This window comes from Kiritimatiellia bacterium, assembly GCA_026417735.1.
GTDB lineage: Bacteria > Verrucomicrobiota > Kiritimatiellia > PWTM01 > PWTM01 > CAACVY01.
On sequence record JAOACR010000010.1, the window covers coordinates 1 to 57,495 of the forward strand.

Consider the following 57,495-nt stretch of genomic DNA (forward strand, 5'->3'; position numbering starts at 1 on the left):
CGCAGCAGCGCGCTCGCCCACCCGTCCCCGCCGATGTCCAGACAGCGCAGGTTCGTGACGTCGCCCAGCAGAATCTCGATCTGCCGCAGCAACAGCGCGGTCATCAGCGAACCGCGCGCGGCCCGCCGCAGCGCCTCCGGCGCAAAGGGGATGTCTCGCGGAATCGCCGCCCGGCTGCTCATCGCCGCCTTCTCATACACCGCCGTCGCCGCCCCGCGCAACCGGCCCACCTCACCCACCGCGCCGCGTTGAAATTCGCGCCGCGCCCGCGCATCCTCACGGTATGTTCGGGCGCCGGCCCTATCGCGAACTGGAACGGGCCCTCGGATACCGCTTCCGTCGCGTCGAGCTGGTCGAGGCCGCGCTCACCCATCCCTCGTACCGGCACGAAACGCGGGGCGTCACCACCGACAATCAACGCCTCGAGTTTCTCGGCGATGCGGTGCTCTCGCTGCTGGCCTCCGCGTGGCTCTACGCGAAATACCCGAACCTCTCGGAAGGCGAACTGACCCAGCGGCGCGCCCGGCTGACCCGCTCGACGACATTGGCGGCAGTTGCGCGCCAGCTCGATCTCGGCCGCCAGCTGCGCCTCGGCCGCGGCGAGGCAATGGCCGGCGGCCGCGAACGCGCAAAGATCCTCGAGGACGCCGCCGAAGCGTTGATCGGCGCGGTGTTTCTCGACGGCGGCATCAAGGCCGCGCAGCACGTGTTCGAGCGGTGCGTGCTGCCCTGCCTCCCCATCGCGCTCGATTCGACCCACTGGGACAATCCGAAGGGAGCGCTACTGGAGTGGTCACATCAGCAGGGCCTGCCCTCCCCGCAGTACCACGTGGTGGACGCACGCGGACCGATGCACGCGCGCGAGTTCGTCGTCGAGGTCTGCATCAACGGCGAGCCCCGCGGCCGCGGCACGGGCCCCAGCAAGAAGTCCGCGGAACACGAGGCCGCACTCGCCGCGCTCCGAGCATTACCCCGCCAGCTTCCCCGCCGCCCTAGCGACCGCTGAGCCTCCCCTCCGCTCAGCGCTCCGCCGCCTGCAATAACTCCGGCAGCGACACGGTCTTCTCGTAGAGCGCGCGCCCAGCGATCACACCCCAGAGGTTCCCGCGGTTCAGACCGCGCAGCGCTCGCACATCCTCCGCCGACGCGACGCCGCCCGAGGCGATCACCGGGATTCGCACCGCGTCGCAGACCTCCGCAACGGCTGCCGTGTTGACGCCGCCCAGCATGCCGTCCCGCCCGATGTCGGTGACAATCAGCCAGCGGACGCCCTCCCCCTCGAGCCGTCGCGCCGCCTCGATCAGCGACCAGCACGTTTCGGCGGTCCACCCGCGCGCCCGCACCCGTCCCTCGTTCGCGTCCAGCCCCACCGCCAAACGATCCCCCAGCCACCGCGCCAGACGCGACGCCTCGCCGCCCGACTCGAGCAGGCGGGTGCCCAGGATCACCCGTGCCGCACCTGCCGCGAGCGTCGCCTCAATGTCCGCGTCGGTGCGTAGCCCTCCGCCGACCTCCACCGGCACCCCCGCGGCGCGGACGATCTCCCCGATCAGCGCGGTGTGAACGGGCCGGCCCTCGAACGCGCCGTCGAGATCCACCACATGCAGCCAGCGCGCACCCTGCGCGACCCATTCGCGCGCGACCGCCACCGGGTCGGCCGAATAGTCGGTCTGATCCTCCGCGCGTCCCTGCCGCAGCCGCACACAGCGGCCGCCGCGCAGATCGATCGCCGGCAGCACCACCAGCGGACTCACGGCGCGCCCACCTGCCCGACGCCCGCTGCCGCCGCAAAATTGCGCAACAGCCGCAGCCCGTGCGCCTGGCTTTTCTCCGGGTGAAACTGCACCGCAAACAGCGCCCCCCGCCGCACCGCGCTGCAAAACGTCACGCCGTAGTCCGTGCGCGCCGCAACGACCGTCGCGTCCAGCGGGCACGCATAATACGAGTGCACAAAGTACATGTGCGCACCGTCCGGAATGCCCTCGAACAGCTCCGCGCCCGGCGCCTCCACCCGAACTCGGTTCCATCCCATGTGCGGCACCTTCAGCTCGGGCGGCAGCCGGAACCGGCGCACCTCGCCCGCCAGCACACCCAGACCCGGCACGCCAGGCGACTCCTCGCTGGACTCAAACAGCACCTGCAGCCCCAGACAAATCCCGAGGAACGGCCGGTCCGCCGCAATCCACTCGCGCAGCACCGGCTCCCACCCCCGCTCACGCAACTGCCGCAAGCCGTCGCCGAACGCGCCAACGCCCGGCAACACCAGCGCGCGACACGCCGCCGCGCCCTCCGGGCCGTCCAGCACCTGCGCGCTCAGACCGAGCGCACGGCACGCGTTCAGTACGCTGCCGAGATTGCCCATGTCGTAGTCGATGACGCCAATCATCGGCCGCCTAGATGCGCCCCTTGCTCGAGGGCACCCCCCGCTCGCGCGGATCCAGCGCACAGGCCATCCGCAGCGCCCGCGCCAGTCCCTTGAACACCGACTCGTACGCGTGATGCGGATCGCGCCCGTACAGGTGCACCACATGGAGATTCATCCGCGCTCGCGTCGAGAACGCGCGCAGCATCTCCTCGATCAGCCCGAGGTCGAAGTCCAGAATCTTCCGGCGCCGATTCGCGATCTCGTACACCAGATACGGCCGGCCCCCGAGATCCACCGCCACCAGGCTCAGCGACTCGTCCATCGGAAGAACACTGTGCCCATACCGCACAATGCCCGCCCGGTCGCCCAGCGCCCGGTCGAGCGCTTCCCCCAGCACCAACCCGATGTCCTCCACCGTGTGGTGGTGGTCCACCTCCAGGTCACCCCGCGCCCGCAGCCGCAGATCAAACAGCGAGTGCCGCGCGAACAGCTCGAACATGTGCTGCAAAAACGGCAGCGGAATGTCTACCTCTGCCTGTCCCTCCCCATCGAGATCCAGCACCACCTCGATGCGGGTCTCGCGGGTCTGCCGTCTCACCTCAGCCCGGCGCGCTCTCATGGGGCCCCACTATAGCGCGGCGACCCGCGCCGGCAACAGCGCGCTCCTTGGCCGCCCCTGTGCCCACCGGTAGGATGTGCGCCATGCGGGTCTGTCTCGACATCCAGGCCGCGATCGCGCAGCGCGCCGGCGTCGGCCGGTACGTCGCCTGCCTCGCGACCCATCTGGCGCGGGAACAACCGCCCGACGCGCACCTGCGGTTCTTCTGCTTCGACTTCCGCGGCCGCGCCCGATGCCCCACCCCGGCCGGCACCTCGCTGCGCCGGCTCCGCTGGCTGCCCGGCCGTGTCGTGCAAAAAGCCTGGAGCTGGCTCCGCTGGCCGCCGTTCGACTGGCTCGCCGGCGCGGCAGACGTGTTCCACTTCCCGAACTTCCTCCGCCCTCCGCTCCACCGCGGCCGCAGCGTCGTCACCATCCACGACCTCTCCTTCCTCCGCCACCCGGAGACGACCGAAGAACGGAACCTCCGCCATCTGCGGGCACACATCCAGCAGACAGTTGCCCGCGCCGACGCGATCCTCACCGACTCCCATACGATCGCCGACGAGATCCGACAACAGTGGCCCGCCGCCGCGCCGCGCGTCGTCGCGGTGCCGCTGGCCGCGCCGGAGGGTTTCGCCCGCCCACCCGACGAAGCGATCGCCCGCGCACGGGCCGCGCGCGGGCTCGACCGCCCGTACCTGCTCTCCGTCGGCACGCTCGAGCCGCGAAAAAACTACGCGTTCCTCGTCGAGGTCTTCGAGCACCTCGCCGACTTCGATGGGGACCTCGTGCTCGCGGGCCGGCCCGGTTGGAAGTGGGCGGCGACCGCGGCCCGCATCGCGGCTTCGCCGCGCGCCGCGCGCATCCGCCATCTGGAGCCGGCAGATGACGCGGAGATCTGCGCGCTCTACGCCGGAGCGGAGGCGTTCGTCTGCGCCTCGCTGTATGAGGGCTTTGGATTCCCGCCGCTCGAGGCGATGGCCTGCGGCACGCCGGTGGTGGTCTCCGCCGGCGGCTCGCTGCCCGAGGTCTGCGGCGACGGCGCGCTGATCGTCCCCGGATTCGAGGCCGACGTGTGGGCGGCGTCAATCCGACGGGTGCTGAGCGACCGCCAGCTGCGCGCGGCACTCGTCGAGCGCGGCCACCGCAACCTCGCCCGCTACTCTTGGGCGCAAACTGCCCGGCAGACCTGGGCGGTGTATCGGGCGGTCGCGGAGGGGCACCGATGAGCCTGCCGCTGCGCCGCGCCGTGCTCGACGCGCGCTGGATCTTCCGCGAGATCAGTGGCATCGGCCTCTACACCCGACAGTTGCTGCGCCACCTGCCGCTCGTCGCGCCGGAAATCGAGTTCATCGCGCTGTTTTGCGATGCGGCCGTGATGGAGCGCGAGTGCGCCGCCCGGGACGACTGGCGTCCGCCGCCGAACCTCTCGCCGCGGACGGTGCGATGGACACCGTTCGACCCGGCCGGTCAGCTCGGCCTGTGCGGCTGGCTGCGCCACCAGCATGTGCAGGTCTTCCACTCCCCCAACTGGCTCATTCCGCTGGCGGCCGTTGCCCGGCGCGGCCCACGGCCCCGCGCCGTGATCACCATCCACGACCTCATCCCGCTGTTGTTTCCGCACTTCACCCCCCGCGCGCGGAAAAACCGCTGGCGACTCCTGTTCCGGTGGCTGCTGCGCGCCGGCGCCCGGCGCGCCGCCGCGGTGATCGTCCCCAGCCGCACCACCGCCACCGACGTCGCCCGCACACTCGGTCCTGACATCGCCGCACGCGTCCGCGTGGTGCCGGAGGCCGCCGACCCGCTCTTCTCCGCTGTCGCAGCGGCCACCGCCTCCCCCACCGCCCGCCCCCCCACCATCCTCTATGTGGGCCGCCGCGACCCGTACAAAAACCTCGTCGGCATGATCCGGGCCTTCGCCCGCGTGCGTGCGCGCCTCCCGGAAGCTCGGCTGATCGTCATCGGGCCGCCCGACGCTCGCTACCCCGAACCCGAGCGTGAGGCGGCACGGTTGGGCGTCGGCGACGCCGTCGAGTGGCGCGGCTATGTGTCCGGGCCGGAGCTGGCGACGGCCTATCGCGCGGCGGGAGTGTTCGCCCTGCCGTCGTTGTATGAAGGATTCGGCCTCACCGTGCTCGAAGCGATGGCCTGTGGCACACCCGTCGTCGTCTCCGACCGCGCCTCGCTGCCCGAGGTCGCCGGCGATGCCGCGGTGTACGCGCCACCGGACGATCCCGATGCGCTCGGGGCGGCGCTTCTCCGCGTGTTGACCGACCGCACCCTCGCCGACGACTTGCGCCGCCGCGGACTGCAGCGCGCCGCGCAGTTTTCCTGGGAACGTACCGCGCGGGAAACCCTCGAGGTGTATCGGGACGCGATGCGGATTGACGACCCCGCGCCCGCCCCGCAGACTCCGCCGGGTTCGCGCCGATGACGCTCGAAGACGCCATCGTGGTGGCGCATACGCCCGACGCCGGTGACTATCGGCGGCTGACGCTGCGTTCGCCCGCGATCGCCCCGCAGGTGCGCCCCGGCCAGTTCGTGCACGTGCGCCTGCCCGCCCCCGCCGACGCGCTGCTCCGCCGCCCGTTCAGCGTCTTCCGCACCGACGGCGATCACCTTCAGCTGCTCTACAAACCGGTCGGGCGCGGCACCCGAGCGATGACCGAACTGCGGCCCGGCGCGGTCGTCGGCCTGCTGGGGCCGCTCGGCCACGGCTTCCCAACACCCGCGGCGCAGCATCTGCCGGTGCTGGTCGCCGGCGGCTACGGAATGGCGGCGCTCTACCTGCTGGCCCGCGAGTGCGGGCGCGGCGGTCTGGTCTTCGTCGGCGGCGCCCGCGCAGTGGACGTACTCTGCGTGCCGGAGTTCGAGGCGCTCGGCTGGACCGTCCGAGTCACCACCGAGGACGGCTCGCTCGGCCTCCGCGGCCTCGTCACCGACGCGCTCGACCTGTGGCTGCAGACCGAGCGGGACGCGCAGGTGCCGGAGTTTTTCGCGTGCGGCCCCAACGGCATGCTGCGCGCGGTCGGCGACCGCGCGATCGCCGGCGGCTGGACCGCGTGGTTGTCCCTCGATCGCTCGATGGGCTGCGGTGTCGGCGCCTGCCTCACCTGCGTACAAAAAGTGCGCGACCCTTCCCAGCCCGGGGGCTGGACGTGGGCCCGCGTCTGCCGCGAAGGGCCCGTCTTCGAATGCCGCCAGATCGTCTGGGAGGAGACACCATGAGCGCGCCGCTGCGCGACGCGTGGCGGCGCTGGCAGCTGTGGCGGCACGGCGTGCGCGTTGAACTCGACGAACCCGTCGTGCATGCCGGTCCCGATCGGGGCGCCTGGGCGTTGGTGCCCAGGGGCCTGGGCGCAGCCAGCGCAATCTACTCCTTCGGCGTCGGCCGGCACATCGGATTCGACCTCTGGATCATTGATCACTTCGGCGCGACAGTGCACGCGTTCGACCCCACCCCGGCCGCCCGAGACTGGATCGCCACGCAGTCGTTGCCGCCTCGCTTCCACTTCCACGCCGTCGGCCTGGCCGATTTCGACGGCGAACAGTCCTTCTACGCGCCGCGGCGGCCGGACTCGCCAGACTATTCCCCCGTCCCCCGCAGTGCCCGGCCCGCCGCCCCTGCCGCGCGCGGCCCGGTGCGCCGGCTCGCCACGCTCATGCGCGAGCTCGGCCACCCGCGTGTGGACCTGGTGAAAATGGACATCGAAGGCGGCGAATACCGCGTGATCGCGGATCTTGTGGAGATGCCCGCCGCCGCCCGCCCCATCCAGCTCCTCGTCGAGTTTCATCACAACTTCCCCTCTGTGCCGATGGACTGGACGCTCACGGCAATCGCGCGGTTGCGCGGCGCGGGTTACCGGGTTGCACACATCAGCCCCCGCGGCCTCGAGTTCTGCTTCCGACGCGATCCGGCGGAGGCCGCCCGATGAACGCCGAGACCTCCCCCTCGCTCGCCGTGCGGCTCGGCCCCCTCACGCTGCGCAATCCGGTGATGGTCGCCTCGGGCACGTTCGGCTACGGCCCCGAGTACGCGGAGCTGGTGGACCTCGCCGCGCTCGGCGCGATCGTGGTGAAGGGCATCTGCCTCCAGCCGACCCGCGGCAACCCGCCGCCCCGCACCGTCGAGACCCCGTCAGGCCTGATCAACGCGATCGGTCTGCCCGGCCCCGGCGTCGAGGGCTTCCTGCGCGACTATTTGCCGTTTCTCCGCCGCGTGCCGACGCCGGTGATCGTGAACGTGTGGGGCCACACCGTCGACGAGTACGGCGAAGTGGTCAGCGCGCTGGACCGCGCAGAGGGCATCCACGCCTACGAAATCAACGTCTCCTGTCCCAATGTCAAGGAGGGCAGCCGTGCGTTCGGCGTCCACCTCGACATGTTCCGCCGCGTGCTGGACCGCGTCCGCGCCGCCACGCGCCGCCCGGTGATCCCGAAGCTGGCGCCCAACGTCAGCGACATCGCCGCGTTCGCGCGCGCCGCCGAGGAGTGCGGCGCGGACGCGATTTCGCTGATCAATTCGATTCCTGCGATGGCGGTGGACATCGAAACCCGTCGGCCGATCCTCGGCAACGTGACCGGCGGGCTCACCGGCCCAGCGATTCACCCGATCGCGGTAAAGCTCGTCTGGGAGGCGGCGCAGGCGGTGCGGATTCCGACGATCGCAATGGGCGGCATCCGCGATGCAGCCGACGCGATCGAGTTCCTGATCGTCGGCGCCAGCGCGGTGGCGGTGGGTACCGCGAACTTCACCGAGCCCCGCACCGCGCTGAACGTGGTGCAGGGCATCCGCGAGTATCTGGTCCGTCACCGGCTGCGCTCCGTCGCCGAGCTGACCGGTTCTCTGCGGCTGGAGGGCCCGCCGTGCGGCGTCTGAGCCGGCCGGCCGCGCTGATCGCCGCGGCCGCCGCCTCCGCGGCCTGGATCGCACACGTACCGTACCGGCCGGCCTCCCCCGCCCGCGCCGTCCCCTATGGCGCGCGCTGGATCAGCCGCCACCGCGCCCCCGCCGCGCGCTGGCACCAGATCCGCCGCTCCCCGCTGGCCGATCTGGCCGGCCGGCTCGCCGGCGCCCCCCCACCGGAATGGTCCGAACTGCTCGCCAGCGAGGAGACCGCCGCCTGGGTGCGGCGGTTCGGCTCGCGCGAGGTGTGGCTGTTCGACCTGCACGATCGCGACCCCTCCACGGTGGGGGCGGCCGCCTGGCTCGGCGGCGCCGCCTGGCGATGGCGGATCGCACTGCACGCCGGCTGGATCCGTGGCTGGCGACGCTACGCCGATCACCGCGGCCGAACCATCTGGCTCTGGCCCCGCCGGCTCGGCACCAATGGACCGTTCCTCTCCATCGCGCTCGAAGAAGGCCTGCTGCTCGCCTGTCTGAGCCCCCGCCCCGCCGACATGACCCGTTTGCTCGATGCCTACGACGGCACCACACCGCGCTCCCCCGATTCTGTGCGCCTTCAGGGGCGGCCGGACTCCGACCTGCTGCTCGTTCAGCTCGGCCGCGGCCCCGGCCCCGACCTCATCGAAATCAAGCTCGACAGCCTCGACGGAGCGCGGATCCGCGGCACCGCGCACATCGAGGGCTGGGAACTGGCACCGCCGCCTCGAGGCTCACCCGCCGCGTCCGCCCCTCCCCCGTCGCGACTGGTCGCGGCGCTGCTCGATCACGCCGCCGCCACGCTCATCCTGCCACCCGAAGCTGCGGATCGGTGGTGGCCCGACCGCCCTGCCGGCTGGCTTTCCGAGCTCCGCGCCCTGCTGCGTTCGGCCACCGGCTCCCCCTGGATTCTCACCCTCCACGATGAACCGCTCGCGGGCCGGCTGCTCGGGATCCGCGTGCCGGGTGTGATCCTGTCCATGCCGTTGGCCGACCTTCCTGCGTTTGAGCGGCAGCTCGACGAACTCTTCGACCGCTGGAACGCCGCCTCGCAGTGGGGCCTCATCCGCGGGCCGGCGCCCCGCACGCCACAGCTGCGCGTGATTGAAAGCGCGGGGGGCGGTCCGCTGCGGCGATGGCTAGGCAGCAGCGGGCTCGCCTACCGCTGGGCGGATGGCTGGCTGACGCTCGCCGGTTCCGCCGAGACGCTGCAGACGTTGCTCGCCGCCGAGTCCGCCGTTGTCGCGGCGCCCGCGACCGCCCTGCCGGCCGACGGACGCCCCCGCGCCTCCGCACGTGGCGCGGCGCTCGCCTCCACCTTGCGACTGGCGGTCGCCGCCTACGTATTGTACCGCGCCGTCTCCGACCCCGAGGGATCCGAGCGCGAACGCGCAGCGCTGCTGGCAGCGATCCCGTCGCTCGACGTGCTCCGCGAACTCGACCGACTGGAGATGACGCTGGACACGGAGGATGCGCGATGGCGGATTGAGTTCGCCGCGCTGCTGGCGCCCGGCGAAGCCCCTCGCGCGGCGTCGCCCCCCACCGAGCGCACGCCGTGACCGCCCGCCTCCCCTCCCCCAGCCCGCGGCTGTTGGCGCTGGACTCCGACGGCACGGTGTTTCCGAACATGCCGCTCAAGTTTCGGGTGATGCTCGACACGATCATCGAGCACTACGGCCTGCAGCGCGCCCCAGAGGCGGCGGAGCGCGTCGTCCGTTTCTTCAATCTGGAGAGCCGCTGGCGCGGTGGCCACCGGTTCGTGTTGCTCGCGGAAATCTTGGATGCGCTTCGGAACCAGCCCGAGGTCCGCGCCACCGGTATCCAGGTGCCGTCCGCCGCCCCACTGCGCCAGTACCTCACCGAAGGCGGCGCGCGGTCAAACGAGGCGCTGGCCCGCGCCGCCCGTCGGGATCCCACTGGCGAACTCTCGCGTGCGCTTCGCTGGTCCACCGAGGTCAGTGCCCGGCTCGCGGCGCTGCCCGCGGTGCCGCCCTTCACGGAGGCGGCGATCGCGCTGCGCGAGCTGCGCGACGACGCGGTCCGGCGCGTCGTCGTATCGCAGGCGCCGCTGGACCAGATCCGCCGCGAATGGAGCGGCGCGGATCTCGCGCGGTACGTAGATCGCCTGTGGGGCAGCGAGATCGGGCCCAAGCCCGGGCAGTTGGAGCGGGCGATGCGCGAGTTCGGGGTTCCACCAGAGCGCACGTTGCTTCTCGGCGACTCCGCCGGCGATCTCGAGGCGGCGCGGGTGTGCGGTGCGCGCTTCTATCCGATTGTGCCGGGGCGGGAGGAAGACTCCTGGCGGCGGTTTCGGGTCGAGATCTGGCCGCTGTGGTTGGCCGGCGGTTACGGAGAAGCCGAGCAGACCGCCCACGCGCTCGAGCTGGAGCGCGCGCTGCCGTCGCAGCCGAGCTGGCTGTAAGAGGTCCCGCAGGTCTTCGCCTGGTACGCTCTCCAAAATCCCTCCGTTCGGCGGCCCGCTGGAGGGGCACGCGCCCGCGTGCCCACCGGAGGATCACGGCCCCTTGGAGGGACGCCTTCCACGGCGTCCCCAAATCCAATCCGCGACGGCGCGGGTGGAACCGCGCCCTCCAAAATTCCTCCGCTGCGCGGCCGCTGGACGATCACGGCCCCTTGGAGGGACGCCTTCCACGGCGTCCCCAAATCCAATCCGTGACGGCGCGCGTGGAACCGCGCCCTCCAAAATTCCTCCGCTGCGCGGCCGCTGGACGATCACGGCCCCTTGGAGGGACGCCTTCCACGGCGTCCCCAAATCCAACCCGCGATGGCGCGGGTGGAACCGCGCCCTCCAAACCCCCTCGGTTTCTCGGTCCCGCTGGAGGGGCACGCTCCCGCGTGCCCGTTTACGGGCAACCGAGAGGTTGCCCTTCCGGCGCATGGGCGGTTTACGGTCTTTACGCCTCTGCGGCCAGAAGCGGGCAGCCCCTCTTGGTCTCGCGCGGCGTGCGACACTTTGCCAAGGCACGACCGCACGGGTGAGCGCGGGACGGGGGGCTGGGGCAAGGTTCGCGCATGCCCGGGGCGAAACGCCGACCACGGGTCGCCCGAACAACCTCCTCACGTCTCAACCGGCTCGATCTCGATCCGGCACGGATGGCCGTTGAGCTCATCCTTTCCCGCCCCCTCGACCGCCGCGCCGGTGTACGCGAGATCCACCGCGAGGGTTTCGGCGCGGATGTAGTCAGCATGGCGCTCCACCGCCTCCCGGATCGCCTCGTCCGCCACAAACCGCACACGGATGCGCTGCGCAACGTCCAGATCGGCGTCCTTCCGGAGGTTCTGCACGCGGTTCACGAACTCGCGCGCAAGGCCCTCCGCAATCAGCGCGGGCGTGAGGCGCGTGTCGAGCGCGACCACCCACTCGCCCTCCGCCGCCACCGCCATCCCCTCTCGCGGGATTCGCTCGATCAAAATCTCCTGCGCGCCGAGCTCCACCGGCCCCTTCGAGGTCTCCACCTGCAGCGTGCCGCCCTGCACGATCTGCTCGATCGTTGCGTCATCGAGGTTTCGCAGCACCTCGGTGATGCGCGGCAGATCAGGCCCGAGGCGGGGCCCCAGCAGCCGAAAGTTCGGCTTCGCCCGCAGTCGGGCGAGCAGGCGCGTGTCCGTCTCAAACCGCACCGCGTCCACATTCAGCTCGTCCGCGATCAGCTCCTGAACCTCCCGGAGCGCCGCCAGGCGCTCCGGATCACCGCCGGCCACGTACATCGCGGCGAGCGGCTGCCGGACCTTCAGATCGTGCTGCCGCCGGATCTGCCGGCCGAGCGAGACGACCGCCATCGCGTCGTCCATCTGCCGTTCGAGCTTCGGATCGCGCCGCGACCCGTCGCTGACGGGGTAGTCGCACAGGTGCACGGACTCGGGGAGGTCGTCGGACCGGAGATTGCGCCAGATTGCCTCGCTGATGAACGGGATGAACGGCGCGGCGATGCGGCTGAAGGTCAGCAGCACCTCGTAGAGCGTCGCGTAGGCAGCGCGCTTGTCGAGATCGTCGCCGGACTTCCAGAAGCGGCGGCGGCTGCGGCGGATGTACCAGTTGGTCAGCTCGTCGGTGAACCGCAGGAACGGGCGCACCGCCCCCTGCAGATCATACGCGTCCATCGCGGTGACCACCTCCTGGGTCAGGCGGTCGAGCGCGCTGAGGATCCAGCGGTCGAGCCGGCTGCGCGGCACCGCGGCGTCGGCGGCGGAGGGGCGCCAACCGTCCACGCGCGCATAGGTGGTGAGGAACACCAGCGCGTTCCAGATCGGAATCAACAGTTCGCGCAGCGCGTGCCGGACGCCCTGCTCCGAAAAGCACAGGTCCTCCGCGTGCACCACCGGCGACGAGATCAAATACAGCCGCAGCGCATCCGCGCCGTAGGTGTCCATGATGTAGGACGGGTCCGGATAGTTCTTCAGCCGCTTGCTCATCTTGCGGCCGTCCTCGGCGAGGATCAGCCCGTTCACGATGACGTTGCGATAGGCGCTGCGGCCGTAGAGCGCGGTGGAGAGCACCAGCAGCGTGTAGAACCAGCCGCGGGTCTGGTCGAGCCCTTCGGCGATAAACTCGGCGGGGAAGAACCGGTCGAGCTCCTCCGCTCGTTCAAACGGGTAGTGCTGCTGTGCCCAGGGCATCGCGCCGGACTCGAACCAGCAGTCGAGCACTTCGGGCGTGCGGCGATAGAGCTTGCCGTTGCGCACGAACGTGACCTTGTCCACGTGGTGTTTATGCAGATCGGTCAGGCGCACGCCCGAGAGCGCCTCGAGCTCTGCGATCGAGCCGACGCAGATCGCATCGGAGCCGTCCTCCGCGATCCACACCGGGATGCAGGACCCCCAGAAGCGGTTGCGGCTGATGTTCCAGTCCTTCGCCTCGCGCAGCCAGTTGCCGAAGCGCTTCTCGCCGACCGCGGCGGGCACCCAGTGGACGCCGGCGTTGTTGGCGACCAGCTGATCGCGCAGGTCCTCCACGCGCACGTACCAGGCCTCGATCGCGCGATAGATCAGCGGCGTGTCGGTGCGCTCGCAGAACGGGTAGCTGTGCACGATCGTGCTCTGGTGCACCAGCTTACCCTCGCGCTTGAGCCGGCGAATGATGTCCGCATCGGCGTCCTTGCAGAAGCGCCCTGCGTAGTCCGGCACCGCGGCGGTGAAGCGGCACTCCGCGTCGAGCACGTCCACCAGCTCGATGCCGGCCGCGCGGCAGACGCGGAAGTCGTCCTCCCCGTAGGCGGGCGCCATGTGGACGATGCCGGTGCCCTCATCGGTGGACACAAACGGGTCGGTCAACACCCGGAACGCACCCGGCCGCCCTTCGAACCAGGGGAAGGGCGGCTCGTAGGTCCAGCCGGCCAGCTCGCGCCCGGGGAAACGGGCGAGCACGCGATACTCGTGCGGCGAGCGGTACACGACATTGAGCCGGCACTCGGCCAGCACGTACACCGCGCCCTCCTGCCGGTCCAGCACCGCGACGTACTCGATGTCGGGGCCGGCGCAGACGGCGAGGTTGGCGGGCAGCGTCCAGGGCGTGGTGGTCCAAATCAGCAGATAGACGGGTGCGCCGTCGGCCTCCGCGGGCGGCGACCAGCCGCTGCGCACACGCAGCCGCACCGTGATCGAGGGGTCCTGCACGTCGCGGTAGTTGCGCCCCGCCTCGAAGTTCGACAGCGGCGTGGAGAGCTTCCACGAGTAGGGCATGATCCGGTACGAGCGGTAGATGCGGCCGCGGTCCCAGAGCTGCTTGAAGACCCACCAGACCGTTTCCATGAACGGCAGATCCATCGTCTTGTAGTCGTTGTCGAAATCCACCCAGCGACCCATTCGGGTGACGATCTGCCGCCACTGCGCGGTGTAGGTGAGCACCATCGAGCGGCAGGTCTCGTTGAACACGTCCACACCGCGCTCGAGGATCTGGCGTGCACCGGAGAGGCCCAGCCGCTCCTGCGCGAGCGCCTCGATCGGCAGCCCGTGGCAGTCCCAACCGAACCGCCGCTCGACGTAGCGGCCGCGCATCGTGTGGTAGCGCGGCACGATGTCCTTGATCGTGCCGGCCAGTAGGTGGCCGTAGTGCGGCAGGCCGGTCGCGAACGGCGGGCCGTCATAGAACACGTACTCCGGCGCGCCGCGCCGCTGTTCGAGCGAGCGCCGAAACACATCGGCTTCCGCCCACCACCGCAGGATGTCCTCCTCGAGGCGCGGAAACGAAACCTTGTTGGACACCGGCTCCAGCATCGTTGGGTCCTCGATTGAACGAAGCGATCAGCGGAGCCTAGTTTTCGAGGGCGAAGGTTTCAAGTATCATGCGCGGCCTCGGAGTTCACCGCGATGATGAACCGACCCGAAGGTGCCGCGCCGGGCGCGGACGACCTGACCGCCGCACTCGGTGACCCGGATCCCGGCCGTCGGCGCGCGGCGTTGGAACGGGCCGGCGCGGAGCTCGCCTCCGGCCGGCGCCCCCGCCCGCCCGACACCGGCTGGGTGAATCTGCACTACCACACCTGCTACTCCTACAACCCGAACGGCTGGACCCCCTCGCAGATCGCGTGGCTCGCGCTGCAGCGCGGACTGCACGCGGCCGGCATCGTGGACTTCGACGTGCTCGACGGTGTGGACGAGATGCTCGCCGCCGGCGCGATCCTCGACCTGCGCACCACCGCCGGGCTCGAGTGCCGCGTGTACGTGCCCGCCCTCGCCGCGCACGAGATCAACTCACCGGGCGAGCCCGGCATCGCCTACCACATGGGAATCGGCTTCGCCGCCTCGGAGGTGCCCGCCGCGCTGCGACCGTTTCTGCGGCGGTTACGCGAGATCTCCGAACGGCGCAACCGCGAGCTGGTGCGCCGCGTGAACGCGTACCTGTCGCCGGTCGAGCTGGACTACGATCGCGACGTGCGACCGCTCACGCCGGCCGGCAACGCGACCGAGCGGCACATTTGCCTCGCCTACGCGCGTAAGGCCCGCCACCTCTTCGGCGGGGAAGCTTCGCTGATCGCCTTCTGGAGCGAAAAACTCCGCTGCGACGCTTCGGAACTCGAGCCGCCGGAGGGCGTGCCGCTGCAGAACCGGATCCGCGCGGTGACGATGAAGGCCGGCGGTGTCGGCTACGTGAAGCCCGACAGCGGCTCGTTCCCGACGATCGAGCAGACCAACCGCTTCTTCCTGGACGCCGGCGCGATCCCGCTGGCCACCTGGCTCGACGGCACCTCGCCGGGCGAGCGCTCGCCGGATGAGCTGCTCGACTTGCACCTGGCCGGCGGCGCCGCCGGCGTCAACATCATCCCGGACCGCAACTACCGCGCCGGCGTGCTGGACGAGAAGCTGCGCAACCTGCGCCGGATCGTCGAGGCGGCGCTCGCGCGGGAGATGTTCCTGGTCGCCGGCACCGAAATGAACAGCCCGGGCAACAAGTTCGTGGACGACTTCCACACCGAAGAGCTGCGCCCGCTGCTGCCGCACTTCGTGCGCGGCGCACACATCGTCTACGGCCACACCGTGTTGCTCCGGCACGCGGGCCTGGGCTACACCGGCGAGTGGTCCGCACGAGCGTTTGCGTCACGGGCCGACCGCAACAACTTCTACGAAACGGTCGGCCGGCTCGTGCCCCCCGCACGCGCCGCCGAACTGCTGCGCAACCTCCCCGCCGCGCGCGGTCCCGGCGCGGTGCTGGACACGATCCTACACGCGCTCGGCTGCTGCGCCGCCGGCTGACCCCGCCCACCGTTCACGGCGCCCAGAGCATCAGCAACTGGGGACCCAGACGGCGGGCCGCGGGGCCGACCGTCGCACCGAACAGCTCGCGCAGAAAGAGCGGACGGTCTTCGTAGCGGATCACCCGCACCGTCTCGACCCCCAATTCCCGCGCGGTGGCCGCGACCGCCTCCTCCCAGAACCCGATCTCGTCAACCATCCGCCGCGCGCGCGCATCCGCGGCGGTGAACACCGTCCCGTCCGCCAAGCTGCGCACCTCCTCCACCGGCAGGTTGCGCCCCTTCGCCACCAGCTCGCAGAACCGGCGGTGGCAGTCGTCCACAATCCGCTTCAGAATCTCCAGGTGGTTGGTGTCCACCGGCCGGAATGGGTTCATCAGGTCCTTGTTTTCGCCCGACTTCACGACCGCCGCGTCGACCCCGAGCTTGCGCGCCAGCTCATGCCAGTTCAGGCTCTCGAACAGCACGCCGATCGACCCGACGATCGCGGTCGGTTGTGCGACGATCCGGTCGGCCGCGACCGCGACGTAGTAGCCGCCCGATGCGGCCAGGTCCCGCACCAGCGCGACCACGCGGCGGTCCTCGCGCGATTCGCGGAAGCGCCGAAGCGCGGCGTGGATCTCGTCGCAGGGCGTCACCGCACCGCCGGGCGAGCTGACGTCCAGCAGGATCGCGCGCACGTGCTCGTCGTTCGACGCCGCGCGGATCTGCCGCAGCACGCTCTCCACGAGGTCGCCGCCGGCAAAGAACCCAACCGAACCGCGGAAGATCGGCCCATCCAGCCGAATGCACGCCACCTTCGTCGTGCCGGAGCCGTACGACCAGCGCTCGCGCAGCCGCGGAAACTCGTCCTCCCCGCCGCGCTGCCCGATCCAGCGAGCGGCCGGCGCACCGGCCAGCTCGGCGACGCGTCGCTGGCCTGCAACCACGATCAGCGCGACCACCGCGACCACCGCCACCGTCCACGGCAACCAGCAGCGGCGCGGTCGCGGCAGCGGCGGCGGCTGACCCGGCGGCACCGCCGGCGAAGGGGGAGAGATTTCTGTGTTCATCGCACCCGCATGATGCGCCGCGCGCACCCGCGGCGCAATCCCGGCCGCGAGCGCCGCAGGCCGCGGCTTTTCCGCCCCTGCCCTCCCGCGGTAGCATGCAAAGCCGGAACGCCTGCACCCGATGCCCAACGCAACCCACCGCCGGATGTGCGCCGCGCTGGCGCTGGCCGCCGCGCCGCTGCCGACCGACGACGGTTACCGCGGTATCTGGTACTTCAACCAGCCGACGCGCGACGAGTACCGCTACAAGTACAGCGGCGGCATGGCCACCTATCCGCAGCAGCACGTCCCGATCGCGATCTACTGCGCCGAGGTCCGCAAAACCTTCTTCGTGTACGGCGGCACCACCGCCCGCGCCCCCGGCGACCGCCAGGAACTGCTGCACATGATCTCATACTTCGACCACGAAACCGGCCGCGTGCCCCGCCCCCGCATCCTCCTCAACAAACACACCGACGACGCGCACGACAACCCCGTCCTCTCCGTGGACGCCGCCGGCCACCTCTGGATCTTCTCCGCCGCGCACGGCACCGCCCGGCCCGCGTTCATCCACCGCAGCCGCCGCCCGTACTCCATTGACGAGTTCGAACGGGTGGCGGTCACGAACTTCTCCTATCCACAGCCGTGGTACGTGCCGGGTGACGGCTTCCTCTTTCTCCACACCCGCTACCGCGGCGCGCGCGAGATCAGCCCCGCCGCAATCCGCTGCCTCTTCTGGAGCACCAGCCCGGATGGCCGCAGCTGGGCGGAGCCGCGGCTGCTGGCCGCGATCGAACAGGGCAACTACCAGATCAGCTGGGGCGATGGCCGCCGCATCGCCACCGCCTTCGATTACCACCCGCAACCCGTCGGCCTCAACGCGCGCGCAAACCTGTACTACCTGGAAACCCGCGACTTCGGCCGTTCCTGGCAGACCGCCGACGGGCGCACCGCCGACCTTCCGCTCACCCGGCCGGACAATCCCGCGCTCGTCTACGACTCGCGGCGCGACCGCCGGCTGGTCTACCTGAAGGACCTCGCGTTCGACACCGACGGCCGCCCCGTGGTGCTCTACCTCACCAGCGCCGGCTACGAGCCTGGCCCCGCCAACGATCCGCGGCAGTGGTGGGTCGCGGTCTGGACCGGCCGCGAGTGGCGCCATCATCCCGTCACCCGCTCGCTGAACAACTACGACCACGGCTCGCTCTACCTCGAGCCCGACGGCACCTGGCGGATCATCGGCCCGACCGAACCCGGCCCCCAGCGCTACAATCCGGGCGGCGAAATGGCGATGTGGGTGAGCACCGACCGCGGCGCAACGTGGCGCCGCATCCGCGAACTGACACGTGGCAGCCCACGCAACCACAACTACGCGCGCCGCCCGCTACACGCCCACCCGGACTTCTACGCGATCTGGGCCGACGGCCACGGGCGCGAACCGTCCGAATCGCATCTGTACTTCACCGACCGAGAGGGCACGCGCGTCTGGCGCTTGCCGCCCGTGATGTCCGGCGAGTTTGCGGAGCCGGAGCCGATGCCGGTCACACCCTGATCGCGCCGCGGCGTCCAATCCTTGGAACGCGAACAGCCGGGCACGTCCAACCCTTGGAGACTCCCGCCGCGGCAAACAGCTGGGCGGCACGCCCGGCGCGCTCACCTCACCGCTTCTCCGAGGCCGCCGGCAGGCTCTGCCCCGGCGATCGTTGACGCGCAGGTCTCTCGCGACGCCCCGTCCGCCCCAGCGCGCGCCATCCCGTGGGCACCGGCGAGCGATCCGGTGCTCTCCCGGCCGGTTCTCCCCTCGCAACTCGGTGCGCTCGCCGCGCCGCCGGGTGTGCGGGGCGCACAGTCTGGCAACGACGACTGGCCGCCGGCGCTCACCGGCTACGAACCGTTCCGGCGCGGCGTCGCCGCCCGTCGGCCACCGGCCAGAGGGCGTTCGCGGAGGTGCTAGAGCCGCTGGCGAGACGCCCGCGCGGCGCGGTCATCCGCACCGGCCGGCGAAACGTGGAGCCCTCGCTCGACGATACGTTCGGGTCCGCTCGGTTGATCCTCGGAACGGGCTGGCCGGTGGGGGAGACCACCGCATCGGATGCCATCGCCGTTGCACCGGCGCGCTGCGCACAGCGCTTGGCGCGGCCAAGCGCGGCGATGGTATCCCCCCGCGGGAGCCACCGCTCGCGAGGGCGGGTCGCGTTCGGTATGGTGGGGGGCATGGGCGCAGCACGAACGCGTCGCCGCCGCCTCCGCCGCGAGACCCTGGCGGTGCTCGCGGTGCTGCTGGCCAGCGGCGTGGTGCTGTGTGTGAGCGCGGCGCGCATGCCGCTGTGTCGCGAGCAGGAGCTGCGCGTGGCGCTGACCGCGCGCACGATGGCGCAATCCGGCGGGTGGCTGCGGCCGGAGTACCGCGGCACCCCGCGCTACCAAAAGCCGCCGTTGATGTACTGGCTGACCGCGCTGACCTATCGGGCGGCGAGGACGACGCGCGTGGCAGCGATCGCGCGGCTTCCCGGCCTCGCGTTCGCGCTGGGGCTGCTCGCGCTGATCTACGCGGGCGGCCGGAGGCTGGTGGGACGCCGCGGTGCGGCACTGGCGACGGCGTTTGCGGCCGGGTCATATGCGATGCTGCGGTTTGGCTTCCGCGCGGAGGGCGACATCGCCCAATCATTCTGGACCGCCGCGGCGGTGTTCGGCGCCGGGCATGCGCTGCGCGCTCCCCCGCGAGCGTGGTGGTGGTGGCTGGCCGCGGGCGCGGCGGCAGGCGCGGGCATGCTGGCCAAAAGCCCCGCGCCGCCCGCGATTCTGCTGCTGACGGCGGCCTCCGCGGCGGCGCTGCACGCGCCGCTACGCCGCGGCCTCGCCCAGGGCCTGCTCCTGGCGATCGCCGGCGCCGCCGCGCTCGCGCTGCCGTGGTACGCGGTGGCGCTGTTCGGCCCTGCGAGCGAGGCGGCGGGCCGTGCCCTCGCCAGTGAAATGTCCGCGCTCATGCGCCGGCCGACTCATCCGGGCCCGTGGTTCTACTACCTCTACGCGCTGCCGGCCGCGCTGGCGCCCTGGAGCCTGGCACTGCCGGCCGCGCTCGCGCGGCTGGCGCGCCGGGTACGCGGACGCGCGCGCGAGGCGTTGCTGGCCGGCTGGCTACTGGCGGCGCTGTTGTTGCTTTCCGCGATGCGCAACAAACAGATCCACTACACGACCCTGCTGTTGCCGCCCGCCGCGCTGGCGCTGGGCGGCTGGGCGGCCCGCGTGCGCACCCGGCGTGCGGCGGGGGCGCTCACGTTCTACGGCCGCGCGATCGCGCTCACGCTGTTGCTGGCCGGCACCGTGTCCGCGGTCGCGGCGCCCGCGCTGCGCGCCGCCGGCTGGCCCACCGCGATTGCACTGGGCCTTGCGCTTACGGTGGCCGGCACCGCCGCTTGGCGCGCCGCCGAGCACGCGCCCCACATCCCCGCCCCGGCCGCGCTCGCCGGCATCTTGCTCGCCGCGCTGACGTTGAGCGGCCCCTGGGCACCATGGATCGAAAACGAACACATCCTGGTACCGTTTGCGAACCGGCTCGCGGAGCGGCTGAGCGCGGAGACGACCGTCTGGGTCGCCGGCGACGATGACGGTGCACTCGAGTTCCACCTCGGCCGGCCCGTTCGCACCGCGCCCGCATTCGAGACCGCGTGGGCGGCGGCCGCACCCGGCGACGTGGTCGTCGTGGCCGCGACCGACCATGCCCAGCGGTTCCCGGACAGGCCCGCTCCGCTCTGCGAGGTCCGCCATCGCGCGCATCGCGTGGCGGCCTACCTGCGCGCCCCCGCCACCCTCCGCGCGCCGCGCTGAGCAGCGCCGCCCGGCTCGTCAGCAGGCCGCCGGCCGGGTAGCATCGGGCGCTCGTACACGGCACCGGAGACCCGAACATGTTTGATCTGCAATCGCGTTTCGCACGGCGCATCGGCGGCGCGTCGTTCGGCGAATCGAACGCGATCTACAAGTTCGAAAAGATCAAGCGCGCAAAGGCCGCCGCGCTCGCGGCGCGGCCGAACGTGGAGCTGCTGGACTTTGGCGTCGGCGAGCCAGACCAGATCGCGCCGGCCCCGATCCGCGAGGCGCTGAAGCTGGCGGTGGACGACCCCGCCAACCGCGGCTACGCGGACAACGGCATCCGCGAGTTCCGCGTCGCGGCCGCGCGCTACATGGCCGAGTTCTTCGGCGTGCGCGACCTGGACCCCGACCGCCACATCAACCACAGCATCGGCTCGAAGTCCGCGCTCGCGATGTTGCCGCTGTGCTTCGTGGACCCGGGCGACGTGGTGCTCGCCACCGTGCCCGGCTATCCGGTGATGGCGACCCACGCGCGATACCTCGGCGCGCGCATCGTGCCGGTGCCGCTCCGGGAACAGAACGGCTTCCACCCGGACCTCGATGAGATCGCGCCGGCGGATGCGGACGCGGCGAAGCTCTTCTACGTGAACTATCCCAACAATCCGACCGGCGCGGCGGCGACGGACGAACTGTTCGACCGGCTCATCGAATTCGCCCACCGCCACAATGTGTTGATCGTGCACGACGCCGCCTACGCGACGCTCGTCTATGACCAACCGCGACGATCGATCCTTTCGCGTCCCGGCGGCCTCGAGTGCGCGATCGAGCTGCACTCGATGAGCAAGTCCTACAACATGACCGGCTGGCGGCTGGGGTTTGTCGCCGGGCCGGCCCGCGCGGTGCAGGCGTTTGCGGAGGTGAAAGACAACACCGACTCCGGCCAGTTCAAAGCGATCCAGCGCGCCGCCTGCGCGGGCATCGCCGACCTCTCGCTGGCGGAGGCGATCCGCGAACACTACCGCCGCCGGCTGGTGCGGCTGGTGGAGGTGCTGCGCGGCGCCGGCTTCGAGGCGCAGATGCCGGGCGGCACGTTCTACCTGTACGTGCGCGCACCGCGCGGCGCGGGGCCCACCCGCTTCGCGACCGCGGAGGAGGCCTCGCAGTATCTGATTCGCGAGCACTCCGTCTCCACCGTGCCGTGGGACGACGTCGGCGCGTATTTGCGATTCTCTGCGACGTTCGAGGCGCGAGACGAGGCCGACGAGTCGCGCGTGCTCGACGAGCTCGGCCGCCGGCTGCGCGCCGCGCGGCTGTGGTTCTAGGGAGTGGCGCCGGTGGCGGTCTTTTCGCTGGGCTATCCGGAAGCGCTGGAGCGGGCCTGGCTGCGGCTGGCCATGCGCGCGACCGGCGCCACATCGCCGGAGGACGCCTGCGACCGGCTCGCGCGCGCGGCCGCCGAACTCTCCGATCGCTTCACCACCGACCGCGAAGCCGGATTCGGCGGATACGGCCGCGATGCGCGGCTGACCGCCGCCTATGGGCTGTTCTTTTTCCCTCGCACCCACGTTCGCGCGCGGCTCGTGTTGGCGGAGTGTGCGACGGTCGCCTCCGAGACCACGTGGTTTCGACTGCGCCGGCCGGACGTTCTCATTGCGGACATCGGCGCCGGCACCGGTGCGGCGGGGCTGGCCGCGGTGGACATCGTCCGCGCGCTTCGCCCCCGCGCCCGATGCCGCCTCCTCGCCTGTGACCAGCACGCCGGTGCACTGGACCGACTCGTCGGCCTCGCGCGCGAACTCGGCAGCCGCCGTAATCCGGTGGTGGTGCGCGCGCCCGCCGACGCGACCGTGTGGCTACCGCCGGAACCGGTGGACATCGCGATCGCCGGCTTCTCACTGAACGAGATGTTTGAAACCGCGTCGGACGCAACGGTGCTGGAGTGGATGCGACGGCACATCGAACAGCTGCGGCCCGGCGGATGGCTGGTGCTGCTGGAACCGGCGACCCGCGCCTGCGCCGTGCGGATCGAGCGTCTGCGCGACGCGCTCGCCGTGCGCGACGATCTGCGAATCCTCGCCCCTTGCCCCCACCACCGACCCTGCCCGATCCTCGCGCTGGGCCGCTCCAACGTGTGGTGTCACGAGGTCCGGCGCTGGAACGTGCCGGCCAGCCTGCGATGGATGAACCGCCGGCTACATCGCGACATCGGAGTGCTCTCGTACTCCTTTCTGGCGGTCGAGCGCGCCCCCGCACCGGCCGCCTCCTCCGACCCCTCCAGCGGCCGGCTGGTCGGCCCCGTGCGCCACACCGGCGGCCGCATCCAGTCGTGGCTGTGCGCCGCGGACGGCTCGATGCGCTCCTGCGAAGTGCTCACGCGCCATCTCGAGCGCGCGCGGACCAAACGCCTGCTCGAGCAGCTCGAACGCGGCGCGCGCGTGCGTCTGATCGGCGCCGAACTGATCGGTGACGGCCGCATTCTGCGCGGACGCGACTTCGAACTGGCCAGCGGCCCGGACTGATCGGCCGCGCGGCTGGCCGCACGCGCGGGTCTTCGGTAGAGTGCAATCCGCCCCCCACGGGGGGTTGAGGAGAGCCGCGATGATCCGAATCCGCTTCGCCGGGTCGGCGGCCGTTCTGTTGCCGGTGGCTCTCGTCGGCGCCGCCGGGACCTCCCCGCCGCTGCCGCCACCGCGCGCATGGCTGCAGTACGAAGTGATCCTCTGGGTCGGCGAGAGCGCGCACAGCGACCCCTCACGCTGGCCGCTGTTCCTGCAGCGGTTGCGCGAGCTGGGCGCGACCGCCGGCATGGTGCACGGCCGTGCCGCGCCGGACCCGTGGGTGGCCGCGGGCGTGCGGTACTACGTTGAGAACGTCGTCAACCGCGGCCTCTGCCTCAAATGGAACTCGTCCGTGCGGGACTGGAATGCGTTCATCAACCGCTGGATGGCGACCCGCGACCCCGCCGCGTTCGTGCGCGAGTACGGACTTTATGATCCCGAGTGGCGCGCCTGGGCCCGCCGCGAGGCGCGCGAGAGCGCCCGCCGCCATGCGCCGCACTCGCCGCTGGCCTACAACCTGCGCGACGAGCTCTCGATCACCATCTCCGCAAATCCGTTCGACTACGACTGGTCCGGCCCCACCCTCGAAGCGTTTCGCGCGTGGCTGCGCAACCGGTACACCGATCTGGACGCGCTGAACCGAGCGTGGGCAACCCGCTTCCCGGACTGGTCGGCGGTCCGTCCCTTCTCCACCGACGAGATCAAACACCGGATGGTCTCCGGCGCCGACCACCCGCAGGGGGCACCCGACTGGTCCGCGCTGGCGCGCGTCGTGTTCCGGGCGGAGGAAGCGCGCCGGACGCCCCGGCGGTGGAATTTCGCGCCGTGGTGCGAGTTCCGCACTTTTCTCGACCAGACCTGGGCCGAGCTGCTCGACGAGCTGCGCCGCGAGATGCGCGCGGTCGATCCCCTCACACCGGTGGGCATCGAGGGCACGCAGATGCCGCACGCGTTCGGCGGCTTCGACCTCGAGCGGCTGGCGCGTGCGGTGGACTGGGCGGAGCCCTACGACATCGGCGCCGCGCGCGCGATCTTCGGCTCGTTCATGGAGGATCGGCCGCTGCTGAGCACGATCGGTGAGGCGGACGAAGCGACCGCGCGCCGTCGTTTGTGGCGTCTGCTGCTGGAGGGCGACCGCGGCTGCATCCTCTGGTGGAGCGAGGACTGTCTGCAGTGGGACGCGCCCGATCTGCCGCTCACGCCGAAAGGTCGCGCGCTGGCCGCGGCGGTGCGGCCGCTGCGGGGCCCGCTCACGGAGCTGTGGCTGCGCGCGACGCCGGAATGGGACCCGATCGCGATCCACTATTCGCAGCCCAGCATCCAGGTGAACTGGCTGCTGGAGTCCACGGTGGACGGCCGCACCTGGCCGCGCCGCTTTTCCAGCTACGAGGCGCAGCACAACCGGCAGGCCGCGCTCCGGGTGCGATGGCTCTCCGCTCTGCGCGCCGCCGGCTGGAGCCCGCGCTTCCTCGCGTCTTCCCAGATCGAGGCCGGTGAGCTGCTCCGCGGCCGCTGGCGCGCGCTGGTGATGCCGGGGTCTTGGGCGATGTCGGACCGGGAGCTCGCAGCGCTGCGCGAATTTACCGCCGCCGGCGGACGGCTGATCTACGACGGCGAGCCCGCCGCCTGGGACGAGCGCGGACGGTTGCGCGAGACCGCGGCGATGCCGCCACAAAGCTCGGATCCGCCGCCCGATCCGGTTGCGCACTTGGCGGATCTTGCCCCACCGCTGCGCGTCGAGGGCGGCGGGCCGGTCGCAGTGTTCCGCCGCCGGCTCGACGCGGTGCGGCTCGTTGGCCTCAGCCCGGAAACCGGCGCAACGATGGGCGAGGACCTCACCATCACCGAGCGGGCCGCGGCAGACGCCACCGAGGTTGAGGTGGTCTTCGCGCAGCCGCTGCACGCCGCGGATCTTCGCACCGGCCGTCGGTTCGGCCGGGTCGACCGCCTGCGGCTGCGGCTGGACCCCGCGGAGCCGCCGTTGCTGGCGGTCAGCGATGCGCCACTGCCGGAGGCCAGCGACTTGGTTGGCGCGCTGCTCGGTCCCGCCTCGGGCCCGAGATGATCCGGTCGCCGCCGTGGGCGACGCAATCTAATCCATGCGACGCTGCGGGTCGGGCAGCACGAACACAAAGTGGGATTCGGCCGTCGTGCCGTCCGGCTTCGGCTCCAGCAGCGTGACCAGCACGTGGAGGTTGTCCGGATAGTCTTCGATCGGTCGGGTGCCGTAGTAACGCTGGCGGTTCCCGTGCTCGTCCGGCGTCTGGCGATACAGCGTGTCGAAGAGCTCGCCCTCCGCGGTGTACACGCGCACCTGCTCGATGCGGTCGCTGTACGCTGCCGGAAAGACCAGCTTCAGCGTGCCGCGGCTGTTCTCCGGGTTGTTCACAAAGCCGCCGGGTCCGTCGGCGAGGTTGCGCCGCTCGACGTGGCTCAGAAAGGTTGCGGCGTTTTCATCGGCGACCGGCGGAACATTGCCCTGGCCGGGCTCAAACTCACAGCCCAGCAATAGCACGATAAGGATGGGCGCTGTGATTCGGATCGTTGTCTGCATTGCATGATCTCCTGAGCCGCGGCGGCTGTTAGTACAGTCCGCCGATCGTGAGCTGCACGAACGGTGCCTCGTCCACATCCAGCGGCGTGCCGCCGTTGGTGAAGTCAATTTCGCGGGCGAACACCACCCCGCCGACCAGCGAGAGCCGCACGACGCGGGCGATGTCCCATTCGAGGCCCAGCCACGCGCGAGCCTCGCGGAACTGTACCCGCTCACGAGGGTCATCCGGCATGTCGTACTCCGGCCAGCGCCGGTACCATCCGCCCATCACAAACCGCAGTCCGTCCGGATCGCCCACTGCAAATTTCGTCTCGGGATAGCCGAGCTCGAGCCGCAGATGGGGGCCCGGCCGCCAGACAAGACCCGCCTGCGGGTCCACCACCACGTCGAAGCCCGGATACGCCGTGGCGCCGAGCAGAATCGCCCATTCGGGCGAGGGCGCCTGCACCAGCGTCAGGCCCGCAGGGCATCCGAGCGCGCGCGCGCTCAGCCCGTCAAACGTCGTGTAGAGCCCCGGCGAGGCGTGCACGATCGAGCCAAATCCGCCCAGATACCGCTGCTGCCACGCCACTCGCAGATATCCTCGGTGCAACAGATAGAACGAAGTGCCCTCGCCATAGCCCTCCAGCGTCTGCACCGCCCAGTGGCCGCTCAGCAGCACGTCCGCGCCAAGGTCGTTTTCCCAGTACCACAGATCGCCGCCGACCTCGAACTCGGCCACTCCCATTTCGCGGGCACCCCGCTCCGAGAGCGCCGCCCGCCCGACGTAGCCGGCGGAGCCCTGCACAAACTGCGCCGGCGGCACGTCGAGCACCGGGCAAACCATCTCCGCCGCCCGACTGCTCGCGACCGCCGCGACGGCGCCGATAACCCACCACCATCCACCTCTCACGCTGCGACCTCCACACCCTGGCGACCGGAGAACTGCGCGCCGGGCGCGCGCATATTGTGCAGCCTCATTGCCGCCGTCAAGCCCGGCACCAGAAAACGCATTGCCCCGCCACCGCTCGAGCCTATGCTAGGCGCGATGAACCCGTCCGATGCCGGCGAGCCGATCCGGCCGTTGCCCGCTGCCGCCGCCGCACTCGTGAGCGCGGCGGGAATGTGGGCGGTCGTCGCCCAGACGGTGCTGTTTCGCGCCTTTTTCGAAACGGTCGAGGGCAGCGAGTTCGGCGTTGCTGCATTCTTCGCCGCGTGGCTGATGTGGGTCGCGGTCGGCGCGGCGGCGGGCCGCGGGCTGGCGCGCCGGTCGCCGTCGTGGCCCGCGGTCGCGCTCGCCGCGCTCGCCCAGCTGCCCGCCACGGCGCTGCAGGTTCTCCTCACGCTCAACCTTCGCCCCCTGGCCGGTGTCTCGCCACACGAGCTGTTCCCGATCGTGCGGCTGCTGCCACTGGCCTGGGTGGTCAATGCGCCGGTCAGCTTCGTCACCGGATTGGTGTTCACCGCCGCCTGCGGTGTCGCGCGGCTCGGGGGCGGACGCTCCGTCGCGCGCGTCTACCGGCTCGAGGCGCTCGGCGCGGCGGCCGGTGGCCTGGGCGCGACCCTTGCGCTGAGCGCCGGCTGGGCGGAGGAACGGCTGGCGCTCGCCGGGATGGCACTGCTGGCGGCAGCCGCCGCGTTCGCCAGCGGGCGCGGTGCGCGTTGCGCTGCGCCGGCGGCGCTGCCGCTGGCCGCGGCGCTCACGGTCGCGCTGAGGCTCGACCAACAGCTCACCGAGCGGCGCGACCGGTTCGTATGGTCGCGCCTGCTGCCGGTCTCCGCGTTCCGGGGACGCTTCGCCACCGGCCAGGCCACGTACCGGTTCGGTGAACGGGAGGGGGCGTGGATCGCGCAGTCCCGCGAGTCGATCGTCGAAACCGTCGGCGCCGGCGACCACGCCGCCGCAACCGCCGCGATCTACCTTTCCACCGTGCCGACCGCTCGCCGCGTGCTGGTGGCCGGTCCGGACACGTACGGGCTGGCGCTCGCGCTGCTGCGCCTGCCGAGCATCGAGCGCGTCGTCTGGGCGCCTCCCGATCCCGGTTTCGCGCGCGCGTGGCCCGCGCGTCTGCCACCGCACCTGCGGCCGGATCCCGCGCGGATGGTCGCGCTGGAGGGGGACCTACGCGCATGGCTGGCCGCGACGAAGGAAAGGTTCGACCTCATCGCGATCGAGGCGGGCCCGCCACTGACGCTCGCCGATCACCGGCTCCTGACCGCAGAGTTCCTCGCGCTGGTCCGCGCGCGGCTGACGGAGGGCGGCGTGGCGGGGCTGCGATTCCCCGGCGGTGCGGCCTACCTGGGGCCCGAGCTCTCGCGACTGGGCGCGGCGCTCGCAGCGACCGCCGAGGGAGTCTTCCGGCACGTACTCCTGCAGCCCGGCGATGAAAGCCGCTGGTTGATGACCGATCGGATCTCGGGTTTCGCCCCGCCGCTGCGGCTGGCGCGACTGTACGCGGCGATCCCGGGCGCGGAACGCCTTGCGCCGGCGGATGTCGTCACTGCGGCATTCCCGCCCGAGCGCGCGGAAGCACAGCTCGCCCGCTACGCGCAATGGCGACGACGCATCGGCGACGACGCGCTCAGGCTGAGCGACGCGCGGCCGGCGGCGCTGATTCCGGCGCTCGCGCTCGGGCTGCGGCAGGCGGGCCATCCGCGTGCGGCGGCGGTGTGGAGCAGGTCGGTGCGGCCGGCCGCGCTGGCGCTGATTGCCGCCATGCTGGCCGCCACCGCGCTGCGGCTGGCCGCCCGTCGCCGCGGGCGTGATGCCGCCGCGCCGGTGCCGCTGGGCGAAGCGGCGCTGATGATTGGGGCGACTGGCGCGGCGGGAATGACGGGCGCGCTCGCCGTGATGCTGGCCTGGCAGACGCACCACGGTAGCCTGTTCCTTCACGTCGGTGCGCTGTCGGCGCTCTATATGACCGGCGCGTGGGTGGGCGCGTCGGCGGGCGAGCGCATCTGGATGCGCGGCGGTCCAATGCCCTCTCGGCCGCCGCTGTGGCTGGTGCTCGCGCTGCATCTGGTCCTGCTCGCATCGCTCGGTCGTGCGGAGGGACGGCTGCCGCAGTCGGCGCTGGCCGCTGCCTCCGCTGCGCTCGGCGCACTCGGCGGCGCATACGTCCCCTTCGCCGCCCGCCGGCTCGCCGGCCGCCTGCCGGAAGTGTCCGCCGGTGCAATCCTCGAGCTGTTCGATCACCTCGGCGGGATGCTCGGCGCGCTCGTCTCGGGGCTGGTGGTGATCCCGGCGCTGGGGCTGGGCGGTTGGGCCGGGTGGGCCGCCGCGCTGCTCACCGCCGTGCTGCCCGCCTCGCTCCCCGCGCCACCTGTCCGCCGGCCAGTGGATGACACCGCCGACGTCGTCGCGCGGCGCATCGGTGCGGTCGCCGGCTGGTGGTTCCTCGTCGCGGCGGTGTTCACGCTCGCATGGCGCGCGGAACCGGGCGGCGACACCGGCGAGGCGCTGGCGGCCGCAGCCCGCGCGCTGCTGCCCGACCGCGAGCTGCGCCCCCAGACGTGGAGCACTCCGGACGGCCGCCGCATCCGCGGTTACGTGGCCGGCCCCGCCAGCTCGCCCGAGGCGTGGTGCTTCTCCACCGCGGATGTCGCCGCGACGGTGCCTGGCTACGCAGGCCCGATCGAACTGGCGGTCGCGCTCGATCGCGACGGCGCGATCCTCGGCGTGCGCGTGCTCCGGTCCCGCGAAACGCCGCGCTATTTCGAGCGGCTGCAGCACTGGTGGGGCGCGCTGCGCGGCTGGCGCATCGCGGATCCGGGCGCACCACCACCGGTGGACGCGGTCAGCGGCGCAACGGTCTCGTCCCGCGCGGTGCTCGACACGCTGCGCGAAGCGGGGCCCCGTTTCGCGGCGGCCGTACAGCTGCGCGGCGCGCACGAAACCGCCGCGAACCGCACCGCCCGCATCCCCCACCAGACGCTCACGCTTGCGGCGTTCGCGCTTGGCGCGCTCGTGCTGCGCCGAGCGCCGGCGCGGCGGCATATCCGCATCCTCGCGCTCGCGGCGACGGCCGCGGTGCTGGGGCGCTGGCTGAACGTGCAGTTGTCGGTGGCCCACCTGCGGGTCTGGCTGGAGTGGCCCTGGCCGGCACCGGGCTGGAATCTCGCATGGGTGTTGCCGGTTGCGGTACCGCTGCTGGTCGCGCTCGTCGGCAACGTTTACTGCGGCTGGCTGTGCCCGTTCGGCGCAGTGCAAGAGCTGGCCGCGGCGCTGCGGCCCCGGCGCTGGCGACCGCCGCCGGCCGCCGCATGGCGGGAGGCGCGGTGGGTGAAATACGCGCTGCTCGGCCTGGCCGCGACGGCGATGCTGGCGGCGCCGACAGCGCGCCTCGAGGACCTCGACCCGCTCGCGCTCGCGTTTGCGCACGACCTGTCACGGCCTGCCGGCGCGGCGGTGCTGACGCTGATCGCGATCTCATGGTTCGTACCGCGGTTCTGGTGCCGCGCGCTCTGCCCCACCGGTGCGTGGCTTGCAGCGGTCGCCGCGCTGCGGCCGCTCGAGCGGTTCTGGCCCGCGGTTCGCCCCCGCGCCTGTGAGTTCGGCGTGCGGGCGCGCACGGATCTGGACTGTCTGGCCTGCGATCGCTGCCGCGACGATGCCGCGGAGCTCGTCGCCGCCGCTCCCGTCTCGGTCTGGCGCCGCTGGCTGGGCGCAATGACCGCGATCGCGCTGATGGCGATCGGCGGGGCCGCGCGGCACCGCCCTGACACATGGACCGCTGCCACGGCGGCGCCGACGGCAGAGGCCGAACATCCCGCGCGCCGCGGTGGCACTGCGCTCGACGAGGACACGTTGCGCCGGATCCGCGAGCGTCAGCGCGCGGGGCATTTGTCCGACCGAGAAGCGATGTACTATTCCCGGCTGGGGCCGCCCGAAGGCTCCGACACAGCGTCACCGCCGCGGCCACGGTGGCGGGGCGGCCGTCCGGCCCCGGAGGAACCGACGCCACCATGAGACGACACGACTGGCTGGGCGCGATCCTTGTGATCGTTGCGGCTGGCGGCTGCGAGGCCGACGATGCCCCCCCGCTGCCCGACGGCGGTGCATACATTCGCGGCGTAATCACCGCCGTTGAGCGCGATCGCGTCAGGATTGAAGAGAATCCGCGCGAGCCTTCCGGCTCGCAGAAGGCGGTGCTGCGGGTCACCGCGCACACCGTGCTGCGCTGGCGCGGGAGCGGCGCACCGGCGACGCTCGCCGATCTGCGCCCGGGGCGAACGGTCCGCGCTTGGGTCACCGGCCCGGTTGCGGAGTCCTACCCCGTTCAGGGCACCGCCGCGAAGATCGAGATCGAGTAGCGACGGCGGTTCAGGGGCGCTGATCCATCGGCACGAACGGGCGCGCCGTCTCGCCCGTGTACAGCTGGCGCGGACGTCCGATCTTCTGCGCGGGATCCCGGCGGTTCTCCATCCAGTGCGCGATCCAACCCGGCAGCCGGCCGATCGCGAACATCACGGTGAACATGTTCGTCGGGATGCCCATCGCGCGGTACGCGATGCCGGTGTAGAAGTCTACGTTCGGGTAGAGGTGCCGCTCCTGGAAGTACGGATCCTGCAGTGCGCGCTCCTCCAGCTCCATCGCGACCTCCAGCACCGGATCGTTGTGCATGCCGAGCCGCGCGAGCAGCTTCGTGCACGCGTCCTTCGCGATTCGCGCACGGGGATCGTACGTCTTGTAAATACGGTGACCGAACCCCATCAGCCGGTGCTTCGGGTCGCCCTTCTTCGCGCGCTCGATCACCTTGTCCACGCGGCCGCGGTCCTCCCGCAGGATCCGCTCCAGCATTTCGATCACTGCCTGGTTCGCGCCGCCGTGGAGCGGCCCCCACAGCGCACAGATGCCTGCGGAGATCGAGGCGTACAGGCTGCTGCCCGCGCTGCCGACGATGCGCACCACCGAGGTCGAGCAGTTCTGTTCGTGGTCCGCATGAAGGATCAGGAACAGATTCAGCGCCCGCACGACGACCGGATCCGGCCAGTAGTCGTTCACCGGCGAGGAGAACATCATGTTCAGAAAGTTCTCGCAGTAGCTCATCCGATGGCTCGGATAGACGAACGGCTCGCCGATCGACTTCTTGTAGGAAAACGCCGCGATCGTGCGCAGTTTCGACAGTAGCCGCGTCGCGGTGATGTCGAGCGGCTCGTCCGGGTCTTGCTGCTCGATCTCGGGATAGAACGAAGAGAGCGAGACGACCATCGCGGAGAGGACCGCCATCGGATGCGCGTGTTCGGGGTAGTTCAGGAAGAATGCGCGCATGTCCTCGTGGATCATCGAGTGGCGGTTCATCAGGTCCGAGAACCGCTGCCACTCGCGGCGGTTCGGCAGCTTGCCGAGAATCAGCAGGTGCGCCACCTCGAGGAACACACAGTGCTCGGCGAGGTCCTCGATCGCGTAGCCGCGGTGCCGCAAAATGCCGCGCTCGCCGTCAATGTAGGTGATGTCGCTGGTGCAGGCGCCGGTGTTGACGAAGCCCGGATCCAGCGTGATCAGACCGGTGTCGCGCCGCAGCGTGGAGATGTCCACCGCGACCTCGCCCTCGGTGCCCCGGCGCACCGGATAGGTCCAGCTCCGCCCGCCCCACGTTAGCCGGACGTGATCCTCGCTGGTGGACGGAGCACTGGTCGAGCGGCGGCGCGCACCCATCCGGACCGCCCTCCGCTCAGACCGCCGCGGCGCCCACCCGCCGGAAACAGCTCATGCACACCTTGCGGGTCACCCACGAGGTGCCCTCGCGAACACGCACCTTGCGTAGGTTCGGCAGAAAACGGCGACGCGTCACCGCGGTGGTGTGCATGCCGATGCCGCCCTTTTTCTTCGCCAGACCGTGCCGGACAATGCGATTGCCCGTCACCGGTTTCTTTCCGCACAGCTCGCAGACTCGTGCCATGGCCGTCGCGCTCCTGCGTGACTTTCGAACAAGTCCGCCAGTCTACCCTCGCTCGGGAGAGCCGGCAACCCCATCGCTCCGCTCAGCCGGGCAGCGCCACGAGGTCCTCCGGCGCCACTGCCAGCCACACCTCCATCATCTCCCCTTCCCGTGCACGCACGGTGGGACGCAGCTCCACGACTTCGAAAAGCACCGTCGCCTCTCCCCGGCCCACTTGCACTTCGTGGCGCACCGTCTCGCCCAGCCATACCGACCTCACCAGCCGCGCCGCGAACACGTTCGGCCCCTCCACCGCGACGCGGTCCGTCAGAAGGCGGCACGCTTCCGGTCGCACGCACAGCGTCACGACCCGCCCCTCCGCCGGATAGTTGACTCCACATGAGGCCAGCACCGTCCCCACCGGCGTTTCGACCCGCAGCGCCCCTCCGCTGCGGCCGACAATGCGACCCTCCAGAAAGTTCGCCGCACCAAGAAACCGGGCGACGAAACGGTTCGCGGGCCGCGCGTATACCTCCTCCGGCGTCCCGCACTGTTCCAGCCGGCCGTCCCGGAGCACGGCGAGCCGGTCGGCGATCGCAATCGCTTCCCGCTGATCGTGCGTGACGTACAGTGTGGTCAGTCCGGCCTCGCGACAGAGCCGGCGGATTTCGCCGCGCATCTCAAGGCGCAGTTGCGCATCCAGGTTCGAGAGCGGCTCGTCGAGCAGCAGGCACCGCGGCTCCGCCGCCAGCGCGCGCGCCAGCGCGACCCGCTGCTGCTGGCCGCCCGAGAGCTCCGCCGGTCGTGCGTCCGCCCGGTCGGCCAGCCGTACCCGCTCCAACGCTTGCATGGCGCGACGCCGCACCTCCGCCGCAGACCGGCGCTGGACCCGCAGCGCAAACGCGACATTTTCGAACACGGTCATGTGCGGCCACAGCGCGTAGGACTGGAAGACCATCGCAGTACCGCGCAGGTGGGTCGGGCGGTCGGTGATATCCGCGCCGTCCAGTCGGATGCGACCCGCATCTGGGCGGCAGAGCCCGGCGACGCATCGCAGCAGCGTCGTTTTGCCGCAGCCGCTGGGCCCCAACAGAAAGAAGAGCTCCCCCGGCTCGATCTTCGCAGAGACTTCGTCGAGCGCCACGCGGCCGCCAAACCGTTTGGTCAGGCCCTCAATCGCCAGCGGAGCGGGCATCGGGGGTGGTTCCCGGCAAGCGCGCGGCCGACCTTTCGGAATGGTGCTCGGGGGGGGATTCGAACCCCCACGCCTTGCGGCACATGCCCCTCAAACATGCGTGTCTGCCGATTCCACCACCCGAGCACCGGGCTTCATGGACGCCGCAAATGAGCCTAGCCCAGCCGGCCGGCAGGCGCAAGGCGCGGCGGTGCGCCGGTGTTCACCTCGGCGCGGCTCCCTCCCTTGCCAGCTGGGCCAGCGCCGCGTCCGCCAGAACCAGGGCCGCCATCGCCTCAACAATCGGCACCGCCCGCGGGACCACACACGGGTCATGCCGACCCCCGGCCTCCAACACCGTCGGTTCGCCGTCGAAACGCGCGGTGGTCTGGGGCCGGCCGATCGTCGCGGGCGGTTTGAACGCGACCCGAAACACGATCGGTTCCCCGTTCGATACCCCTCCCTGGACCCCTCCACTGCGGTTCGTCGCGGTGCCGAGCCGGCCGCCCTTCCAAACAAACAGGTCGTTGTGCTGCGAGCCCCGCAGCCGCGCGCCCTGAAAACCGGAGCCGATCTCGAACCCTTTCGTCGCCGGTATCGAGAGCATCGCCTGGGCGAGCCGCGCCTCCAGCTTCTCAAACACCGGCTCGCCCCAGCCGGCCGGAACCCCGCGGCACACACAACCGATAACACCACCCACCGAGTCCCCCTCCTCCCGCGCCGCGCGCACCGTCGCCGCCATCGCCTCCGCGGCCGCCGCATCGGGACAGCGCGTCGGATGCGCATCCACCTGCGCGCGACTGAGCGTCTCCACCGCCGGTTCCGGCGCGGCCACCTCGCCGATCGCAGCCACCCAGGCAACGATCTCGACATCAAACCGACGGCGCAGCCAGGTCTCCGCAACCGCGCCGGCGGCCACCCGGCCGATGGTTTCCCGCGCACTGGAGCGCCCGCCACCGCTGGACGCATGAATGCCATACTTCGCCAGATACGTGAAATCAGCGTGGGATGGGCGCGGTGCCGCGCGCACCGCGGCATAATCGCCCGGCCGCATGTCGCGATTGGCAACCACCAGCGCGATCGGCGTGCCGAGCGTCAGACCATTCTCCACACCGGAGAGTATCGAAACCCGGTCCGGTTCATTCCGCGGCGTCGCGAGGTCGCTTTGGCCCGGCCGCCGCCGGTCGAGCTGCGGTTGGATGTCCGCCTCCGACAGCGGCAGCCGGGGAGGACAGCCGTCCACGACGCAGCCCACGCCGCCCCCGTGCGACTCGCCAAACGTCGTTACGCGAAACCAGGTGCCGAACGTGCTGGACATCAGCGCTCTCCGCTCACCGGCCCCTCCGACGCTGCCGGGCGGTTCGTCAACGTGTCGAGCGCGGCGGCACGCGCCGCTTCCGCCTGCGATCGCGCCGCGCGTACACGGCGGAGAAATTCGAGATTCTTCCTCACCTCGGCCTTCGTCTCCGGGTCCCCCGCGACCTCGAGCGCCCGCTCTTCGACTTCGATCGCCGCGTCGGTGAGGCCGCTGAACTGCAACACGATCGCGAGCGTGTCGAGAATCGAAGCATCGCGCCCGCCGGTGAGCTCCACCGCCCGCCGGGCGGCGCGAATTGCCACCTCCGCATCCCGCATTTCCAGCGGCAGCGGCGAGGGCGCCGCGAGCGTCCAGGCCAGGTCATTCAGTTCCCGCGGCGCATCCGCGAACACCTCGAGCAAGCGCCGCTGGTGCTGCCGCACCCCGTCGAGATCGCCGGTTTGGGCCAGCAGCCCCATCCGCAGATGGTGCAACTCCATCCGCCGTGGCTCCTCCCGCAACATCTGATCCACGATGCCGAGCGCCTTCGGAAAATCCTGCGCCTGCAGCGCGCCGGCCAGAAGCTCCTGCTGCTGGTCGCGCTGTTGCCGCCGCGCAGGGCTGTAGCCGCCTTGCACCAGCTCCGCCAGCACATCCCGGAGGCCATCCATCGGATGTCCAGCCCAGACGATCACGCCGTTGGTGTCGACCACAAACGCGTGCGGAATCCCTTCCACATCGCGGAACCACGCCTCGGTGGAGGTCCGCTTCGGGTCAATCGCGATCCGATAGTTGAGCTTCAGTGACTCGACGAACGGGCGCACCTTCGCCTCGTCCTCATCGGTCAGGCCCACAATGACCACGCCGCGGTCCTTGAATTCCGCGTGCAGCTCGTTCAGATGCGGCGCGGTCACCCGGCATGGCCCGCACCACGTCGCCCAAAGCTCGACGACATACCGCGTTTTCCCGTCGGGCTTCGAGGGTTGAACTGCATCGCCGTTGAGCCAGACTGCGACGCCATCGAGCGGCGGGGCGCGGTCGCCAATGTCGAGGGCCAATGCCGTCCCCGCACCGAGCGCGGCGATCACAAGCGGACGAAGCGATGTGTGCATGCCTCCACTATCCCAGAACCCGCCGGCGACGCAAGACGGCGGAACGCCGCCCCTCGTGCCTTCGCGGCTGATGTGCTTGCCTTCGGATCGGCTGACCCGTACCGTAGCGGCGGTCACGCAGTTCGGCCGGAGAGGTGGCTGAGTGGCTGAAAGCGGCGGTTTGCTAAACCGTTATACTGGTGTAAAACCGGTATCGGGGGTTCGAATCCCCCCCTCTCCGCCAGATGGCGCACCTCCTCCTCTCCTCGCAGGTCGGATCGCTTCATCCATTTGACAGGTCCGGCCTGCAGTGTTCGAATAGCCAAGCGTCGGGCGCTTAGCTCAGTTGGCTAGAGCACTACCTTGACATGGTAGGGGTCACAGGTTCAAGTCCTGTAGCGCCCACCATTCCCTGCGCCCCGCCCGGGCCGCAGCGGCCCTCGAATTCCAGAACGCGGAAGTCTGCGCTGAGGGCGCTCGGCTCGCAACACCGTCGCCCGCCGTCTTCAGCGCGCCACCGGCTCGAGCCGCACGCTGCGCAAGTGCATCAGCGTGCTCGCCTTTTCCGGCTTGCGGCCGCGCACCACCGCGCGCCACTCTCCCGGCTCCGCGAGCGTGATGCGGCCGAGCTCCCTGCGCTGGAAGCGATGAGAGCTGCCCGTGGCGGCGACCTCGCCGGTCACCACCTGGTCCACCACCGTCACTTGGACGGTGCCGCCCTCCTCCCCCTTCGCACACGCGTACTCGATCTCGACGCGATAGTCGCCAGCCCGCTTGAGATGGAAGACCCAGGCGGCCGCCTCCTCGGTGGTGGTCCAGCCGCTGAGGCTATCCGTCGGCATCTCGTAGCGCAATCCGCTGCCATCTAACCGCGCGTCGGAGGCGGGCAGTTCAACGGTCCCGTCCTCCTCCTGCGTGATCGGGACCGGCACGGTCGCGGGCAATCCCTCCACCTCGACCAGAACCGTGGAGACGTGCGGATCGGGCAGCTCCGCAGGAATGCGGACCGCGCTGGCGCCCTCGTGCCGGAGGAGTTCCAGCGGCGCACCGGTCGCCAGCCAGCGGGCACTGCGGACCGCGTTGGTCAGGCCGCGCAGGACCACCAGACCGGACGCCGGCCGCTCAAAGACATGCACGTACAGCCGGCCGTCCTTCTTCGTGCAGCGCTGCCTCAGCCGCGCAAACGGCGTCGCCGTGGTCCCGTAAATCGATTCCCCGTTTTTCTCCATCCACCGCCCGATCGCGTCCAACCGCTCAACAATCTCGAGCGGGAACGTTCCATCCGCTTTCGGGCCCACGTTCAGCAGCAGGTTACCGCCCTTTGAAGCGACGTCCACGAGAGTGCGAATCAGCTGCGTCGTGCTTTTCCAGTTGTGGTCGTTCTTTTTGTACCCCCACGTGTCGTTGATCGTCATGCAGCTTTCCCAGTACACCCCCTCGGGAAAGCCGCGGGAGGGAACCTCCTGCTCGGGCGTGCCGTAATCGCCCGCAAACTCTCCCTCCGCGGTCATGCCGGCCATGCCCTTGCGCCCCTTGTCCACGCGGTTGTTGACGATGATCGACGGCTGGAGCGAGCGAACATAGTTGTAGAGATCCACGCCGCGCTCGTGGGTCCAGGTCGCTTCCCACTCGCCGTCGAACCACAGGATGCCTAGCGGCCCCATCCCCTCCACCAGCTCGCGCAGCTGCGCCTTCATATACCGGACATACGCGTCCATGTCCGGGCGATGGCCGGGGCGATCCTTGTCCCAGGCCGGCAGCGGATCGTAGTTGGGATGCTGCCAGTCCATGATCGAGTAGTAGAAGCACATCCGAAGGCCGGCGGCGCGGGCGGCTTCCGCGAGCGGCCGCAGCAGGTCCCGCTGGTAGGGAGTGGAGGCGACGTCGTAGTCCGTTTCCTTCGAATCCCACAGGCAAAAGCCATCGTGGTGTTTGGAGGTGATCACGATGTAGCGCATGCCGGCACGTTTCGCGATGCGGACCCATTCCGCCGGGTCATACTGGACCGGGTTGAACTGCTGCACCAGCTGCCGGTACTCGGCCAGCGGAATCTTTGCGTGGTGCATGATCCACTCGCCAATGCCGGGGATTTCGCGGCCGTTCCATTCGCCGGCGGGAATTGAGTACAGGCCCCAGTGGATGAACATGCCGAAGCGCGCCTCGTTGAACCACGCCATTCGGGCGGCGCGCTCGGCCGGCGATTCGCGCATGAAATCCCGCGCAGCCTCCGCACCCGCCACCAAATCTGCGGCGGCCAGGCACAACCACAGCGCAGCAAGAAAAACGAATGGCGAGCGGCGAGCGGTGATCATCGTCGTGTCTCCCGTGCGGCGCATTGTAGGCGGGGGGCCGCGGCGGCGCAATTCACTCTCCGCGCAGCGCGCCAGCGGGTTGCGACCACGTACCGCGCCGGGCCCATCGGCGCAGCTCCGCATGGCGTTGGAGGACCACCGCCAGCACGCGGAGGTCGGCCGTCGAAAAGGCGAGCTGTCGAGCGTCGGCGGGGCGGATCCAGCCGACGGCGGCGCAGCGCAGCGGGCGCGCGCGGCCCCGCACCGGCCGGCATGCGTACGCGTGCAGCGTGATCCTGAAATGCGTATAGTCGTGCCGGACCCGCGCGATTTCCGGTCCCACCTCGACCTCCAATCCCAGCTCCTCGATCAGTTCGCGCCGGATGCATTCGCGGATCGTTTCGCCGGGCTCCACCTTGCCGCCGGGAAACTCCCAGAGCCCGCCGAGCATCGAGTTGTCCGGCCGTTGGGCAACCAGCACTCGCCCCCGCGCATCCAGCGTCACCGCGGCGCCGACTGTCCAGTGCGGCCGCGGCGCCCGGCGGCGCGGGCGGGGAACCGCGGCCGGATCGCCCCCCAGAAACGCGCGGCAGACCGCCCGCAGCGGACAGCGCCCGCAGCAGGGCCGCCGGGGACGACACACCGTCGCGCCCAGCTCCATCCACGCCTCGTTGAACTCACCGGGATCATCGCGTGGCAGCAGTGACGCGAGGCGCCGCCGGCAGTCCGGCACCGTCATATCCTCGCCCGCCAGCCTCGAGACCACGCGCCGAACATTGCCATCCACCGCGACCAGGGGAACCCCAAAGGCGAGGCTGCCCACCGCCGCAACCACGTACGGCCCCATCCCCGGCAGCGCGCGGAGCGCGGCCGGCTCCGCGGGCAGCCGCCCCCCATGGCGCTCCATCACCCGGCGCGCCAGCGCGTGGAGCCGGCGGGCGCGCGCGTAATACCCGAGCCCCTCCCATGCCTTCAACACCTCGTGCACGTCCGCCGCCCCCAGCGCCCGCCAGCCCGAAAACCGCCGCAGAAACGCCCGGTAATAGCGTGCCGCAGTCTCGGCCCGCGTCTGCTGCAACATGAACTCCGCCACCACAACCCGGTACGGCGTACGCGCAACACGCCATGGCAGCGGCCGAGCGTGACGACGAAACCACCCCCTCAATCGGCGCACCGCAGCACGCCGACTGCGCTCCGGCAGCTCGAAGAATCCCACGGGCTCACCGGCCACGGCCGGCGACGGCGTCCCGCCCCGCCCGGGGGTCATCAAATCTTGCCGACCAGCTCAAGCCCGGGCTTCAAGCCCTTCTTCCCAGGCTCCCAGCTCGCGGGGCACACCTCTCCGTGCTCCGCCACGAACCGCGCGGCTTGCAGCTTCCGCAGCAGCTCCTTTGCGCTGCGGCCGATGCTGTTGTCGTGAATCTCAATGATCTTCAGCACGCCCTTCGGGTCCACCAGGAACGTGCCGCGCAGCGAGAGCCCCGCCTCCGGGATGTACGTGCCAAACTCACGGCAGAGATTGCCGGTCGGATCGGCGAGCATCGGGAAGCGGATCTTGTGAATCGCCTTCGAGGTGTCGTGCCACGCCTTGTGCACGTACACGGTGTCGGTGCTGACACTGAGCACCTCCGCGTCGAGTTTCTGGAACTCCGAATAGTGGTCCGCCATCTCCTCCAGTTCGGTCGGACACACAAAGGTGAAGTCGGCGGGATAGAAAAACAGAATCAACCAGCGACCTCGATAGTCGGAGAGCCGTATCGTTTTCACCTCGTCGTTGTGATAGGCCTCGAGCTCAAGGTCAGGAATCACATGACCAATCCGTACCATGACGCATCTCCTTTGTTGCCTCGGTCACACGACCGATCAGACTGGGACTGTACTGCCGCATGCGGACTTTTCAACCGGCGGCATTGCTTTGAGTTTCGAGGCCTGCGCGCCACCAGCCGGCACCCCGGCCAAACCTCACCGACTCCGACGCGTGGGTGGGCGCGGCGTCGAGGAGCTCCCGCGGACCGCCGGGGATCCGGTCTGGCTCTTCGCGCTCAACAAGCAACCGGCCTCGGATCGCCGCCGGAGTGGCGCGGAGGATGGCACCCAACGGCCCCGAGCCGAAGTCGCGCGCTCCGCACCCCGCCGCGTTGACTCGCCGGCAGCCACACGTATTATGAGCGGCGCGCCGGCTGCGGCCGGCCTACGGTCGTGGCGGGGTAGCTCAGTTGGTAGAGCAGAGGACTGAAAATCCTTGTGTCGGCGGTTCGATTCCGCCCCCCGCCCCCCCCCCCGCCGCAGCGCAGACCTCGGGAGAAGGGGAGGAAGAGGTCACGCCCGTGCGGTGATTCGTGTTGCGCGGCGGCAAATCCGCCGTCTATAGTGGAGGTTTCAGTCCGCGGACGCCGGGGCCCCGGCGGCGGCCCCGCGGTTCCGGAGCGGCCGGGGCGAAACAATTGGGTACGCGCATGTCTGTCTCCATTCGGCTGCATCGCGCCGGCAGCAACAAGAAGCCGTTCTTCCGCCTCGTTGCCGCGGATTCCCGGCGCGCCACCTCCGGCAAGATTCTCGAGGTGCTCGGCTGGTACGATCCGAAAAAGCCCTACCCCGACAACTTCTCGCTCAACATGGAGAGGATCGAACACTGGCTGAGCGTTGGCGCGCACATGTCAGAAACAGCCCGTGCGCTGGTGCGAACGCATCGCCGGCGCGCCTCCGCGAGCAGCTGAGCAGCAGCGGGGCCGTCCATGAAAGCCATGCTGGAGTACATTCTGCGGCATCTGGTGGACCACCCCGACCAGGTCCGCATCACCGAGGTTCAGGGCGAGCGCACCGCGATGTACGAGGTTCGCTGCCATGCGGACGACATCGGCAAGGTGATCGGCAAGAACGGAAAAACGATCGGCGCGATCCGTCTGCTGCTGTCCACCGCCGCCGCGCGGAACGGCCGTCGCGCCGTGCTGGAAGTGATCGAATGACCGGAGGCGATGACGGACACCCTCCAGGTGGACATCGTGACGATCTTCCCGCGCATGCTCGAAGGATTCCTCGGTGAAAGTATGCTGCGGCGGGCCGCCCAGTCGGGTCGCGTCGCATTCCGGCTGGTGGACCTGCGCGACTTCACACACGACCGGCACCGAACCACGGATGACCGCCCGTACGGCGGCGGGCCGGGCATGGTGATGAAGCCGGAGCCATTCTTCGAGGCGGTGGACTCGCTGCGCACGCCGCACGCCCGGGTGATCCTGCTCACGCCCCAAGGACGCCGCTTCACGCAGGCCATCGCACGCGAACTGGCCCGCGAACAGCACCTGATCCTGCTGTGTGGCCACTACGAGGGTGTGGATGAACGCGTCCGGCTCGGACTGGCGACGGACGAAATTTCGATCGGCGACTACATCCTGACGAACGGCGCGCTGGCGGCGGCGGTCGTTGCAGACGCGGTCGTCCGACTGCGTCCCGGCGTGCTCGGCAATGCGCAGGGCGCCACCGAGGAGTCGTTCAGCGAGTCGCTGCTTGAATATCCCCAGTACACCCGTCCCCCGGAGTACCGGGGCATGCGGGTGCCGGAAGTTCTGCTGTCCGGCGATCACGAGGAAATCCGCAGGTGGCGGCGGGCGCAGGCGCTTGCGCGCACCGCCCAGCGGCGCCCGGATCTCCTCGGCGCCCCGCCGGCCGGCGAGGAAAGGACTGCACCATGAAACACCGTCTTCTGGAAAAAATTGACGTCGAACAGCGCCGCAAGGATGACCTGCCGGACTTCCGCATCGGTGACACCGTCGCCGTCCATGTGCGCATCAAAGAAGGCGACAAGGAGCGCGTGCAGGTGTTCCGAGGTACTGTGATCGCCCGTGATGGGGGCGGCTCGACCGAGACGTTCACCGTCCGGCGCATTTCCTTCGGCTACGGCGTCGAGCGGGTGTTCCCACTGCATTCGCCCTCGATCGTGAAGTTGGAAGTCGAGGGTCGGGGGCGCGTCCGGCGCGCCAAGCTCTACTACCTGCGCCGGCGCAAGGGGAAGGCCGCCGGCGTCGAAACACGGCAAGCCTAGGGCGCAGATTGCGGGAGTTCGAATCAGCCGCCTACGCGGCCGGCCACCGGCGCCCCGCCGGCGTGGACGAGGCGGGGCGCGGGCCGCTGGCCGGCCCGGTGGTGGCCGCATGCGTCGTTCTGCCCGGCGCACCAGAGGCGCCGCCCACCCGCGACTCGCGCTGGGACGGCCTGACCGACTCGAAACGGCTGACCTCCTCCGCCCGCGTCGCATGGCTTACCCGGCTGCGGTCCACGCCCGGCGTCGCGATCGGCATCGGCTGGGCAACGGTCGCCGAAATCGCCCGCCTGAACATTCTGCGCGCGACGCACCTTGCAATGCGCCGCGCAGTGGCGCGGGTGCGCCCTCCGCCGGACTACCTCCTGGTGGACGGCCGCCCCGTGCCAGGCCTGCCCTGCGCGGCCGCTGCAATTGTGCGCGGCGACCAGCTTTGCCTCTCGATCGCAGCCGCCAGCGTCGTCGCAAAGGTCGTCCGCGACCGCTACATGGAAAGGCTCGAACGGCGGCATCCGGGGTACGGCTTCGCACAACACAAAGGGTATGGTACGCCCGCCCATCTCGATGCGCTGCGGCGGCTCGGGCCCTGCCCCGCTCACCGGCTGCATTTCCGACCTGTCGCACGGCTGGCCGGTTCCGCCCCCATCCGCTGAGCCGGCATCCTCCCCCCCCGCGCCGTTTTTTCCGATATAGTGGGGCACCATGCTGAGGGTCGTCGTCAGCGACCGGCTGGAAATGCTGGCGGATGCGCTTGCGGTGCGCCTGGCCACAGCGCCCTCGGAGGAGCTCTGGGCGGGACCCACGATCGTCGTGCCCAGCCGCGGCATGGAACGCTGGCTGACCATGCGGTTGGCCGGCCGTTTCGGCATCTGGGCCGGCGCGTCGTTCCCGTTTCCGGAACGATGGCTGGAATCGCTGGCGGCGGCGCTGGGTCTCGCACCGGCGGAGCCCTCCCGCTGGTCGCGTGGCGCAGTGGAGTGTGCGCTCTACGACCTGCTGCGCAGTTCGAACGACCCCGAAATCCGCGCCTGGACCGGGGGCGAAAGGGAAGGTCGCCGGTTACTCGCACTCGCGCGCCAGATCGCCGAGTGCTTCGATCAGTATGCGGCCTACCGTCCCGACTGGCTCCTCGCCTGGGACGAGGGCCGCTGCCCTCCCGACCTCGGGCCGCAGAATTCCGACGCCACCTGGCAGGCCCGCCTGTGGACCGCGCTCGTCGCCCGGCTCGGTCCCGACCATCCCGCCCGCCGGCTCGCACGCATCGGCGAGGAGCTCCGCCGCCGCCGAGCGCCGCCCGAAGGCCTGGCTCTCCCGCTCCATCTGTTCGGCCTCTCCGCGCTGCCGCCGATCCATCTGCAGCTGCTGGCCGAGTTCGCCCGCATCGCGGACGCAAACGTCTGGGTCTTCAATCCGTGCCGCGAAATGTGGTTCGAGACCACACCACCCACCACCGCCGCCGACGCCGCGGAGCTGGCGGACGTTTCGCCCGCCGCCGACGTAGCGCCCTGGCTGTTGTCGTTGAACGGACGGCTGGCCCGCGACTTCCTCGCGCAGCTCTACGAGGCCGCCAACTGGCAGGTTGAGGAACTGTGGTCGGAACCGGACCGCGATCCGCCGGGTGCGCTCGGCACGCTGCGACGTCGAATTCTCGAGGGTCTCCCCGAGCCCGCTCCCGGCCAGCCGCGTGCGCCGTGGCCGGACGACCCCACACGACCTTCAATCGCCGTGCACGTGTGCCACTCACCCCGACGCGAAATCGAAGTGCTGCGGGACCGGCTGCTGGATCTGTTCGATCGTGACGCGGATCTGACCCCCCGCGACGTGTTGGTGATGGCACCGGATATTGAGCCGTACACACCGCACATCGCCGCAGTGTTCGGCAGCGAAGAGCCCCCGCTGCCCTGGTCCATCGCGGATCGCAGTCCGCTGCTCGTCGGCCATCTCGCAGACGCGCTGCGACGGATTCTGCGTCTGCCGGACGGCGAGACCACCGCGCCGGAGCTCTTCGACCTGCTCGCGTTGCCGCCCGTGCGAGCCCGCTTCGGCCTCGACGACGATTCGCTCGCACGCATTCGCGACTGGTTGACCCGCGCCGCGATCCGTCGCGGCGGCGACGAGCCTGACCGTCCCAACTCCTGGTGCAGCGGGCTCGAGCGCCTCACGCTCGGCGCGATGGTTCGGCTTCCACCCCTCGTAACGATCGGCGACCGGCTGCCCGTCGAGCTCGACGACACCGCGACGCTGGACACACTCTGGGCCTTCTGGGCCGAGATATGCAACGCGCACCGCGACCTCGCCGGCCCCCATCACCCCGAAGAATGGCGCCGGCTCGTGCTCCGCGCGATGGACCGATTGCTCGCGCCCTCCCCGGAGGAAACCTTCGAATATGCGGAACTGCGCCGGTCGGTCGAACGCTGGGCCGATGACTGCACCGTCGCCGGCCTGACCGCCCCGCTGCCGCTGCCAGTCGTCCGCGACATGATCGAGCAGCGGCTGGATCCGAGCGCGCTCGCCGCGCCGTTCCTGCGCGGCGGCATCACCTTCTGCAATCTCCGGCCGATGCGAAGCGTCCCCTTTCGCGTCATCGCGCTGCTGGGCATGAACGACACCGATTTTCCCCGGCGCGACACCCCGGCCCCCTTTGACCTAATGCGCGTCGCGCCTCGCCGCGGCGACCGCCGGCGCCGGCTGGACGATCGACAGCTCTTTCTCGAAACGCTGTTCGCAGCCCGCGATCACCTCCACATCAGTTACGTCGGGCGCGACGCGCGCAACAACGAACCCCGCCCCCCCAGCGTGTGCGTCGGCGAACTGCTCGACGCGCTCGACCGCACCTTCGACGCCGCCGGCCGCCCGCCGCGCGAGTTCGCCTGCGTCGAACACCCGCTCCACCCGTTCAGCCCGCTCTACTTCGACGCAGCGCCCGGGCCGCTGTTCAGCTACTCCGCGCGCGCCCGCCGCGCCGTGGCCGCGCTCCGCGAGCGCGCAGCGCCATGCCCGGCAATCCTTTCACTGCAGCTGCCGCCGCCGGAGGAGCCGGTCCGGCTCACCCTCGAAGAACTCGTCCGCTTTTTCCGTGACCCCGTCGCGGACCTGCTCCGCCGCCGGCTCGATGCCACCGTCAGCCGGCCCGACGAGGAACTCAACGACGCGGAACCGCTCCCCGGCTTCGACGAACCGCCGCGCGCGCTGGTCCGAGCCTGGATCGAGATTTCGGACGAGGCGCTCGGCGAGCGGCCTGTCCCGCTCGACCGGCTGCTGGCGGCCGCCGGCCACTTACCGCCCGGGCCAGCGGGATTCGCAATGCTTCAGCAGGTTCGATGCGTCGCCGATGGCCTCGTGCGCCGGCTCGCGCCGCTCCGCGAACCGCCCCTGCCACCCGTTGAGCTGCACCGCGAAACGCCACGCGGCATTGTGCTGGACGCTCAACTCACGGACCTGCGGCCCTCCGGCTTGCTCCGCTGGACCCCAGGGCGCATCCGGCCCGCCGACCGGCTCGCCGCATGGCTCGCCCACCTGGTGCTCCACGCCGCCCGCCCCGACGGTCGCTGGCGAACTGTCCTGGTTGGCAGCGAGGAGACACTCGAGCTCCCGCCGCCCGACGACCCCCTCGCGCAGCTCGACCGGTGGCTCGAGGCGTTCGCCGATGGTCTCTGCCGACCGCTCGCAATCTGGCCCGATTGCGCGCTCGCGTTCGTCAGCGCCCACGATCCGGACGCCGCCGCCGCAGCCGCCCGCAGCGCGTGGTCGAACGAGCGCGGTCATGGTCTGCGCGACCGCCGCCCGCTGCTGCGCGCACTGTTTCCGGCCGATCACGACATCGTGACGCCCGACTTCGTCCGCCTCGCAAACACGCTGTTTCGGCCGCTGGCCACCGTGCCCGAGGCCGCGGGAGCCAGCGAATGAGCGCGTTCGATCCGTGCCGGATTCCGCTCGCCGGCCGCCAGCTACTCGAGGCCAGCGCCGGCACCGGCAAGACCCACGCGCTGGCGGAACTGCACCTGCGTCTGCTCGCCGAGCGGGCCGATCTCGCCATCACCGGCATCCTCGTGCTGACCTTCACCAACGCCGCCGCCGCCGAGCTTCGCGACCGGCTCCGCGCGCGCCTGCTCGCCGCGCAGTCCTGCCTGAACACCGGCCAGCGCGCCCTCGATCCGATCCTCGCCCGCGTTCGCGCCGACGACCGCGATCTGCGCGGCCGGCTCGCCCGAGCGCTGTCGGACTTTGATGCCGCTCCGATCGGCACGATCCACTCGTTCTGTCTGCGCGTGCTGCAGGAGCATCCCGTCGAATGCGGCGTTCCCACCGCGGTGCGTGTTCTTTCCCCCTCCGCCGATCTCGAAAACAACCTGGTTCGCGAAGTCGCCCGCGACGCGCTCGAGAAGGCGGCCGGCGACGGCAAACTGACGCTGGCGTGGGCATGCCATTACCTCGACGCGGCGGTACTGGCGCGAATCGTCGGCGAGGCCGTCGGCCGTGCGCACCGCATTGTCCCCGATCCCGCGCCGGCCGACGAGGGCGCGGTGGAAGAGTTCTTCGCCGATCGGCTCGCGCACGCCCGCGCGCTGTGGGAGCGGTTTCGCGACGAGCTGGCCGATCGTCTCCGCGCCGCCCCACTCCACCGCGGCCGTTACGGACCCGCGCAGCTGTCCCGCCTGCTGGAAAGCGTCGAGCGGTGGCTGCAGACACCCTTGCCACCGACTCCGCCCGACACCCCCCTTCCGATCGCCGCCCTCACCTCCGCCGCGCTGCGGGCCGCCACTCACAAGGGCCACGCCGACGAGGTTCCCTCGCATCCGCTGCTCGACGCGCTCGACGAACTTCATGCCGCCGCGCTCGAGCTGGACCGCGTTGCGCACACGCGGGCGCTCGCAATCCGCGCACAAGTCGCCCGCCTCACCCCCACCGTCCGCCGCCGCCGGCTCGACCGCCTCGACGCACTCGACTACGACGAGCTCACGTTCCGGCTACTCGACGCGCTTCGCGGCGCATCCGGCGAGCGCCTCGCTCACCGGCTCGCCCGCGAATACCCCGCCGCCCTCGTGGACGAGGCGCAGGACACCGATCCGGCTCAGCACGAGATCCTCGAGGCGCTTCACGCCCACGGCACCGCGCTGTTTCTGATCGGCGACCCGAAACAGTCGATCTACGCGTTCCGCGGCGCGGACGTCTTCGCGTACGCGCGCGCCGCCGCCCGCGCCTCTCGCCACTCGCTCGACCGCAACTGGCGCGCCACGCCCCCCCTGGTCGCCGCCGTCCAGGCGGCATTTGCGCGCCCGAACGCCTTCGGGTGGTCCTTCATCACATTGCCCGACGTCCGCCCCGCCGACGGCGCCACCACGCTCCGACTCGAGCTCGGCGACAGCGCGCCGCCCCCCTTCCGGATCTGGCTGATCCCGCCCCCCGAGGCGGGCGGCCGCCGCCCGCTGCCGGCCGGCCGCGCGCGCCGCCACATCGCCGACGCGCTCGCCGCGGAGATCGCCGCGCTGCTCGCCCCCCATTCCCCCGCCCGCCTCGTCGGCCCCGACGGCCCGCGTGCCGTCGAACCGGCGGACGTCGCGGTGCTCGTTACGCGCCACCTCGAAGCAGCCGAGGTGCTCGCCGCACTGTCGCGCGCCGGCGTCCCCGCGGTTGCCTCCAGCAATAGCAGCGTCTTCGCCAGCGATGACGCGATCTACCTGCGCATCGTACTCGACGCGCTCGCCCGACCCCGCCGCGAAGATCTCGCCCGCGGCGCCGCGCTGACACCCATCCTCGCCGTGGATCCCGCCGCGCTCGCCGACCCCGCGTCCGCCGCCTGGACCGCGTTCATGAACCGCTGGGTCGCCGCCGCGGAACTCTGGCCCCGGCGCGGCGTCCGCGAAACCCTCGAACGCCTGTTTGCGACCGAAGCAGTGTTCGAACGTTTGCTCGCCCGGACCGACGGCGAACGCCGCGCGACAAACCTCCGCCACCTGACCGACCTTCTCGGCGCGGCGGAGTCGCAGCGGCGCATGGGCCCCGGCGCACTCCTCGCGTGGTTCGACGCACAGATCGCCGCCTCCGAAAGCTCCGCTGAAGAGACCGAACTGCAGCTCGATAGCGACGCGCGCCGCGTCCGCGTCGCCACCATCCACCACAGCAAAGGCCTGCAGTACCCGATCGTCTATTGCCCCTTCCTCTGGGCGCTGCCGCACGGCCAGCGCAACCTCGCCGACCTTGCCGTCTGCCACGACGACCACACCGGCGAGCGCATTCTCGACGTCGGCGGGCCGGACCTCGAGGCGCACGCCGAGCGCGAGCGGCTCGAACGGTTCTTCGAGAGCGTCCGGCTCACGTACGTCGCAGTCACGCGGGCCCGCGCCGCCTGCACCGTAGTGTGGGGGCCCTTTCGCGGTGCGGCCGCCTCCCCGCTGGCCTGGCTGTGGCATGCGGCGCCCGACCATCCGCCGGGCGAAGAGGTCGACACGGTCCAGCGCTGGGATGACCGCCGCATCGCCGCCGACCTCGAACAGCTTGCCGCCGCCGCACCCGGTTCCATCGTCGTCGGCCCGCCGCCCGTCACCACGCCCTCGCTCCCACCCCCGCCGGCACAGCCCCTCCCGCCCCCCGGCCCCGCACGCCAGATCCGCCGGCCTCTCGACGACGGCTGGCGCATTGTCAGCTTCACTTCCCTGCGCGCGATCGCCGGGACCGACGCCGACGAACAGCCCGACGTCGACGCCGCTGTCGCACCCCTACCGGTGGACGAAACCGCGCAACCGCGCTTCCGCTTCCCCGCCGGCCCCGCCGCCGGCACCGTGCTCCATGCGCTCCTTGAACGCGTGGACTTCGCCAACCCCGCCCGCGACCGCCTCCTCGCCGACGCCGCGGCCGCTCTCAGCCTCCACGGCCTGGACGCCGCCTGGGCCGAGACCGCCACCGATCTGGTCATCGCCGCACTGACCACTCCGCTCGACGACCGCGGTCTGCGCCTCTGCGACCTCGACCCGCGCCGCTGCGTCCGCGAGCTCCCGTTCCTGATGCGCCTCGGCCGCGTGACCGCCGCCGCACTGAACGAGCGCCTCGGACGCACCGCCCGTTCCGACGCGCACCGGCCCCCACCGCTCGTCTTCGAGCCGGTCCGCGGATTTCTCCGGGGTTTCGTGGACCTCGTCTTCGAAGCCGACGGCCGTTGGTACGTGCTCGATTACAAGTCCAACCTGCTCGGCCACGCGGTGGACGACTACCGCCCCGACCGTCTCGCCGCCGAAATGGCCGCCGCCGATTACGAGCTTCAGGCGTTGATCTACGCCGTCGCTCTCCGCCGCCTGGCCCTCGCCCGCGGCATTTCGGAGGAGACCTTTGCCGACCGCTGGGGCGGCTGCATCTACCTCTTTCTCCGCGGGCTCTCCCCCGAAACCGGCCCCTCGCGCGGCGTCGTCCGCTGGCGCCCTGACCCCGCTGAGCTGGCGGAGCTCTCCGACCTTCTCGATCGCGGAGACACCCCGTGAACGATCCCCGGATCGCCGCGCTGCTCGACGCCAACCTCCTCAGCGAACTCGATGCCGGCTGGGCGCGCCTCCTCGCCCGCGTGGCCGGCGGTCCGCTGCCCGCGGACCTCGCGCTGGCTGCCGCAATGCTCTCCGCGCTCCAGCGCGCCGGGCACACCTCGCTCGACCTGCGGCAGACCCCGGCCGAACTCTTCGACGAGTCCGGCCTGGCGCCGCCCGCGCTGCCGGCGCTCTCCAACCCTTGGACGCTTCCCGATCGTCACCTTCCAATCCTTGGAGGCCCCGGCGACACCGCGCCGCTGATCCGCGACGGGCCGCGCCTGTATCTGCAACGCCACTGGCGCGACGAATGCGACGTTGCCGACGCGATTGCAGCGCGTACCGCCGCCCCGCCCACCTCGGCACCGTCCTCGCTGCCCGCCGACCTTTGGTCCCGCCCGGAAGAGGCCGCCCAGCGCGCCGCCGCGCACGCCGCACTCTCGCGCCCCCTTGCGGTGATCGCCGGCGGGCCCGGCACCGGGAAAACCGGCTGTGTGGTCCGCGCGCTGCGTGCGGCACGCGAGAGCGGCCGCATCATTGAGCGCATCGCGATCGCCGCCCCCACCGGCAAAGCCGTCGCGCGGCTGCGCGAGGTCTGGACCGCGGCGCGCACTGGTCCCGCCCCACCGGTGGAAATCGCCACGCTGCACCGGCTGCTCGGGCTGCATCCCGACCGCGTCGAGCCGCGGTACGGACCGGGCCGCCCACTGCCGCATGAGCTGGTCGTCGTGGACGAAATGTCCATGGTGGACCTCGGCCTCATGGCCGCGCTCGTCCGCGCGCTGCGGCCGGACGCTCGGCTCGTGCTGATCGGCGACCACCAGCAGCTGGCGTCGGTGCAACCGGGCAGCGTGTTCCGCGATCTGTGTGAAGGCCTGCGCGCGGTGTCGCCAGCGGAGGACGCGATGGGACCGCTGATCGAGCTGCACCACAACTTTCGTTTCTCGGCCGGCCGGCCGATCGGTCGTCTCGCCGCGGCGGTTCGCGCCGGCGACGCGGACGCGGCGCTCGAGGCGCTCCGCGACGGTGGCGCGGAGGCCGCGCTGGCCGAGCTGCCGCCGCGCCGCAGTCTCGGCGCCCAATTGCGCGAGCGCATCGCGGTTGCCTGGGCGCCGCTGTTGGCCGCCACCACGCCCGCGGAGGCGCTCACCGCGCTGCGCGGTTTCCGCGTGCTGTGCTCCCACCGCGTGGGGCCCTACGGCGCGGAACGCGTTGGCGCAGAGCTGGCCGCCGCCGCGCGCAGAGGCCCCGCCGGCACACCGCTGATCATCACCGCGAACGACCCCGCGCGGGGCCTCTACAACGGAGATGGCGGCGTGTGGTGGCGCGGGCCGGCCGGCTGGGGCGCGGTGATCGAGGCCGAGGGCGGCGTGGTCGAGCTGCCGGAGGGACGCGTCCCGCCCTGGGCGCCCGCGTGGGCGCTCACCGTCCACAAAAGCCAAGGCTCCGAATACGGCGAGGTGCTGCTGGTGCTGCCCGACCGCGACTCACCACTGCTCACGCGGGAACTCGTCTACACCGCGATCACCCGCGCGCGCCGCCGCGTGGAAGTCTGGGCACCCGCCCCCTTGCTCGCGGAGGCGATCCAGCGCACCGCGCACCGCTCCAGCGGCCTCGCCGACGCGATCCGGCGCCGACTCAGCGGTGAAACCACCAGTCCGCCGTCGCCACGATCACGCACAACCCCGACAACACCACTGTGGCCGCAATCGTGAAATTGTAGGCCGCCCGCGGGTAGTCCAGCCCGACGTGTGGTCGCATCAGCCACGCAATCGAGCCGCCGGCCGCCGCAATGAGCAGCGCCAGCAACCAGAGCCAGCGGCGCGGACCCGGTGTTCGGTAGCGGCGCGGTTGCATCGCCCCGATTTTAAGCCCCATCCGCCCGAACACAATCCGCGGTCGTGCATTCCACATTGCCAGATCTGAACGCACCCGCTAGCGTGGACGACCGGAGATGATCCCATGCACCCACACCACGCCCATCGTCCGCTGTTCGCACTGCTCGCGCTCGCGGTGTGCCGCGCGCCCCTCTGCCGGGCCGATCCCGTCACCGCCGCCCTCCAGCCGTTCCTCGATCGGGGCGAGATCGCGGGTGCGGTGACGCTGGTCGCCAACCGCGATCGCGTGCTTCATTGCGCCGCGATCGGATGGGCGAACCTTGAACGCCGAGTGCCGATCGCAACCAACTCGCTGTTCTGGATCGCCTCGATGACGAAGCCGCTGACCGCCGCGCTAGTGCTCTCGTTGTGCGACGAGGGCCGCTGCACGCTGGACGACCCTCTCGCCCGTTGGCTGCCGGAGTTCCGCGGCCTCACCTTCTCAAACGGCGCGCCCGCCGAACCAATGCCAACCCTTCGGCACCTGCTCACCCACACCTCCGGACTGGACACGCCGCCGCCGACCCGATGGGACGCGCCGCTCAGCGAGATCGTCGCGGCCAGTGCGGCCCGGCCGCTGCATTTTCCGCCCGGCTCGCGCTGGGAATATTGCAACGGCGGCATCAACGCGCTCGGGCGGGTCGTCGAAGTGATCGAGCAGGCCCCCTTCGCGGAGGTGCTGCAGCGCCGACTGCTCGAGCCCCTCGGCATGACCGACACGACGTTCTGGCCCGACGAGGACGCGGCGGACCGGCTCGCGACCGCGTACGAGCCCGACGGGGCTGGCGGTCTGCGGCCCACCGGCATCTTCTTTCTGCAGGGACCTCTCACCGACCGCCGCCGCACCCCGCTGCCCGCGGGTGGTCTGTTTTCCACCGCAGCCGATTACGCGAAGTTCCTGCAGATGCTGCTCAATGGCGGCGTCACCCCCTCCGGCCGCCGGATCCTGTCCGAGGCGGCGGTGCGGGAGATGACCCGGACCCAGACCGGAGACCTGAAAACCGGCTTTGTTGACGGCATGAGCTTTGGGCTGGGCGTGGGCGTCGTCCGCGAACCCCGCGGTGTCACCGCCGCCCTTTCTCCGGGCACGTTCGGTCACGGTGGCGCCTACGGTACCCAGGCGTGGGCCGATCCGGTCCGCGGCCGACTCTACATCCTGCTGATCCAGCGCGCGAAGCTGCCCAACGCGGACGGCTCGGAGATACGCGCCGCGTTCCAGGCCGCGGCGGCTGCGCTCCCGGAGCCGCCCGCCGATACGACCCGCTGAGCCTGCAGCGATCGCCGCCTTTGCCAGTTTGCAAACGCCCGCCCCGGTCGTATGTTGAGACTACTGCAGTGGCAATCTGCAGCGCAGGAGACACAACACATGAAGGCATGGTGGTTGGTGGTGGCGGCGGTTGTGGCGGCGACGTGGACGTGGTCCGCCGCAATGGCCGGCTCGTGTGGCGGCTGCGGGAAGGGGAAGAAGGGCGGCGACGCCCAGGCCCCGACGAACGCCCCGGCGGCCCAAGCGCAGAGCCAAGGCGCAGCTGCCCAATAGGCAACCTTTCGCAACCGCGGCCGCCCGTCGGAGCGCTGCCGGTGGGCGGCTGCGGTTTTTTGGGGAAGACGCCGCGGCGGTCCGCCGCACCCCGCCTGAGGCGAAACGCCTTGCAGCAACGACGCCGACCCGCCCATACTGGCGGCGACCGGCGCAGTCCCCGCCGGCGCGGAGGTGGCAAAATGATACGGCACACCATCCTGATTCCGGCACTCGTGGCCCTCACCCTCGCTGCGGACGCCCCCGCGGCGATGACCCTCGCGGACCTTGCGGATCCCTCCGCGGCCCCGGTGGTGCTCGGCGAAGGCTACGGATTCTGCGAGGGACCGGCCGCCGACGGCGCCGGCAACGTGTACTTCTCCGACGGTCGCCACGACCGCATCCACCTTTGGCGGCCCGGCCGGCCGGTCGAAGTCTTCGTGAGCGACAGCTTCGACGCAAACGGCATGATGTTCAACTCGCGCGGCGAACTCGTCGTCTGCGAGGGCGCCGCGTACCGCATCGTCGCGATCGACGTGCGCACGAAGTCCCGCCGGGTGCTCGTCGGCGGCGGGCCGCAACGCGAATACAACGAGCCCAACGACCTGACGATTGACCGTCAGGACGGCTTCTACTTCACCGACCCGAACTACCGACACCGCGGCCAGCCGACGATCCGCAAAGAAGACGTGTACTACGTGGCGCCGAACGGCCGGGTGACGACCGTCTCCACCGTCTGCAAAAAGCCCAACGGCATTCTGCTGACGCCGGACAACAAGGTGCTGTATGTCGCCGACAATGCGGACCGGTGCATCTATCGCTACGACGTGCTCGGTCCCGGCCAGCTGACGAATGAATGCCGCTGGGCCGAGCTGCCCGGCGGCCCCGACGGGATGACGCTCGACGAGCACGGCCACCTCTACGTCGCCTGCGGCGGCAAGGGCATCCACGTGTTGGCGCCGGACGGCCGTGCGGTGGGCACGCTGCTGCCGGGCACGTACGCCTCCAATGTCGTGTTTGGCGGGCCCGAGTTCCGCATGCTGCTGATCACCTCGCGCGACAAGTTCCTCGGCCTGCCGATGAAGGTGCGTGGCGTTCGTCCGCTCGCGCCGCCGCCGTGAGCGCCCTGCGGCTGCGTACACTGGCGATCGTGCTCGGCCTGGTCGCCGCCGCGGCACGCGCGCCGGCCGCCGCGCTCGAGCGCGTCGCGGTTTCGCCCGACGGCGCCGGATTCGTGCTGCGGCCCTCGGGTCGCCCGTTTCGCCCCTGGGGATTCAACTACGATCACGACCGGGACGGGCGGTTGTTGGAGGAGTACTGGGCGACGGAGTGGACGAACGTCGTCGGAGACTTCCACGAGATGCGGACGCTCGGCGCCAACGTGGTGCGGATCCATTTGCAGTTCGGCGCGTTCATCGAGGCGCCGGACCGACCGAACGCGGCCGCGCTGGACCGGCTCCAGCAGCTGGTGGAGGTTGCGCGACAGTGCGGTCTGCGGCTGATCCTCACCGGTCTGGGCGGCTACCGCCGCCGCGCAGTACCGCGATGGTACGATGAACTGGATGAGACCGGCCGCTGGCGGGCACAGGCGGCGTTCTGGCGAGCCGTCGCGCGGAGGTGCCGCGGCCGCCCGGAGGTGTTCGCCTACGACCTGATGAACGAACCCGTGATCGGTGGCGGCACGAACCGCGCCGACTGGTACACCGGTGAGCTGGCGGGGCTGGTCTATGTCCAGCGCATCGCGCTCGACACCGCCGGACGGCCGCGCGAGGCGATCGCCACCGACTGGGTTCGTGCGCTGGCGACTCCGATCCGGGAGGAGGACCCCGAAGCGCTGATCACCGTCGGCGAGATTCCGTGGGCGATGGTGTGGCCGGGTGCGCGCTCGGTGTTTCACACTCCGGCGGTGTCGAACCTGCTCGACTTCGTCTCCATCCACGTCTACCCGCGGGGGGGAGAACTGGAGCGCGCGTCTGGCGCGGTGCGGGCGAATGCGGTGGGCAAGCCCGTGGTCGTGGAGGAAATCTTTCCACTCGAGTGCGGCATTGAAGAACTGGAACGCTGGATGCGATCCGTCCGCGACCAGGTCGCCGGCTGGGTCGGCTTTTACTGGGGCGCCACGCCGGAGGAACTGCGAGCCGCGCCCGCATCCATCTCGAACGCGCTTTTGCTCGGGTGGCTGGAGCTCTTCCGGCGCGCGGCGCCGGAGTTCGCGCGGCCGTGGCCACCTGACTAGCCGCTCGCCGGCCGTCAATCAACGCGCGGGGTTCTCGAGCCAGTAGAGGCCGCTCTTGCCCGGGCAGAGCACATCCGGGTCGCCGTCGCCGTCCAGGTCGCCCGCCATTGTCGCGATACCGAAGCCCGCGCGCGTCCCGAACACCAGCACCCGTCGCCGCCATGCGCCCGTGGCGGCGTCAACGGCATAAGCGACAACGATGCGCGGCTCCAGTTCGCCCGTGTCGCGGCCGTTGTGTGCCCAGTACCGTTTACCGGTCACAACTTCTTGCCGGCCATCGCCGTCGAGATCCACCGCCACCATCGTGTGCGCCTGGGACCAGCTGCTATCCACTTCGTGCCGCCGCCAGCCCCGACGGCCGGAGCTGTCGCGCGTCTGCTCAAGCCACCGTACGCCCACGTCGTGCGCGGAGCCCCAGACGAGGTCGGCGTCGCCATCACCGTCTTGGTCGCCCACCAGAATCGGCACGCTCGCGCGTTCTTTGAGGTCGTACTCCGCGAACCACACCCAGCCGGTCGGCGCATTCTGCAACCATCCGCGCGGGGTGACCACGTCCACACGGCCGTCGCCATCCACATCGCCCACCCCCAGGCCGTGCACGCCGGCCTGACCGGGCAGCGGATGCTCCGTCCAGCGTGCGCCGCCCGCTACTGCGGGATCCCGCTGGAACGAATACCAGACCGGCCGGCCCACGACGTTCGGAACCAGATCCAACTGGCCGTCGCCGTTGATATCGGCTGCCAGCAGGGTTTCGATGGGGCCCGGGGTGCCCACCTCGAAGCGGCTCCATCGGTGTGCCGGCCGCCCGGGATTCCGGAGCCAGAACACGTCGCGGCCATGCCAGGAACAGCTGGCGATGTCCGTCCACCCGTCGCCATCCACGTCCAGCGGCACCGCGCCAAAGTCCAGGTGATAACCGTCGCGCGCTTCAATCTCCCGGACGGGATGAGGCGTCCAGCCTGGCGCCTCATACCAGAAGGCTCCGCAGAACACGTCCGGCCGCCCGTCGTTGTTCAGATCCGCAATCGCGGCCGCCTCGAACGGCGAGTCGGGACGAATCGGATGCAGCCGCCAGCCGGCGGTGTCCTCGGCGAACCCCGCCAGCGCGGCCAGCGCCGCGCCGGCCGCCCAGCGCGGTGTCCTCGTCATCTCGGGCTCCTCCAGCGCCGCCCGGCGCTCACGCCTTCACCCAGTGACCGATTTCGAAGCCGGCCTCCGCGATCATCGCGCGGTCGCGTTCCCAGCCCTGGCCCGGGGTGGTGAGGTAACCCTGCGTGAAGATCGAGTTCGCCGCCCACAGCGCCAGCGGCTGCAGACTGCGCAGGCATGCCTCGCGCCCCCCCGCGCAGCGAATTTCCCGGTCCGGACACACATAGCGAAACATCGCCAGCACCTTCAGGCACGTGACCGGCGAGAGCCGCTCGCGCCCGGCCAGCGGCGTCCCCGGCCGTGGGTCGAGAAAGTTCACCGGGATCGAGTCCGCCCCCACCTCCCGAATCGCCAGCGCCAGGTCCACCCGGTCCTCGTCCGTTTCCCCCATGCCCACCAGACCGCCACAACAGACCTCCATGCCCGCCGCTTTCGCGCGAGCGATCGTCTCGCGGCGCTCCTGCCAGGTGTGGGTGGAACAAATCTGCGGAAAGAACCGTTCGGAGGTCTCGAGGTTGTGGTTGTACCGGTCCACCCCGGCCGCAGCCAGACGCCGGGCCGCGGCATCGTCGAGCAGCCCCAGCGAGGTGCAGATCTGAAGGTCGAGCTCGCGTTTGATCCGCTCCACCGCGGCGCAGACACGGTCCAGCTCGTTCGGGTCCGGCTCGCGGCCGCTGGCGACAATACAGAACCGAACCGCACCACACGCGGCCGCCGCCCGGGCGTGTTCGAGCATGGTAGCCGGGTCCCGCGTCTCATGCACCGGCACGTCCGCGGAGGACACCGCAGACTGGCTGCAGTATGCGCAGTCCTCGCTGCACAGTCCGCCGCGCGCGTTCTCGATCACGTGCAGGTCCACCCGGCGACCGAACGCGCGGCGCCGCAGCTCAAATGCCCCCTGCAGCATCGCCAGCAGCTCGTCCTCCGACGCACGCAACATCGCG

The 57,495-nt window shown here is 70.8% G+C and carries 47 protein-coding genes, 4 tRNA genes and 1 pseudogene (1 of these 52 only partly in view); 31 read left to right on the top strand and 21 right to left on the bottom strand.

The features are described 5' to 3' along the window. Positions 1 to 239: hypothetical protein (locus tag N2652_05875; GenBank protein MCX7818722.1), on the bottom strand; the 239-nt coding region annotated here is incomplete at its 3' end. 44 nt (positions 240 to 283) lie between these two features. Between N2652_05875 and rnc the strand changes: the two genes are divergently transcribed. Continuing rightward, the gene (gene rnc, locus N2652_05880; protein MCX7818723.1) at positions 284 to 1,006 is read left to right on the top strand and encodes a ribonuclease III; all 723 of its coding nucleotides are present in this window, start codon (positions 284 to 286) and stop codon (positions 1,004 to 1,006) included. A gap of 13 nt (positions 1,007 to 1,019) precedes the next feature. Here rnc and hisA read toward each other — a convergent pair whose 3' ends face one another. The 3 genes from hisA to hisB are packed head-to-tail and all read right to left on the bottom strand — an operon-like array spanning position 1,020 to position 2,984. After that, positions 1,020 to 1,754, bottom strand: a complete 735-nt coding sequence (gene hisA / locus N2652_05885; GenBank protein MCX7818724.1) for a 1-(5-phosphoribosyl)-5-[(5-phosphoribosylamino)methylideneamino]imidazole-4-carboxamide isomerase — start codon at positions 1,752 to 1,754, stop codon at positions 1,020 to 1,022. Further along, a complete protein-coding gene (gene hisH, locus N2652_05890) occupies positions 1,751 to 2,386 on the bottom strand; it encodes an imidazole glycerol phosphate synthase subunit HisH (GenBank protein MCX7818725.1) in 636 nt (211 codons plus the stop codon). The genes hisA and hisH overlap by 4 nt, the downstream gene beginning before the upstream one ends. Before the next feature lie 7 nt (positions 2,387 to 2,393). After that, complete coding sequence (gene hisB, locus N2652_05895) at positions 2,394 to 2,984, bottom strand: imidazoleglycerol-phosphate dehydratase HisB (GenBank protein MCX7818726.1); 591 nt, start codon at positions 2,982 to 2,984, stop codon at positions 2,394 to 2,396. A gap of 83 nt (positions 2,985 to 3,067) precedes the next feature. Here hisB and N2652_05900 point away from each other — a divergent pair, with 83 nt between their 5' ends. Genes N2652_05900 through N2652_05930 form a run of 7 tightly spaced genes read left to right on the top strand, consistent with a single transcriptional unit; the run spans position 3,068 to position 10,270 of the window. Then, positions 3,068 to 4,195 (top strand): glycosyltransferase family 4 protein, encoded by a 1,128-nt coding sequence (locus N2652_05900; GenBank protein ID MCX7818727.1) that lies wholly within the window; start codon positions 3,068 to 3,070, stop codon positions 4,193 to 4,195. Next, on the top strand, positions 4,192 to 5,400 hold the full coding sequence (locus N2652_05905; GenBank protein ID MCX7818728.1) for a glycosyltransferase family 4 protein: 1,209 nt from the start codon (positions 4,192 to 4,194) through the stop codon (positions 5,398 to 5,400). Before N2652_05900 ends, N2652_05905 begins: the two co-directional genes overlap by 4 nt. Continuing rightward, the gene (locus N2652_05910) at positions 5,397 to 6,194 is read left to right on the top strand and encodes a dihydroorotate dehydrogenase electron transfer subunit (protein MCX7818729.1); all 798 of its coding nucleotides are present in this window, start codon (positions 5,397 to 5,399) and stop codon (positions 6,192 to 6,194) included. The genes N2652_05905 and N2652_05910 overlap by 4 nt, the downstream gene beginning before the upstream one ends. Further along, the gene (locus N2652_05915) at positions 6,191 to 6,901 is read left to right on the top strand and encodes an FkbM family methyltransferase (GenBank protein MCX7818730.1); all 711 of its coding nucleotides are present in this window, start codon (positions 6,191 to 6,193) and stop codon (positions 6,899 to 6,901) included. Before N2652_05910 ends, N2652_05915 begins: the two co-directional genes overlap by 4 nt. Next, the gene (locus N2652_05920; protein ID MCX7818731.1) at positions 6,898 to 7,845 is read left to right on the top strand and encodes a dihydroorotate dehydrogenase; all 948 of its coding nucleotides are present in this window, start codon (positions 6,898 to 6,900) and stop codon (positions 7,843 to 7,845) included. The genes N2652_05915 and N2652_05920 overlap by 4 nt, the downstream gene beginning before the upstream one ends. After that, complete coding sequence (locus N2652_05925; GenBank protein MCX7818732.1) at positions 7,833 to 9,407, top strand: hypothetical protein; 1,575 nt, start codon at positions 7,833 to 7,835, stop codon at positions 9,405 to 9,407. The genes N2652_05920 and N2652_05925 overlap by 13 nt, the downstream gene beginning before the upstream one ends. Then, complete coding sequence (locus N2652_05930) at positions 9,404 to 10,270, top strand: HAD hydrolase-like protein (GenBank protein MCX7818733.1); 867 nt, start codon at positions 9,404 to 9,406, stop codon at positions 10,268 to 10,270. The genes N2652_05925 and N2652_05930 overlap by 4 nt, the downstream gene beginning before the upstream one ends. 656 nt (positions 10,271 to 10,926) lie before the next feature. On the opposite strand, the gene ileS is transcribed toward N2652_05930, so the two are convergent. After that, positions 10,927 to 14,082, bottom strand: a complete 3,156-nt coding sequence (gene ileS, locus N2652_05935) for an isoleucine--tRNA ligase (protein ID MCX7818734.1) — start codon at positions 14,080 to 14,082, stop codon at positions 10,927 to 10,929. Positions 14,083 to 14,175: 93 nt separating this feature from the next. Here ileS and N2652_05940 point away from each other — a divergent pair, with 93 nt between their 5' ends. Beyond that, positions 14,176 to 15,558: a hypothetical protein gene (locus N2652_05940; protein ID MCX7818735.1), complete on the top strand. Its 1,383-nt coding sequence runs from the start codon at positions 14,176 to 14,178 to the stop codon at positions 15,556 to 15,558. Between the two features lie 13 nt (positions 15,559 to 15,571). On the opposite strand, the gene sppA is transcribed toward N2652_05940, so the two are convergent. Next, the gene (gene sppA, locus N2652_05945) at positions 15,572 to 16,609 is read right to left on the bottom strand and encodes a signal peptide peptidase SppA (GenBank protein MCX7818736.1); all 1,038 of its coding nucleotides are present in this window, start codon (positions 16,607 to 16,609) and stop codon (positions 15,572 to 15,574) included. 121 nt (positions 16,610 to 16,730) lie between these two features. On the opposite strand from sppA, the gene N2652_05950 reads away from it, so the two are divergent. The 5 genes from N2652_05950 to N2652_05970 all read left to right on the top strand — a co-directional run bounded on the left by N2652_05950 (position 16,731) and on the right by N2652_05970 (position 25,021). Continuing rightward, positions 16,731 to 18,140: a BNR repeat-containing protein gene (locus N2652_05950; protein ID MCX7818737.1), complete on the top strand. Its 1,410-nt coding sequence runs from the start codon at positions 16,731 to 16,733 to the stop codon at positions 18,138 to 18,140. 662 nt (positions 18,141 to 18,802) lie between these two features. Continuing rightward, a complete protein-coding gene (locus N2652_05955; GenBank protein ID MCX7818738.1) occupies positions 18,803 to 20,416 on the top strand; it encodes a glycosyltransferase family 39 protein in 1,614 nt (537 codons plus the stop codon). Positions 20,417 to 20,493: 77 nt separating this feature from the next. Continuing rightward, a complete protein-coding gene (locus N2652_05960; protein ID MCX7818739.1) occupies positions 20,494 to 21,720 on the top strand; it encodes an aminotransferase class I/II-fold pyridoxal phosphate-dependent enzyme in 1,227 nt (408 codons plus the stop codon). A 12-nt stretch (positions 21,721 to 21,732) separates the two neighbouring features. Further along, a complete protein-coding gene (locus N2652_05965) occupies positions 21,733 to 22,917 on the top strand; it encodes a hypothetical protein (protein ID MCX7818740.1) in 1,185 nt (394 codons plus the stop codon). A 79-nt stretch (positions 22,918 to 22,996) separates the two neighbouring features. Then, on the top strand, positions 22,997 to 25,021 hold the full coding sequence (locus N2652_05970) for a beta-galactosidase (protein ID MCX7818741.1): 2,025 nt from the start codon (positions 22,997 to 22,999) through the stop codon (positions 25,019 to 25,021). Between the two features lie 27 nt (positions 25,022 to 25,048). Here N2652_05970 and N2652_05975 read toward each other — a convergent pair whose 3' ends face one another. After that, a complete protein-coding gene (locus N2652_05975; GenBank protein MCX7818742.1) occupies positions 25,049 to 25,510 on the bottom strand; it encodes a hypothetical protein in 462 nt (153 codons plus the stop codon). A 28-nt stretch (positions 25,511 to 25,538) separates the two neighbouring features. Further along, complete coding sequence (locus N2652_05980; protein ID MCX7818743.1) at positions 25,539 to 26,402, bottom strand: hypothetical protein; 864 nt, start codon at positions 26,400 to 26,402, stop codon at positions 25,539 to 25,541. Positions 26,403 to 26,537: 135 nt separating this feature from the next. On the opposite strand from N2652_05980, the gene N2652_05985 reads away from it, so the two are divergent. Further along, on the top strand, positions 26,538 to 30,458 hold the full coding sequence (locus N2652_05985) for an FMN-binding protein (GenBank protein ID MCX7818744.1): 3,921 nt from the start codon (positions 26,538 to 26,540) through the stop codon (positions 30,456 to 30,458). Next, positions 30,455 to 30,802 (top strand): YobA family protein, encoded by a 348-nt coding sequence (locus tag N2652_05990; GenBank protein MCX7818745.1) that lies wholly within the window; start codon positions 30,455 to 30,457, stop codon positions 30,800 to 30,802. Before N2652_05985 ends, N2652_05990 begins: the two co-directional genes overlap by 4 nt. A 10-nt stretch (positions 30,803 to 30,812) precedes the next feature. Here the strand turns inward: N2652_05990 and N2652_05995 are convergent, their stop codons facing one another. The 6 genes from N2652_05995 to N2652_06020 all read right to left on the bottom strand — a co-directional run bounded on the left by N2652_05995 (position 30,813) and on the right by N2652_06020 (position 35,953). Continuing rightward, positions 30,813 to 32,147, bottom strand: a complete 1,335-nt coding sequence (locus N2652_05995; protein ID MCX7818746.1) for a citrate synthase — start codon at positions 32,145 to 32,147, stop codon at positions 30,813 to 30,815. 16 nt (positions 32,148 to 32,163) lie between these two features. Next, positions 32,164 to 32,391, bottom strand: a complete 228-nt coding sequence (rpmB, locus tag N2652_06000) for a 50S ribosomal protein L28 (GenBank protein ID MCX7818747.1) — start codon at positions 32,389 to 32,391, stop codon at positions 32,164 to 32,166. A gap of 82 nt (positions 32,392 to 32,473) precedes the next feature. Then, positions 32,474 to 33,565 carry an ABC transporter ATP-binding protein gene (locus N2652_06005; protein MCX7818748.1) on the bottom strand — a complete coding sequence of 364 codons (1,092 nt, stop codon included), beginning with the start codon at positions 33,563 to 33,565 and terminating at the stop codon, positions 32,474 to 32,476. 41 nt (positions 33,566 to 33,606) lie between these two features. Beyond that, positions 33,607 to 33,691: transfer RNA gene (locus N2652_06010), tRNA-Leu, on the bottom strand. A gap of 76 nt (positions 33,692 to 33,767) precedes the next feature. Then, positions 33,768 to 34,862, bottom strand: a complete 1,095-nt coding sequence (aroC, locus tag N2652_06015; protein ID MCX7818749.1) for a chorismate synthase — start codon at positions 34,860 to 34,862, stop codon at positions 33,768 to 33,770. Further along, positions 34,862 to 35,953 carry a redoxin domain-containing protein gene (locus tag N2652_06020; protein ID MCX7818750.1) on the bottom strand — a complete coding sequence of 364 codons (1,092 nt, stop codon included), beginning with the start codon at positions 35,951 to 35,953 and terminating at the stop codon, positions 34,862 to 34,864. Before N2652_06020 ends, aroC begins: the two co-directional genes overlap by 1 nt. Positions 35,954 to 36,081: 128 nt before the next feature. Between N2652_06020 and N2652_06025 the strand changes: the two genes are divergently transcribed. Together N2652_06025 and N2652_06030 are read left to right on the top strand one after the other, a co-directional pair. Next, positions 36,082 to 36,176, top strand: a tRNA-Ser gene (locus N2652_06025). 87 nt (positions 36,177 to 36,263) lie between these two features. Further along, positions 36,264 to 36,340 (top strand) — tRNA-Val (locus tag N2652_06030). Positions 36,341 to 36,438: 98 nt separating this feature from the next. Here the strand turns inward: N2652_06030 and N2652_06035 are convergent. The 4 genes and pseudogenes from N2652_06035 to N2652_06050 all read right to left on the bottom strand — a co-directional run bounded on the left by N2652_06035 (position 36,439) and on the right by N2652_06050 (position 40,050). Further along, positions 36,439 to 38,244 carry an alpha-L-fucosidase gene (locus N2652_06035; protein ID MCX7818751.1) on the bottom strand — a complete coding sequence of 602 codons (1,806 nt, stop codon included), beginning with the start codon at positions 38,242 to 38,244 and terminating at the stop codon, positions 36,439 to 36,441. A 52-nt stretch (positions 38,245 to 38,296) separates the two neighbouring features. Further along, entirely contained in the window at positions 38,297 to 38,884 is a 588-nt protein-coding gene (locus N2652_06040; protein ID MCX7818752.1) for an NUDIX domain-containing protein, read from the bottom strand. 90 nt (positions 38,885 to 38,974) lie between these two features. Next, positions 38,975 to 39,304: pseudogene (locus N2652_06045) on the bottom strand (A/G-specific adenine glycosylase). A 185-nt stretch (positions 39,305 to 39,489) separates the two neighbouring features. Next, positions 39,490 to 40,050, bottom strand: a complete 561-nt coding sequence (locus N2652_06050) for a redoxin domain-containing protein (GenBank protein MCX7818753.1) — start codon at positions 40,048 to 40,050, stop codon at positions 39,490 to 39,492. Positions 40,051 to 40,424: 374 nt separating this feature from the next. Here N2652_06050 and N2652_06055 point away from each other — a divergent pair. The 9 genes from N2652_06055 (at position 40,425) to recD (ending at position 51,485) form a co-directional block, all read left to right on the top strand. Continuing rightward, positions 40,425 to 40,497, top strand: a tRNA-Phe gene (locus tag N2652_06055). Between the two features lie 182 nt (positions 40,498 to 40,679). Continuing rightward, positions 40,680 to 40,940 carry a 30S ribosomal protein S16 gene (gene rpsP / locus N2652_06060; GenBank protein ID MCX7818754.1) on the top strand — a complete coding sequence of 87 codons (261 nt, stop codon included), beginning with the start codon at positions 40,680 to 40,682 and terminating at the stop codon, positions 40,938 to 40,940. A gap of 18 nt (positions 40,941 to 40,958) precedes the next feature. Then, positions 40,959 to 41,189: a KH domain-containing protein gene (locus N2652_06065; protein ID MCX7818755.1), complete on the top strand. Its 231-nt coding sequence runs from the start codon at positions 40,959 to 40,961 to the stop codon at positions 41,187 to 41,189. A 9-nt stretch (positions 41,190 to 41,198) separates the two neighbouring features. Beyond that, positions 41,199 to 41,912 carry a tRNA (guanosine(37)-N1)-methyltransferase TrmD gene (gene trmD / locus N2652_06070; protein MCX7818756.1) on the top strand — a complete coding sequence of 238 codons (714 nt, stop codon included), beginning with the start codon at positions 41,199 to 41,201 and terminating at the stop codon, positions 41,910 to 41,912. Beyond that, complete coding sequence (rplS, locus tag N2652_06075) at positions 41,909 to 42,262, top strand: 50S ribosomal protein L19 (protein ID MCX7818757.1); 354 nt, start codon at positions 41,909 to 41,911, stop codon at positions 42,260 to 42,262. The genes trmD and rplS overlap by 4 nt, the downstream gene beginning before the upstream one ends. Before the next feature lie 8 nt (positions 42,263 to 42,270). After that, entirely contained in the window at positions 42,271 to 42,912 is a 642-nt protein-coding gene (locus tag N2652_06080) for a ribonuclease HII (protein MCX7818758.1), read from the top strand. 49 nt (positions 42,913 to 42,961) lie between these two features. Then, positions 42,962 to 46,165 (top strand): exodeoxyribonuclease V subunit gamma, encoded by a 3,204-nt coding sequence (gene recC / locus N2652_06085; protein ID MCX7818759.1) that lies wholly within the window; start codon positions 42,962 to 42,964, stop codon positions 46,163 to 46,165. Further along, the gene (gene recB, locus N2652_06090) at positions 46,162 to 49,731 is read left to right on the top strand and encodes an exodeoxyribonuclease V subunit beta (GenBank protein MCX7818760.1); all 3,570 of its coding nucleotides are present in this window, start codon (positions 46,162 to 46,164) and stop codon (positions 49,729 to 49,731) included. The genes recC and recB overlap by 4 nt, the downstream gene beginning before the upstream one ends. Continuing rightward, the gene (gene recD / locus N2652_06095; GenBank protein ID MCX7818761.1) at positions 49,728 to 51,485 is read left to right on the top strand and encodes an exodeoxyribonuclease V subunit alpha; all 1,758 of its coding nucleotides are present in this window, start codon (positions 49,728 to 49,730) and stop codon (positions 51,483 to 51,485) included. The genes recB and recD overlap by 4 nt, the downstream gene beginning before the upstream one ends. Here recD and N2652_06100 read toward each other — a convergent pair. After that, positions 51,409 to 51,684, bottom strand: a complete 276-nt coding sequence (locus N2652_06100; GenBank protein ID MCX7818762.1) for a hypothetical protein — start codon at positions 51,682 to 51,684, stop codon at positions 51,409 to 51,411. The genes recD and N2652_06100 overlap by 77 nt on opposite strands. A gap of 48 nt (positions 51,685 to 51,732) precedes the next feature. Here N2652_06100 and N2652_06105 point away from each other — a divergent pair, with 48 nt between their 5' ends. The 4 genes from N2652_06105 to N2652_06120 all read left to right on the top strand — a co-directional run bounded on the left by N2652_06105 (position 51,733) and on the right by N2652_06120 (position 55,402). Next, complete coding sequence (locus N2652_06105) at positions 51,733 to 52,914, top strand: beta-lactamase family protein (protein ID MCX7818763.1); 1,182 nt, start codon at positions 51,733 to 51,735, stop codon at positions 52,912 to 52,914. A gap of 99 nt (positions 52,915 to 53,013) precedes the next feature. Continuing rightward, complete coding sequence (locus tag N2652_06110; protein MCX7818764.1) at positions 53,014 to 53,187, top strand: hypothetical protein; 174 nt, start codon at positions 53,014 to 53,016, stop codon at positions 53,185 to 53,187. A gap of 182 nt (positions 53,188 to 53,369) precedes the next feature. Continuing rightward, complete coding sequence (locus tag N2652_06115; protein ID MCX7818765.1) at positions 53,370 to 54,287, top strand: SMP-30/gluconolactonase/LRE family protein; 918 nt, start codon at positions 53,370 to 53,372, stop codon at positions 54,285 to 54,287. After that, the gene (locus N2652_06120; GenBank protein MCX7818766.1) at positions 54,284 to 55,402 is read left to right on the top strand and encodes a glycoside hydrolase family 5 protein; all 1,119 of its coding nucleotides are present in this window, start codon (positions 54,284 to 54,286) and stop codon (positions 55,400 to 55,402) included. Before N2652_06115 ends, N2652_06120 begins: the two co-directional genes overlap by 4 nt. An 18-nt stretch (positions 55,403 to 55,420) precedes the next feature. Here the strand turns inward: N2652_06120 and N2652_06125 are convergent, their stop codons facing one another. Both N2652_06125 and bioB read right to left on the bottom strand, forming a co-directional pair. Continuing rightward, positions 55,421 to 56,551: a VCBS repeat-containing protein gene (locus N2652_06125; GenBank protein ID MCX7818767.1), complete on the bottom strand. Its 1,131-nt coding sequence runs from the start codon at positions 56,549 to 56,551 to the stop codon at positions 55,421 to 55,423. Between the two features lie 28 nt (positions 56,552 to 56,579). Next, on the bottom strand, positions 56,580 to 57,495 hold the 3' portion of the coding sequence (gene bioB / locus N2652_06130) for a biotin synthase BioB (protein ID MCX7818768.1). 71 nt of this gene lie beyond the right edge of the window; 916 of the gene's 987 nt are visible here — the last part of the coding sequence; the start codon falls outside the window, past its right edge; the stop codon is at positions 56,580 to 56,582.

Coding starts and splice junctions, on each gene's coding strand:
- N2652_05960 (MCX7818739.1), top strand. CDS start 20,494: ATGTTTGATCTGCAATCGCGTTTCGCACGGCGCATCGGCGGCGCGTCG.
- N2652_05975 (MCX7818742.1), bottom strand. CDS start 25,510: ATGCAGACAACGATCCGAATCACAGCGCCCATCCTTATCGTGCTATTG.
- N2652_05950 (MCX7818737.1), top strand. CDS start 16,731: ATGCCCAACGCAACCCACCGCCGGATGTGCGCCGCGCTGGCGCTGGCC.
- N2652_05955 (MCX7818738.1), top strand. CDS start 18,803: ATGGGCGCAGCACGAACGCGTCGCCGCCGCCTCCGCCGCGAGACCCTG.
- N2652_05995 (MCX7818746.1), bottom strand. CDS start 32,147: ATGGGTGCGCGCCGCCGCTCGACCAGTGCTCCGTCCACCAGCGAGGAT.
- N2652_06050 (MCX7818753.1), bottom strand. CDS start 40,050: ATGGTACGGATTGGTCATGTGATTCCTGACCTTGAGCTCGAGGCCTAT.
- N2652_05985 (MCX7818744.1), top strand. CDS start 26,538: ATGAACCCGTCCGATGCCGGCGAGCCGATCCGGCCGTTGCCCGCTGCC.
- N2652_06040 (MCX7818752.1), bottom strand. CDS start 38,884: ATGGAGCTGGGCGCGACGGTGTGTCGTCCCCGGCGGCCCTGCTGCGGG.
- N2652_06065 (MCX7818755.1), top strand. CDS start 40,959: ATGAAAGCCATGCTGGAGTACATTCTGCGGCATCTGGTGGACCACCCC.
- rnc (MCX7818723.1), top strand. CDS start 284: ATGTTCGGGCGCCGGCCCTATCGCGAACTGGAACGGGCCCTCGGATAC.
- N2652_06100 (MCX7818762.1), bottom strand. CDS start 51,684: ATGTGGAATGCACGACCGCGGATTGTGTTCGGGCGGATGGGGCTTAAA.
- N2652_05940 (MCX7818735.1), top strand. CDS start 14,176: ATGATGAACCGACCCGAAGGTGCCGCGCCGGGCGCGGACGACCTGACC.
- N2652_06105 (MCX7818763.1), top strand. CDS start 51,733: ATGCACCCACACCACGCCCATCGTCCGCTGTTCGCACTGCTCGCGCTC.
- sppA (MCX7818736.1), bottom strand. CDS start 16,609: ATGAACACAGAAATCTCTCCCCCTTCGCCGGCGGTGCCGCCGGGTCAG.
- N2652_06115 (MCX7818765.1), top strand. CDS start 53,370: ATGATACGGCACACCATCCTGATTCCGGCACTCGTGGCCCTCACCCTC.
- N2652_05970 (MCX7818741.1), top strand. CDS start 22,997: ATGATCCGAATCCGCTTCGCCGGGTCGGCGGCCGTTCTGTTGCCGGTG.
- N2652_06035 (MCX7818751.1), bottom strand. CDS start 38,244: ATGATCACCGCTCGCCGCTCGCCATTCGTTTTTCTTGCTGCGCTGTGG.
- N2652_06020 (MCX7818750.1), bottom strand. CDS start 35,953: ATGCACACATCGCTTCGTCCGCTTGTGATCGCCGCGCTCGGTGCGGGG.
- N2652_06110 (MCX7818764.1), top strand. CDS start 53,014: ATGAAGGCATGGTGGTTGGTGGTGGCGGCGGTTGTGGCGGCGACGTGG.
- trmD (MCX7818756.1), top strand. CDS start 41,199: ATGACGGACACCCTCCAGGTGGACATCGTGACGATCTTCCCGCGCATG.
- hisH (MCX7818725.1), bottom strand. CDS start 2,386: ATGATTGGCGTCATCGACTACGACATGGGCAATCTCGGCAGCGTACTG.
- rpsP (MCX7818754.1), top strand. CDS start 40,680: ATGTCTGTCTCCATTCGGCTGCATCGCGCCGGCAGCAACAAGAAGCCG.
- rpmB (MCX7818747.1), bottom strand. CDS start 32,391: ATGGCACGAGTCTGCGAGCTGTGCGGAAAGAAACCGGTGACGGGCAAT.
- ileS (MCX7818734.1), bottom strand. CDS start 14,082: ATGCTGGAGCCGGTGTCCAACAAGGTTTCGTTTCCGCGCCTCGAGGAG.
- N2652_06125 (MCX7818767.1), bottom strand. CDS start 56,551: ATGACGAGGACACCGCGCTGGGCGGCCGGCGCGGCGCTGGCCGCGCTG.
- N2652_05990 (MCX7818745.1), top strand. CDS start 30,455: ATGAGACGACACGACTGGCTGGGCGCGATCCTTGTGATCGTTGCGGCT.
- N2652_05910 (MCX7818729.1), top strand. CDS start 5,397: ATGACGCTCGAAGACGCCATCGTGGTGGCGCATACGCCCGACGCCGGT.
- N2652_05900 (MCX7818727.1), top strand. CDS start 3,068: ATGCGGGTCTGTCTCGACATCCAGGCCGCGATCGCGCAGCGCGCCGGC.
- N2652_05905 (MCX7818728.1), top strand. CDS start 4,192: ATGAGCCTGCCGCTGCGCCGCGCCGTGCTCGACGCGCGCTGGATCTTC.
- N2652_05915 (MCX7818730.1), top strand. CDS start 6,191: ATGAGCGCGCCGCTGCGCGACGCGTGGCGGCGCTGGCAGCTGTGGCGG.
- hisB (MCX7818726.1), bottom strand. CDS start 2,984: ATGAGAGCGCGCCGGGCTGAGGTGAGACGGCAGACCCGCGAGACCCGC.
- N2652_06005 (MCX7818748.1), bottom strand. CDS start 33,565: ATGCCCGCTCCGCTGGCGATTGAGGGCCTGACCAAACGGTTTGGCGGC.
- aroC (MCX7818749.1), bottom strand. CDS start 34,862: ATGTCCAGCACGTTCGGCACCTGGTTTCGCGTAACGACGTTTGGCGAG.
- rplS (MCX7818757.1), top strand. CDS start 41,909: ATGAAACACCGTCTTCTGGAAAAAATTGACGTCGAACAGCGCCGCAAG.
- recB (MCX7818760.1), top strand. CDS start 46,162: ATGAGCGCGTTCGATCCGTGCCGGATTCCGCTCGCCGGCCGCCAGCTA.
- N2652_05920 (MCX7818731.1), top strand. CDS start 6,898: ATGAACGCCGAGACCTCCCCCTCGCTCGCCGTGCGGCTCGGCCCCCTC.
- recC (MCX7818759.1), top strand. CDS start 42,962: ATGCTGAGGGTCGTCGTCAGCGACCGGCTGGAAATGCTGGCGGATGCG.